Raw genomic sequence first — 57,671 nt, forward strand, 5'->3', positions numbered from 1 at the left:
GTTTCAATCCACGCCCCTACACGAGGGGCGACATACTGAAATGGTAGGTCTTTTCCGTTCTCTTGGTTTCAATCCACGCCCCTACACGAGGGGCGACAGACGAAGGCCGACATCTTCCCGAACCTTGCCATCATGTTTCAATCCACGCCCCTACACGAGGGGCGACATACTGAAATGGTAGGTCTTTTCCGTTCTCTTGGTTTCAATCCACGCCCCTACACGAGGGGCGACAGACGAAGGCCGACATCTTCCCGAACCTTGCCATCATGTTTCAATCCACGCCCCTACACGAGGGGCGACATACTGAAATGGTAGGTCTTTTCCGTTCTCTTGGTTTCAATCCACGCCCCTACACGAGGGGCGACAGACGAAGGCCGACATCTTCCCGAACCTTGCCATCATGTTTCAATCCACGCCCCTACACGAGGGGCGACATCCATGACGTTCGCAGTCTCGTCCCACATGCCCATGTTTCAATCCACGCCCCTACACGAGGGGCGACAAGCACTTGTTGCCGGTTTTCTGCTGGACTATCGAGTTTCAATCCACACCCCCCTGAGAGGGGTGACCAAGTACGGCTGGGGTGTTCGCTTCTGTCTGCACATGTTTCAATCCACACCCCCCTGAGAGGGGTGACCCGTTCAACGCCCACATGGCTGTTCCTCGTTCTCCGTTTCAATCCACACCCCCCTGAGAGGGGTGACGCCAGTCAGCACGTCCACCCCACTGGTGGTCCTTGTTTCAATCCACACCCCTACACGAGGGGCGACGGGTGGCCCTCGGCATCAATCTGCCAGAATACGGTGTTTCAATCCACGCCCCTACACGAGGGGCGACGGCGATAGCCACGAACATCCTGAACCTAGCGATGTTTCAATCCACGCCCCCACACGAGGGGCGACCGTCATTTCATCACCTATCGAGCACATAGCCACAGATGGCATACTCTCGAAGCACGCTTGTGGCCCACTGGCGAAACTGGGTGGCACGAATGCTGTTCACACGATAGCCCACGCTGATGATAGCGTCGAGATTGTAGAATTGAGTCAGGTAATTCTTACCGTCAGAAGCAGTTGCCGAGATTTTCTCGGTAACTGAATCTTTCTCCAATTCACCGCTCGCAAAGATGTGCTTCAGATGCAGTCCAATGTTATCAGTTGAGCAATCGAACAATGCCGCCATGGCCTTCTGGGTGCACCATACAGTTTTATCCTTGTAGTACACCTCAACCCCCTGTTCCTTACCTTCTATCTGGAAAATCAGAAACTCAGCCGTACTGTTTCTTATCTCGAATTTCTTAGGCATAAACGATTAAATCAGTTCTTCGACAGTTACACCTGCAGGAAGGTTGTCCTTCTCGATTTCATACACCTTGTAATCTTCGAACTTACGAGGAGCCCCATCGCATACCTTTTCAATTTTTACTAAATCGAATAGTTTGTTAGCAGGTGCATTGCCCAATACAGATTCGTGCTTGAAGACAATCAGCTTTTGGGCACTCATCAGTCCACGTGCAGCAGAGCGGTCGACATCGAACATATTCTTGAGCGCATCCCAGAACAGATTCAAGTCTTCTTCAGAAAAACCAGTCTGCTGGGCAAGATTAGCAGAGATAAAGCCATGACACACATATAGACCATAAGGTACAGTAGCCTTGCGCCCCATGGTGCGATTATCACCTCCTTGCTTCTCAGCCTCTTTTTCTGTGGCAACTGCCATACGAGTGATTGAGTGCTCCATAGCAGCAATAGGATCGACAGAACGGGCAAAAGTGAATTGAATGGGGCCTCGAACCTGGCCAGCATTCTTACCTGTTGACATTACTGCACCAAAGGTACGAATATCAAAATACTTTTTACACATCAAATCTCTCGCTGCCGAAGTCTTATCAGAAGCAGTCTTTACTGTATCCTCCTCATGGGCAGCATCGATGAGTGTATTCAAAACGGCTTTCTCTTTGATAAAGATATCATAGCCAGCGGCGCACTCCTTAGCCACTTGTACATAGTTACGCACTTTACGTTTCAAACAAACGTCTGTTACAAGTCCCATACCAGTTTCTGCATCCACACGTGGCAGATTACCTGCATCGGGATCACCATTGGGATTACCATCCTGTACATCAAAGATGTAAACGAAATCGATTCTGTTCTTTAATTCTGACATAGTTGTATCTGTATTTTTGTGATTACTCGTTATTTTTATCTTCATTCTTTAGAAAAAAGTCCTGGCGCTGGTGATAGTAGCCAATAAAGAATCGGCCCTGATCTTGCAAATCCAGCTGTGGCTTAAAACCATCAGCTTCAATCTTGCTGATAATCTCCTGTTTCAATTTCTCAAAATAAATCTTTCGACCTTCATTCTTCAAGTTCTCTACATGATGATTAGAGAGATTGAGAATCGTAGAGAATACTGCAGCAGGTGTTGAACTTGCAGAATTCATGTAGCGTTCACGAATGGAATGCTGATTGTTTGCTTCCTCTTGAATCTTGTCAAGTACAGCAAACAGGCGGCCGCAAAGGTAGCCTTGATTAGTGTTGTCTTTGTCTAACATAACATTTATTTTTTGATTATTATCTATTCTGTTTAAATATGCCTTAATAATGGCTGCACGAGTGATATGCACAGCATTCTTATCTTTATCGCCTGACTCAGCACGAATACGACGAATGCATGAAGCAAAAAGCGTTTGTGGATAAGGAATACCTTGGAAGATGCTTTTTACAACAGCATCTGGCAGATTAGGAGTTGCATCCGATGCTTTTCCGCCAAGCGTTACCGTACTGAGTATATTACGCAAACTCGTATATGGCTTCTTTTCTAAGCGCGTATCCACAACTGTCATGTCTTCGAAATGCTTACAGATGGTGCCAGCAAACTCCTTTAACGGTATTTCGGCCCAATATACCACTGCTATTCGTGCAGAATTAGGTGCAAGTCCTAAAATATAGAACTTATCTTCGGATGTGGTTTTTATTTCACCAGAATATATGGCTGTGAACACTTTCCGAACTTGTTCTATATTCTTATTTGGGTCATCTTCTTGCTCAGAAAATCCAAACATATTGAAGATGCTATCTTCTGCCTCTTTTCCAGCTTCGTCATTTTTGGATGCCCAGAAAAGGAATGTACGCGAGCCCACCATGAACTTATTACGAGAGTTTGCCTCTAACAGATGATTGAGCGCTGTAGTATATGCAAACTCTGCATCTTCACCGATTGGTGCATTACCACCTTTGGTCTTTCCGTAAGAATCATAACCAGAACTAACTTGAAAAGCTACTAACTTAGCCGTGGCCTGACTACCAGGTATCATAGTTGCAGTCGTAGTTTCTACAGCCTTCCCTTTTTTGCCTGATACAATACATACCTGCCCATCACCCGAAGGCTCTTCGTCCTCAATATCTAACAAGTCTACTTTCTCGGCAACAATATTTGTATCACCTTCAAGAAGAAACGAGAATGTAGAATACTTCTTGTTTAGATTCCTTTCTATCTCAGACCATAAAGGGTCCTGTTTCATTTGCTCAAGAATGTCTTGCTGCTCTTGACCATAGAAATTACGAACAGCTAAAATTGTTTCGTTGTTGGGATGTAAGTTATAAATATCATCGATTTTTTCTTTAAATTTCTGATATTGTGCCATTACATCTCCCTTATCAGAATAGCCAAAGACATAGCCACTATTGTCATATAGATAATTAGCTGCTAGTGCGCTCGTACGTCCTACGTGCTTCTTTACAAGAAACTTTTGTGCCTGTTTTTTATCTATTCGACGATCTTCAAACCTTAGGAAATGCCCCTCTTTGTCGATGACAATCAGGAATCCAATCTCTTTAAGTTCCATTCCTTTTCGAGGCAAATCACCACAACGATGGTAATAATCATATAATGCGTTTAGTATCATCTTAAAATCTCCTCACTATCTTTAGGTGGAACATTAATAACACCGTTCTCCATCTGCGCACGATAGAACATAGCTGGTGGATTCTTTAAGTTATGCTCAAAGTCCATATCATACAGCATGATACCCAGGTCGCGATTTTCGCTGATGGGAGCATCAAGCTCTTCCGTTTCTGGATTAACCAGTCTAAAGGAGCATGAACACTCGCGTGTGCCCAAATATGGTTGGTTGAAGCATTGACCTTTGCTAGCGCGACGCTCAAACATGGCATTGTATTTGGCAGGATTCTCATCGGGATGAGCCGTTTCGTCAAACAAAGAGGGTTGCTCGCCCTTGCGTTTACGCACAGGTATAAATTCAAGCTTTGCCCAGATGCGATAACGCACATCTTTCAGGCAGAGCGTATTCTTCTGTTGACGCTTATCTTCAATAAAGATAGGGTTCTTAGATGCCACAGCACCCACTTCGTTCCTACGTACAGAGGTCCATTTGATAGGATTGAGCATTTCAATCTTTGTAACCTGCCAGTGGATAGCGGGCTTCCAGAAGATAGCCTCAAAAATGGCGCGAGCTGCTGATGGCGTTATGACGTCATAGCTCACACGCTCCACTTTTAGTTCTGGACGGGTAAAGCAGGCCATAGGGCCCCATACCTCCAAACAAAATTCCTTATCTATATATTCCATTGTTTATATAATGTATGTTTCTTCTAACCATTGATTATCGATTATCAAGCCAGTATCCGCTTTGTAGAAACTGGGATTGGTAATCGCATATAAATTCTCGAATGGCTCCTCTACCGCCCCCATGCTTTGCAACTTATCGAAGTCACGTTTACGGATGTTGACACTATAGTGCGCCAACTTCTTCATAAGGTCATAGGAAGGACCTTGCGAGAGGAGTTGCTCATAGAGATCCATACTCTCTTTCCAATTGATGATGACAGATGTGGTTTGATCATCAATCAAGTGGAATTGACGAGCAGCTTCCTCAAACTCACATTCTTGCTTATATAGCATTTCTTGCATTTGCTTGCTATCGAAGTTATCCACACGAGAATGAAGTTGCTTAAAGTAGCAAGTCATTGCTTCGGGCGCAAACCAGTCATGCTGTTGCCCCATATTCAGACGAGCATTATTGGTTTGAGTCATAAAGCCGGATGGCAAGGGATGCTCCTTACCCAGGCTGAACACATAGGTGGTACAAAGCTCCGACTTACCTTCTCGATTGCAGCGGCCAGCAGCCTGAAGGATGGAATCTAATCCTGCCTCCTGACGAAAGACGACAGGAAAATCAATATCCACACCAGCTTCAATCAATTGCGTGGCAACAACTCGAAGTGGTTGATTCTTCTGTAGTTTTAATGCAGTTTTTATATATTCGATGGTGGCAGCAACATGTGCTGGACACATCATACGTGACAAATGAAGGCAAATACCTTCTTTTGGTAATCTATCGTAAAGTTCCTTAGCGTCGCGACGAGTATTGACAATGCATAAAACCTGTTGATGTTTGCTCAACTCCTCTGCTATATCGTCATAGCTCCTGGCCCCATCCATGAACTGCAACTCTACTCGTCGCAACTTATCATGTAATTTTGCACTATCAGGAATAATCTCATGAACAGATGATAGCGCGTCAAAACTAGCTTGAGGATTTGTGCTCTCTATCCGCCCGCTCAAGATGGGTTGGCTGGCAGTTGTGAAAAGTACAGACGCACCAAATACTCGCTGGAGTGTATTAAGGGTATCGACAATTGGCCTATAGAAATCCAAAGGCAATGTCTGAACTTCATCTAGGATAACAACACTCTTAGCAATATTGTGTAACTTGCGGCAATCTGAGCGCTTATTACTGAACAGAGACTCAAAGAACTGAACGTTAGTGGTTACGATGATGGGATAATCCCAGTTCTCTGTAGCTAACTGCAAACGCTCACGCAGCATCTTATCCTTTATTTCTTCGGGATTTATATTGGAATGATGCTCCAATACATTATCTTCGCCAAATATACGTTTCAGGGTAGCAGCTGTCTGCACGATGATGCTGGTATAAGGTATAGCGATGATAATACGCTGCAGATGATTTTTTGCTGCATGGTGTAAAGCCCATAGAACCGATGCCAGCGTTTTTCCACCTCCTGTTGGAACCGTCAGACTATAAAAGCCACTATTGCCTTGACTCTCCTTGATGCATTGCTCTTGCACATAGTTACGAATGCTATTAACTTCAGTATTTGGTGCGTTAGTTTTCAACTGCTGCAGATGGTTTTCCATCATCCGCAAAAGCTCTGGCATCGTCGCATGACCACCACGCAACCTAGCTTGTTCGGGATTCATGAAAGCCTCGGTGTCAAGACTATCTGCATCTACCAAACAAGAAAAAAGCATACGAACAGTATGATGCAAATCAAATCGTTCAAGCTTAGAAAACTTAGGCAACTGATAAGGAATAGGCTCATCAATGGTTACATCTTGAGGAACATCACACTTTGTTTCCTCAATATAAACACAATAATCATAAAGCCCGCGATGATGACCTGCTATAGGCTGTGCTATCAAGGGTGCAATCTGAGGGTACTGTTTCTGAGCTATAACAGCTCCTACGTAAGAGTGATTTGGTCCCTTTTTTATATATGTATAATCCTTATTATATCCCGTAGCTCCCTGAATATACTTTTGCCATTCCGATTGCTCTTTTCCTTTATCATGAAGAAGCCCCATGATTCGTCCTAAATCACCCATGCCAAAAGTCTCAGCAAAAGAAACTGCTCTTGCTGCAACACCACGTGAATGATCTTCGTTTGACTGAATTTCTAATTCAGGCGTACGGACGTGAGATATTATTATTTTATTTGCCATATTCTTAACTGAACGTGAATTCGCTGCAAAAATAACCTCTTAGAGTGCAAGGTATGTTCACTAATTTAATTTTTAGTGTTAAATATTTAAGTTTTTAGTGTTTTTTAATATTTTCATCATAGCAAACAATGCAATTCAAGATACCGAACCATACAAGACATCCCCCTTGTGACAGAATCGCGGTACACACAGAGTTGCACATGCTCAGTGCAAAGATACTAATTATCTAGCAAATCACAACGTTGATTAGGTTTGTAATTTTTTCTCAGTGTTGTTTATGTACGGTGCAAAGATACTAATATTTTAGCAAAAATGTTTCATATGCTATGATATTTCGTTCATTGGAAAAATCACGTTCCTATTTGACCTGTTATTTTCAAACAGTTCAAATGACAGAAACTACTTTTGCAATGTTTTTACAACTCTTTTGTTTTTTACGCAATAACTAAATTAATTATGAAAAGAACTATTTATTATTTCTGCCGACAACGGTTCTTCGGTTTTCCATTAGCGATGATCTGTATGGCACTGATGGGCTGCACAAAAGCGGCCGACGACATCATCATTCCACCAGCATCACTTACTCTTGATGCTTTCTACACGGGCTACATCAGTAGCACAGAACAGGACAATGGGGTGGTTTGGACTTGGTCACTCCTTCCTGACAACATGCAGATGGACATCACCATCACTTGCAACGGCATTCCCTACTGCCATGAAACTACACGCGCCACTACCCTCATTCAAAAGGATCTTGATACTAATGTGCGTTACGACTACCTGTTCCGACTCTTCGACGGCACCCACTACAGCGATGCTATCATGAAGACCTACACCCGCCAGGGAGCCACAAAACCACAACAGCTCTGCGTTGAACAGCAAGAGGGTACCGACGCCTACGAACTGTTGGTCAGCTGGACACCGAGCTACGACGCAACCGAGATTCTGCTGAAAGGAACCAATGGCACCCGAATGGTACAGGAAACACTGAAAGGCGATGCCACCACATATACGATAGATCAAATTACCGACAACGAGACGTGGACCTTTGAGCTGACGGCACACAATGAAAAGGGTAGCTCGCTGCCTGTGACCACCATCTTCAAGTCGGGCAAACAAAAGGTGGCTTTTCTGAGCCAGTATGCCTCACCAGAGGAGTGCGTGAACATGGGCGACGACGATGAAGCCAGCGCATGGCTGTGGTTTCACGAAACATATCCCAACAGCAAGTTTCTCAGCGCTTCCGACATCAAAGCGACAGAGGATCTTGCCGACTATCGGGTGCTCTTCTATATACGCGACATAGACAGCGGAAACGAAGACGACGCATGGAACCAGCCAGTCAGCATTCAGCAGGCCACGCCCTATATACGCGAGTGGTATAAGGCGGGTGGAAACATGGTACTGTGGCAGCACGCCGTGGCATTCATCACCGACCTGGGGCGCATGGACAGAGACATGATGCGCAGTGTGGATCACCGGGTGACCATAGGCAACGGCAGCTGGAATGGAGGCATCTGGCACATGGCAGTACAGATAAACCCTGGCAGCTATTTCGTGGAGGACTTCTCCTCTCATCCTCTCTATAAGGATGTAGATGTGCGCACCGACGGACGTTCTAAGTATGTGACCGTGAAAGGACCGGCATGGACTGAAGACCATAATATTGTGTTCCATAACCTGCCAAGTCTGATAACAGGCTACAACAACCAGGACCCCCGCTGCTACGATGCACTGACTGAGATTTACGGCATCTACCCACTGGGGGTATGGGACTCACAGATAGACTGGGTGAGTCAGCTCAACGTATGGGAAGCCCGTCAGGGCAATACCGAGTGTCGGGGCACGCTGCTATGCATAGGCAACGGTGGCTGTGAGTTCTCTTACAAGAATAGCGACGGCACGCCCGACAAGAATGCTTATCCGCACAATAGTCAGTACCAGTCAAATGTTTTAAAAATGGCAAGAAACGCAATAGAGTACCTTAAAACACGATAAATCCTTATGAAAATGAATATAATAATAGCAGTAATGGCTCTCATCGCAGTGGCCTGCAAGACAGAAGATCCGAATGTGATACTACAAGAGCGCGCATTCGTGAGCGGATCATCAGTGAACGTGGAACAAAACATTCCCACCATTGACAACGGATGGTACAGGGAGAAAAACCGTCCACAGATACACTTCACACCAGAAAAGAACTGGATCAACGACCCCAACGGCATGGTGTATGCCAACGGCATTTGGCATCTTTACTACCAATACAACCCCTACGGACACGACTGGGGTAACATCTCGTGGGGCCACGCCACCTCTACCGACCTGTTTCACTGGAAAGAACAGCCCGTGGTGCTCGAACCCGACGAGCTGGGCTATATCTATTCAGGATCGGCCGTGCTCGACAAAAACAATACCGCCGGCTTTGGCGAGAATGCCATCGTGGCGATGTACACCGCGCATGGTGCTCACGAACAGCAGTGTATCGCCTACAGCACCGACGGGGGCATGACTTTCACTAAGTATGAAGGTAACCCTGTCATCAAAAACACCACCCATGGCGACTATCGCGACCCCAAAGTGGTGTGGGACGACGTGACCAACATGTGGTACTGCGTCTTCGCGCTGGGCGGAGAGCACACCGCGCAGATATGGAAATCGGCCAACCTCAGGGAATGGAGCATCTGCAGCACCTTCAATGCCAGCGCATATCCAAAATGCAACGATGGTATATGGGAATGTACCGACCTGTTTCCCATGCAGTACAAAGGCGAACGCAAATGGGTGCTCACGGTGAACATCAGCGGCGGCGGCCCTGTCCTTGGCTCGGGCACCATGTACTTTGTGGGTGATTTCAACGGCAAACGCTTCATAGCTGACCACTATAACTACCCCCTCTGGGAAGACCACGGCATGGACGACTATGCCAGCGTGACTTGGAGCAATACGGGCGATAGAACGGTGTGCATCGGCTGGATGAACAACCAGGCGTATGGCGGTTATCCGGTGTCACCTTGGCGCTGCTGCATGACGCTGCCTCGCGAAATGGTGCTGGAGGAATACGATGGACAGCCACTGCTGAAGACCACCATCGTCAGCGAGATTGAAGGCATCGCCGATGACTGGCACTCGGTGAAGGGGCAGACAGCCTCTATATCATCCTTGCTTGGGGCACTTCCTATGGGTATGAATGGCACAAAACCATCGCTCGATGCCTATCAGGTAAATGTAACGATAGACACGAGTGCTGACTGCGAGATAAAGCTGTCTAACAGCGTGGAACAGGCCTACACCGTGAAATATCTGGCGGCAACGAGGGAACTTGTCATCAACCGTGGTGCCAAGACAGGAAACACGGGCTTCCATCCCAACTTCGCCATCCCCGACATGCGCTCATCTATCTTCTCAAACAAGGAAAAGGTGACGCTCTGCGTGTATGTAGATCAGTCGAATATTGAGGTGACTACCGACGATGGCTCGGTCATCATGTCAACACTGGTGTTCCCTGACTTCATCTATGACCAACTGATGGTAAGCGGACAGAAGGCTAAGTCGAAAATCAGAAACCTAAACAGGGTGTGGAAGAAGGATTGAAAAGCTACCTCTTGTTACTAAAAAACATGCCGGTGAGGATGAGCATCGTGCCGATGAGGAAGTAGAGGGTGATGCGCTCGGAGAGCATGAGCCAGGCAAAGAGGACGGTGGTGACGGGGTTGAAATAGACGTAGTTGGTGGCTACGACGGCACCGAGCTTCTTCAGGGCCCAGTTCCATGCAATAAAGCAAATCATAGAGGCTACACAACCCAGGAACAGGAGGTTGAGCACCATCTGGGGGGTGAACACGTGGAGCACGCGGGGGGTGAAGATCCACACCTCTTCGGGGCGCATGATGAAATAGGGCACCATGAACACGAGGCCGTAGAAGAACACCTTACGGGTGATGAAGAGGGTGCGGTAGTGATGGGTGGCTGGTATCATCAGCAGCGAATAGAAGGCCCAACAAAGACAGGCACCAAGGGCGAGGGCATCGCCCAAAGGCGAGAGGTGGAGCACGAAATGGCCATTGAGCACCACGACGACGACGCCAAGGGCGGCCATCAGCGTGCCTACTATCTGGATGCCATGCAGGCGCTGGGAGCGATAGAACAGGCTGATGAGGCCGGTGGCAAACAGCGGACTGAGACAGACGATGAGCGAGGTATTGGTGGTGGTGGTATAGACCATGGAGGTGTTCTCGGTGAGGAAGTAGAGGGTGCCACCACTGAGACCGAGCAGGGCCATGAGCAACTCGTCGCGCCACGAGGCGGCAAACCAGCGGAACGAGCGGCGCGTCATGGCATAGGCCAGCAGCAGCACGTAGGCTATGATGAAGCGCAGGGTGAAAATCTGGGCTGCCGTGAGTCCGGCCATGAGCAGTAGTTTGGTGTATATAAAGGTGGTGCCCCAAATGGCTACCACGAGGAAGGCTGTGAAATGATAAACTAGTTTGTTCATAATGCTATATTATTTGGTGTGCAAAGTTACGCTTTATTGGTGATACGAACAAATAATATCGTGTTTTTAAATTGTTGATGAGGGCTGTTTCGATGCGCAAGAGTGCCACTATGATGCAGCAAGAGTGGCACTTTTGACTCGCAAGAGTGCCACTCTTGGTGTCGATCTAGAGTCTAGAAACATCAATTCTAGACTCTAGAATCTGTCGATGTAGACTTTAGAAAGGGTCATTCTAGACTCTAGAAAGGGCGTTTCTAGACTCTAGAAATGATGCAAGAGTTAAACTATGAGCTTTATATACCCACCATTCTACCCGGTTAAAGTTTTACTATTAGATGCGAAAAGCGTAACTTTGCAACTGGAAAATTAAAGCGACAAGATCGCCATACATACAGAGAACGACTATTTATAACCATTAAAAACACGATTATGGCACTATTTTACAAATTCAGGCAAAACAATGATAACACGAAACCTAAGGCCTACAAGAAGTGGTTTGCACGGGCTGTTCACACCGAGACGGTGGGCATCCGCGAACTGTCGGAACAGATGCAGTGCAACAGCACGGTGAAGCGCTCGGACATCCTGGCCGTGCTGAGCGAACTGGCCGAGACCATGACCACCGAACTGCAGAGCGGACGCAAGGTGCATCTGGAGGGCATCGGCACCTTTATGCTTGGCATCAGCAGTCGCGGATGCGACCGCCCCAAGGACTTCCGCACCGACCGCGACGTGGTGGACGTGCACGTGGTGTTTCGACCCGACACCTACCGCACGCGCAACGGCGTGATGAAACACGCACTGACCGACGGCACCCGCCTCGTGGAGATGCCTCACTACCGGAAACCGGAGTAGTTAAATGATTTTAAATTCTGCGGTTTTTAACACATTTACTGGCTCGATTGAACATATATTGCACTCTAAGATTCTACTTTTGCCGCCGTTATAACAATCAATGATATTAAAACAATGAATCAAACCTTCACCGGCCGCGAGGCGCGGCTCCACCTGGCTTCAGAGGTGGCACAAATTCTGAGAAATCACAGTCAAGACGAACAACTGCACTGGAAGGGTTCGACCGTGGACCTGATGGAGGCACTGCACATTGCCTTCCTGACCAACACGCTGACCAACGACGAGGGACAGTACATGTCGTTCACGGCCATCGTGCAGAGTGCCTGCGAGGTGCTGCACGTGCGCATGCCGCGCAACCCTTATAAATATGCTGCACAGGGCCGCCAGCGACAGGGCTTCCGCAACCGTCCCTACATGGATCGCTACTTGTTTTTGCTGGACAACAATCCACACCCGCTGTGGCAACAAATAGAGAAAAACTGAAAAAAATGTTCTGTTTTTTTTATTATTTCAAGGATTATTTATATTTTTGCCAACAGGAAAATCAATAATGAGAAAAAACGAAAAGCATGAGAAAATTATTCATAGGACTGAGCATCCTGCTTTACCTTTCCTGCGATGACGTGTTTCAGACACATCCCTACGATGTGAATATCAAGGGCGAGAAGAACCTCAACGCCAAGAACATGGCTATCATAGAAGAGGCATTTGCCAACAAGAACCCGTTGCGCGTGGCTTTTATCAGCGACAACCACCTGTGGCAATCGGACTTCCGCGACGAGATTAGCGACCTGAACAAGCGCACGGACGTGGACTTCGTGGTGCACTGTGGCGACCTGACGGACACGGGCACCAACAAGGAGTTTGAGTGGTCGAGAGACATACTCTGCATGCTGAACCACCCGTTTGTGACGCTCATTGGCAACCACGACTTTCTGGGCACGGGCGACCAGGCCTACGACGTGATCTATGGCGAGAAGAACTTCTCGTTTATAGCCAACCGCATCAAGTTTGTATGCATCAACACCAACGCCACGGAGTATAACTACATGGCTGCCGTGCCCGACTTCAACTTCATGGAAGAGGAAATGGTGAAGGATGCAGACCGCTTCGACAGGACCATCATCATCATGCATGCCCCACCCTACAGCGACCAGTTTCCCGACAACGTGGTCAAGGCCTTCAGGCGCTACCTGGACTTCTTCCCGGGGTTGATATGCTGCGTTTACGGCCACGTGCATCGCAACGAGGTGAAGGACATCTACAACGATGGCCTGCTGTTCTACGGCATTGACAGTGCCGAGGGTCGCAACTACAGAATATTCACTTTCACAGCAGACGGTTATGAAACAGAGCAGATTGATTACTAGCCTCCTCCTGCTGCTATGCTCACTGCAGATAACCGCAGGCGACAGCATCTTTGTGCAACAGTCACACGAGAGTAAATACGACATGCGCATACGCCGCTATAGAAAACACTGGGCGGGACTCATCCCCACACAGTTTGTCATTCAGAACGCTGGCAACATGGGATTGCTGTCGGCCGGACTGGGCTGGAACTACGGCAGCCGCCGACAGTGGGAGACCGACCTCATGGTGGGATTCATACCCAAACACCAGTCCACACGCACCAAAATGACCATGACGCTGAAGGAGAACTATATCCCCTGGAGCATCACGCCACGCGCGGACTTCAACAAACAGAAGCTGCTGAGCGTGGAACCGCTGACAGCCAGTCTCTACATCAACACCGTCTATGGCGACGAGTTCTGGAAGAACCAGCCCAACCGCTACCCAGACAAATACTATGAGTTTATGTCGACGAAGTTCCGACTGAACGTGGCACTGGGACAGCGCATCACGATGAACATACCCGAGAAGCTGCGCATCAGACACAGTCGTGTGTCGCTGTTCTACGAGGTGAGCACCTGCGACCTTTACATCCGTGCCATGTTCCAGGACAGCAGCGTCAAGCTGAAAGACATCATCGGTCTTTCGCTGGGTATCAAACTACAAACACTATAACAAAAACATCACGCAGATGAAAAGATTCATATTACTACTTGCCTGCATACTGACCATAAGCACCATCGGTGCTGAACAGCAGGCACGACGGAAGAAAGTGGCCGTGGTGCTGAGTGGCGGCGGCGCCAAGGGCGTGGCCCATATAGGCGTGCTGAAGGTGCTGGAAAAGGCTGGCATACCCGTTGACATCATCACGGGCACCTCGATGGGCAGCATCGTGGGCGGACTGTATGCCATTGGCTACAACGCCCACTCGCTGGACTCGCTGGTGCGCAACCAGGACTGGAGCTATGTGATCACCGACCGCGAGAACCTGAAAAACCAGAGTCTGAGCGACCGTAAGAAACAGAACACTTATTTCATCTCGACCAACGTCACAAAGACGAAGCGCAACAAACTGGCGGGCGGACTGATCACCGGCAAGAACATCTCGGAACTGTTTAACAAGCTCTGCGTGGGATATACCGACTCGCTCAACTTCTCGCGCGACCTGCCCATACCGTTTGCCTGCGTGGCTACCAACATTATCAACTACGAGGAGTATGACTTCCACAGTGGCCGACTGCCACAGGCCATGCGTGCCTCGATGGCCATACCGGCCGTGTTCTCGCCCGTGAGACTGGACGGCAAGGTGCTGGTGGACGGCGGACTACGCAACAATTTCCCTGTAGATATTGCCCGCGAGATGGGAGCCGACATCGTGATAGGCGTCTCGGTGAACGACCACCCCATGGGCTATGACGACGTGTGGGGCACGATGAGCGTGGTGAACCAGATTGTGAACATGAACTGTAAGAACAAGTTTGACGAGAACAAGGAGGCCACTGACCTCTACCTCTACGTGGATCCCGACGGCTATACCGCCGCCAGCTTCTCGGCCACGGCCATCGACACGCTGATACGTCGCGGCGAGGATGAAGCCATGCGCCACTGGGACGAGATCATGGCCCTGAAAAAGCGCATCGGCATCAGCAGCAAGTACAAGCCCACCATCCTGCACCCACTGAATCCGAAGGTGATGACCATGAAACAGAAGATAGACAGTTGTGTGTTTGTGGATATGACACCCCAGGACGAGCGCTTCCTCAGACAGAAGTTCCACCTGGACAAGCTGGACAGCATCAACGCCACACTGGAACAGCAGATCACCACGTCGGTGCGCGTGGACCTGTTCTACCAGACGGCTGAATGCCAGCTGGAGCCCACCAAGGAGGGACAGGTGCTGCGCATCGTGGCCGGACAGCGCAAGCGCAGTCGCTTCCATGCCGGCGCCCGATACGACACGGAGGAGTATGCTGCCGTACAACTGGGACTGGACGTACCCATGAAGACCTCGACGCCCATGAACACCGACCTCACACTGAGGCTGGGCAAACGACTGATGGCGCGCGGCGAACTGACCATCCACCCGCTGAACTTCACGCGCCCCACCCTGCGCTGCACCTACTATCGCAACGATATTGACATCTACTCGGAGGGCGACCGCGACTATAACATCCTGTACAACCAGTTCCAGGCGGAGCTGACACCCATCAACCTCAACCTGCGCCACTTCAACCTGAGGATGGGCGTGAGATGGGACTATATGCACTATCGCAACAAACTGGGATCGGAGTCATCGACACTGATAGCACTGAAGAACGAACACTTCTACAGCTACCGCGCTCAGCTGGACTACAACAGCGAGGACAACTGGTACTTCCCCACCCGCGGCGCTCGCTTCAAGGCTGAATATGCCTACCTGACCGACAACTTTGCCAAGCTGAACGGCAAGCCGGGCGTCAGCGACGTGAATGCCAACTGGCGCATCTCGTTCACCATGGGCAGCCGCTTCACCCTGCAACCCATGCTCTACGGACGCATCCTGCTGGGCACCAACGTGCCGCTGGTGCTGGGCAACACCATCGGTGGCGAGTGGTTCGGACACTATCTGGAACAGCAGATGCCCTTTGCCGGCATAGGCAATATGGAGTATGTGGACAATCAGTTTGTGGCCGCCCAACTGCAGGCGCAACAACGCATAGGCAGCAACCACTACGTGATGCTGCGCATTGGCGGCGGACAACAGGCCCACCAACTGAAAGACCTGCTGGACCGACAGACACTGCTGGGCACACAGCTGGCCTACTACTACCGCACACTGCTGGGACCGGCCGGCGCCACCATGGGATACAGCAACCACACCCGTCAGCTCTATTTCTACCTGAACCTGGGCTTTGAGTTCTGACGAAACACGGCAATAATTGAAAATAAAAAAGAAAATAATTGGTAGTGTCAGAAAGTTTTTGTAAGTTTGCAGTTTGAAATAATACTATAAAAAAAAGTTAGTGATGACATTTACTGAACAAGCTAATCAGATCTTCCAACAGGCGATACGCGACTATCACTTGACAGACAACGTGGACACGCCCATGAGAAACCCCTATGAGCGCGAGTCAATAGAGTACAACCTCTATCTGAAATGCTGGATAGACACCGTGCAGTGGCACTATGAGGACATCATACGCGACCCACACATTGACCCCAACGAGGCTCTGTCGCTGAAGCGCCGTATAGACCACTCAAACCAAGACCGTACTGACCTGGTGGAGAACATCGACTCTTACTTCCGTCACATCTACAGCGACGTGAAGCCCCTGCCAGACGCCCGACTGAACACCGAGAGCCCTGCTTGGGCCGTGGACCGTCTGTCGATACTTGCACTGAAGATATACCACATGGAGGAACAGGTGGAACGCGAGGATGCCGACGAAGAACACCGCCAGCGCTGTCAGGCCAAACTGAACGTGCTGTTGGAACAACAGGTGGATCTCTCGACTGCCATCGACCAGCTGCTGGAGGACATCGAGGCCGGACGCAAATATATGAAGGTGTACCGACAGATGAAGATGTACAACGACCCCAGCACCAACCCCGTGCTGTATAACAACAACAAATGAAGCAACACTTACTCATCATCCGATTCTCAGCGTTAGGCGACGTAGCCATGATGGTGCCCGTGGTCTATTCGCTGGCCATGCAGTATCCTGAACTGAGAATAACGGTGCTGAGTAAGCCATTTGCACGCAGCTTCTTTGAAGACCTGGCGCCCAACGTGAACTTCATGGCGGCCGACATCAAAGGCGAATACAACGGCATGAAGGGACTGAACTCGCTATACCGCCGACTGGTGGCAAAGCAGTTCACACACGTGGCCGACCTTCACTCGGTGCTGCGCTCTAACTACCTCAGACTGCGCTTCTTGATGGGCCACTTCAAGGTGCAACACATCGACAAGCACCGCAAGGACCGCCGCCGACTGGTGAAGCCCCACAACAAGCAGCGCCGACCACTGCCTGCACAGCAGACTAACTATATGGAGGTGTTTGAGAAGCTGGGATTCCCCATCAAGGAACTGACCTTCAACTCGGTGTTCCCCGCAGAGGGGGGCAACCTGAACATGCTGCCAAAGGCCATCGGACCAAAATGCTATTGGGAACAGTGGATAGGCATTGCACCCTTTGCTGCCCATCAGGGCAAGATCTATCCACCAGAGAAGATGGAACTAGTGGTGAAACGGCTGACAGAGAAATATCCTAAGTGCCGCATCTTCCTCTTTGGACGCGGCAAGGAGGAAGACCGCTACTTTAAGAAATGGGTGAAGGAGATGCCACAATGCGTGTTCGTGGGCTGGCATCTGGAAAACATGCATCAGGAACTGATACTGATGAGCCATCTGGATGTGATGGTATCGATGGACTCTGCCAATATGCATCTGGCATCACTGACCAACACACCCGTGGTCAGCGTATGGGGTGCCACACACCCCATGGCCGGCTTTATGGGCTACAAACAGAAAGAGGAAAACTGTGTGCAACTGAACCTGGACTGCCGCCCATGCAGCGTGTATGGCCAAAAGCCTTGCATCTTTGGCGACTATCACTGCATGACTGGCATCACCCCCGAGATGATCGTAGGGAAGGTGGATGCTATTTTAAATAAGGTTCAGCAAACTGATAAATAACGATTCCCGCCGTCACTGAGACATTCATGGAGTGTTTGGTGCCCAACTGGGGTATCTCCAAACAGCCATCGCTGGCATCTATCACTTCCTGATGGACGCCCTTCACCTCGTTGCCCATCACAATGGCATAGCGCTTGGTGGGATCGGGCGTGAAATGATTCAGCATGGTGCTGCCCTCACACTGCTCGATGCTGAGCACCACCACTCCCCTACTCTGCAACTCGCGAACGGCTTCGAGCGCCGTGGGGAAATAGCGCCACTCTACACTGTCTTCGGCTCCGAGCGCTGTCTTGTGGATCTCGGCATGTGGCGGACAACCCGTGATGCCACAAAGATAGACAGCCTCGGCACGAAAGGCATCGCAGGTGCGGAATACCGAACCTACATTGTGCATCGAGCGCACATCATCCATGACCACAACCAGTGGCAACTTCTCGGCTTCGTGAAACTCCTCGACCGAGAGGCGCTTCATCTCTATAGTACGTAACTTTCTCATTTCGTCTGCAAAGATAAGTATTTTAAGTGAGAAGTGAGAGGTGAGAAGTGGTTTTTTAAGTGAGAAGTGAGAGGTGAGAAGTAAGAAGTGGTTTTAACTGAGAGATGAGAGCTGAGAACTGAGAGGTGATTTTTTAATGAGAAAAAGGGTGTGGATAAGCTGGTGGATAACCCTGTTAATAACTATAGAATAACTTTGGAATAAGTTGTGGATTATACAATGGGCATTAGAGAGGGGTGGATATCAACACCCTTATTCAGGGCTTTTACTTCACTTTTCCACAGTTTTTCTTGTGAAAAAGATATAAACTTATTAATTTTGCACCGAATTACGGAATTGTGGATAAAACATCTATAGTGTTCATTCTCAAACAGAAACAACAAACAGTGGGTGTGAATAACCGTGTATTCCGTGGGGAAAACGAAATGAGCAAGTAAAGTGGCTATTATTTACCAACTTATCAACGGGATATTATACTACTCATTTCTATTTTAAAAGAAAAAATAAAAAGAAGAATATAAATATAAGATGTTGAAAAAGGAGTGGACAGAGCAAGGCTTCATTGATGAAGCGGTGGCTGAGGGAACTGATTTGAAGAAAGAGATTCGTCGTCTTTGCAAAGAGAAGAACGCCGTGATATTGGCACACTATTACACCGTTGGCGACATACAAGATGTGGCCGACTTTGTTGGCGACTCGCTGGCACTGGCACGTAAGGCTGCCGAGACCGACGCCAAGATGATGGTGATGTGTGGCGTGCACTTCATGGCAGAGACCTGCAAGCTGTTGTCGCCCGAGAAGATTGTGCTGTGTCCGGACCTGAATGCTGGTTGTTCGCTGGCCGACAGTTGTAAGGCGGACGACCTGAAGAAATATAAGGAGGAGCATCCGGGCTATCAGGTGGTGAGCTATGTGAACACCACGGCTGCCGTGAAGGCTCTGACCGATGTGGTGGTGACCAGCGGTAATGCGAAGAAGGTGGTGGATCAGTTGCCTAAGGATGCGAAGATCATCTTCGGTCCTGACTATAACCTGGGTAACTATATCAACGAGGTGACGGGCAGAAAGATGTTGCTGTGGAATGGCGGTTGCCATGTGCACGAGCGCTTCTCGCCTGCAGCCATCGTGAAGTTGAAGGCGCAATATCCCGATGCCATTGTGATGGCTCACCTGGAGTGTAAGGGTCCGGTGCTGGCTCTGGCCGACGTGAAGGGTTCTACAGCCGACATGCTGAAGTATGCGGGCAATAGTAAGGCTAAGCAGTTTATCGTGGCCACAGAGGCCGGTATTCTGCACGAGCTGCAGCGCATGTGTCCGGATAAGGAGTTCATACCTGTGCCACCAGAGATTACCGAGAGCGGACTGGAATGCTCGTGCAACGAGTGTCAGTATATGAAGATGAACACCCTGCTGAAGATCTACAACACGCTGAAGTATGAGTGGCCACAGATAGATATTGATCCCGCCATTGCCAAGGATGCTGTGAAGCCTATTGAACGAATGCTGGAGCTGAGCTAATCACTCCGGCATTTTTTCTATCTTTTCTTAATTGTATAGTTCCTTAAAAAACTTGTCATATAGCCATATTCTTCCTTGGTCTATTACGATGCTGGCAAAAAATATCACCGTGAGGAATAGTAGAATGGCTGGAACGGCAGTCCATACGGGCAGTTCTTCCCAAATCATGACGATAGTGGGACTGAAGATGGTTTCGTAGAATGTTGGGAAACAATGAACGAGGAATACGGCGAAACATGATGCAGCTATCCAGTTGATGGTCCTGTTATAGCCCATCTTGGTCTTTGTGAACACGAGTAGCATGCAGGCGGCTGCGACGATAACTAAGGGTGAGGCATAGCGCCAAGCCACTTCAATAAGATACTCACTGTTAAATATATTCGCCATCTTGGCTATGACCATATTGACACTGACCAAAAGGATGTAGCACAGCAGCAGTTTTGTTCGCGACAGGCGGTTCAACAGGTTATCGGGGAATCGCCTCAGATAGCCTCCCAACAGATAGAGAATGATGAAAGAGATGGGCGAACGTCCATCCTTATAGCCCTCATCCTGCGTGTTAAGCCAGCCGAAGATGCACTGCATGAGCAGCATGCCGCCCAGTATGAGTTGATACTGCCGTCGGGTGCTCTGTGTGATGAACGTGTTGAGTGCCGGAGAGACAATGTAGAGCAGGAGATAGACAGGAACGAACCAGTACATGTCGGTGGTGACAATACGGGCTATGTAAGACCACTTGAACACTACCTCATCGAACAGGGCACAGGTGGTGAAATAAACCAGAAAGGAGAAAAACAGCACCTGAAACAGAAACGACAATAACTTTTCGAACCGTGCCTTGATGCCATACCAGCCTGACAGCAGTACAAACATGTTGACACAGGTGAACGTTGCCGCTGTAAACCAAGTGATGCCTATCGATTCGATAGGCGATACGTAAACGTTTTTATTTAGTAGGTCTATCTCGCCACTGGCGTGAAACAGCATTACGAAGACCATTGCCAGGATGCGATAGAGCTCCATGTTCGAGTCGCGATGGGTTACGTTTTCGGTCATAACGGTTATTTATTAAGATGTCAGCTATGGTCATCGCATCACCTTTTTCCCATTCTGAATGATAATGCCGCGATAGTAACGTGGGTCTATGGGTTGTCCCAGTAGGTTGATGGGCTGTTGATAGATAGCAGGTGGTTGCGATAAGTTGCTTATTCCGGAAGCTGAGGTGGGTATGTTTTTTATCGATTCACTGAGCCATTGCTGGCGCTGAACGAGCCATTGCTGCATCTCTTCAATGTTCTGGGCCACTGAGGTGTTGTCGTAATCGCCCCAACGGGCGTATTCGTAGGGCCGTGAGCGTTGAATGGCCGCAGCGGTGGTAGATTGTTCAAACTCGTTGAGAAAAGCGCTCAGACGGCTGAAAATAGTGGGTGCCAATTCATCATAGAGTGCTATATAAGTGTCATTGAAGGATTTGTTCTCACTATTGAAGAGACAGGTATAGTAAAAGAACGCGTCGTCGTGTATGCGCGGCCACTTTTCCACATTCCGCATAATAGATCCGAAATCCCACAGGGTGGTCATCTGCAGACGGCTCTGTGGTGTATCGTCGTGTTTGGTAAGGTAGAGGTTGGCACCACCACTATCGTAGGTGCCCAAGATATCGTGGCCAAGCAGCCAGGCAGCCCATGAGCGGAGGTCGATGTATTCATCATAGCGCCCTTCGTCGATGGCGGTTTCGAAGTTGTTCAGATAGTCGGTGATATAGGCCAGCTGTTCGGGCGTAATGTCTTCGGGTTCCGGATATTTAAAGGTAAACTGCTTGCCTTGTTTTTCAGTTTTAAAATACAGGTCTTCGTTCCACCAGTAGGCATCGCGCTCGATGAGATAACCGCTTTTCTTGTCTATATTGATACGGCAGTCGGCATTACGCTTCACCTGTTCAATAAGCAGATAGATACCGCGATAGTCGTTGTTGATAATGAGGTTTACATACTCGGCAGCGGGGGTCCACGGCATACCTATCAGTTCGTTGACCTTACGGCCAAGAAGGGTGTAGAGCACATCGCCTTCGGTGAGTAGCACCCAGTTTTTGTCGTAATAGCAGGAGTCGCCCCGAGCCAGCAGGTCGTTCTTCTTTTCGAGTTTCAGTTTGAAGGGTTTTTTTATGGAATAGTAGGCACTGGTATTACCACGTATCTTGAGGGTCATGCCGCTCTGGTCTTTCAGGTATTCGCCACTGTCGAAGAGGGTGTCGCCCAACAGGGTGAGCACACAGCGGCCCGGCACTTTGGTATTATTAGTTGTTGTAATACCAAAAGCCCCTTCCGGAGCGAAGGCATAGTCGCAGGTGGGTTCCTCGCCGTTGACGGTGGTGATGGAGAGAACGGGAAGACCTAACTGACTGATTTTGCTGTGTATATCTTCGGCTTGAACACTGGAAGAAAGAAGCAGAAGCAGGACGGAGAGGTTTGTTTTCTTTCCAAATAGTTGAGTGAATGCCTTGTTCTTCCAGTTTTTCATGGCTAAGAATGTTGCGGCCATGATGAATATCCAAGGCATGAAAGGCGATTTGAAGCGGGTCTCGCCATGCATCACAAGGGTGAGAATCAGGGTTCCGCCAACGATGATGAACAGAGGTAGTGCCAGTTTCTGAAATTTGCCTTGAAGAGTCAGGCGGATGATGCCCATTGCAGCCATCAGCAACAGCAGTCCATAAAAAATCATCGTGAACAACGCCATCCATTGGGCAAAGCTGAGTGTAGAGGCTTCGCTGAGCAAATGGCGGAACGGCAGTGTGATATAGTTGTCTTCGGCATGTTCTTTATGACCGAGGAAAGCAGGCAGATTGTCGTAGTCGCTCTGGTACATATAGTAGATGCGACCGGGAATCTTCTTCAAGTATTCCACCTTGTGGTTCTTTAGCCAGTCCATGCTGCGCTCTTGCCAGATGCGTTCGCACTCAAAGCAGTCCAGTTGCTGGTGGTTTTCGATATAGCGTGGATAGCCTTCCGGCCAGATAGGCTGTCCCCAATGGGGAGCTACCTCGGCACCGTCATAGCACTCATCGACCATGGAAAACCACAATGAACGGGCCTGATAGACGAAATGTCCGGTGCGCATATAGGTGCTGCTGCCCACCACAATGATGAAACTGATATAACCGCCAACCATCAGCAGGAAGGGGCGCCAGGATTCTTTCTTCAGTCTTGCAAGGGCATAGACGGCCAACGCCAGTACCATGATAGTTGCTGTGGGGCGAAACCAATTGCCAAAAGCCAGGACAAGACCTGAGAGGATGAGGAGTTTCTTGTTTTCTTTCCAAGAAGAAATGTTGGAGAAAACTGCTTTGATGAACAGGAAAACAGCTAGCAGGGAGAAGAAGTCGGATGGTATCTCACTGCTGATCATCGTGCTTTGTCCCCAGTTGTTGGGATAGAGAATGTATAGCAGGATGGCGATAACGGCTGTCTTGTGATTGAACAGGTGGCAGCTCACTTGTCCAACAAGCCAGGCTGTTCCCGCTTTCATCAAGCACATCAGTAGCAGCAATGGAATGATTGAATTGCTGAGCAGGAGTGAAAGGGCGGTAAGGTTGATGATGCCGATGTTCCAGATGAACGGCAGTTCATCATAGTGCATCAGTGAGATAGTTGGATAAGGCTGTCCTTCAGCCAAACATACCCGTGCCAGTTCCAGATACCCTTCCCCATCATTGGTCGGGGTATAGCCGAACACCAGCCATACCATCAGCAGCCAAACGAAGTAGGCTACAGAAAAATTCAATAATGTTCTCTCACCCCTCAATTGTGAATTATGCTTTATGAATTATGAATTATGAACTACCTCACCACCGCCACTTTAGCCACTACGCCGGCCTTGCCATCGCTGGTGGCAGTAGCAATCATATAGACGCCGCTGGCCACACGGTTGCCATGAAGGTCGCAGCCGTCCCAGGTATAGGTGCCACCGTTAGAGCGGCCCTGTGAGACGAGTTTACCGCTGGGGCTGAGTATCTTTACGTCGGCATCGAAAGACAGGCCTACAACCGTTATAAGACCCGTGTAGCCGGGTTCTACGGGGTTGGGATAGGCATAGACATCGTCTTTCTCCATCTCTTCGGCTGGTTGGGTGGCATCGCTCATATAAGAACAGAGGCCGTTGTCGGTGCCAAAAAACACCTTGCCGCTGTTGGGGTCGATGGCTATCGACTCGATATTATTGCTGAGCAAAGGACTATTCTCGGTGGTGAAGTGATGTATCTGCTCCATATTGTCGGCACTGATCAGATAGACACCATTGCCATCGGTACCAATCCATTTGCGGTTGCCGCCATCAATAACCATACAGCTGATGCTGACACCATTCATCAGGTAGTCGGCAAAGTTGCTGCCGTCGTTGCGTGGCACTTTGATTTGCTGGAAAGTGACCGACGACTGTCCTACTTCGTTGGCGTCGATCATGAAGAGGCCTCTGGATGTGCCCAACCAGATGTTGTGATCGTGGTCCTCGCAGATGGCGTTGATATGGCTCACATTATAGCTGACGCCATCCTGATTGGTGAAATAGTTTTCGTTGTTGACGGTGTATGAATAATAGGGTTTCAGCACATCCATCCAGATGTCGTAGCAGAAGACGACTGGGTCTACCCAGTTGACGTTGGCAAACCACAGATAGCCTCGACTGTCTATCATGGCATGGCGTAACGAGTTATACCCCACATTTTTATAGTTGTTCAGCAACGTCTGATAGTGGTCTTCCCACTGTCCGTCGGCTTTTAGGAGCAGCAGGTTGACACCTTTTGCATGACTGTTTAGTACCCAGAGATTGCCTCGGTCGTCGAACTGCAGTCCGTCCACTATGTTGTAGTTGTTGCCCAGTGTCTTTCCATTACTGAAAGCGTTGTGCAATGGACTGTTGTCCTGGGTGTAATAGTTCACGAGTTGTCCTTCTTGGAACTCGTAAAGTCCGCAGCGTCCGCTAGCAAAGACATGGTTGTGGTCGGTAGGATCTACCGCAACGCAGTTGTTGTTCAGATATGAAAAGCCCGTCTTGTTTTGAAGTTCATCTTCGTAAATCTTCCATTCATCACCATCAAACTGCTGAACAGTTCCTGGGCGCTGCAGGTCCATGGAGCCTGCCAGGTAATAGCCACCCACGGTGTAGAGGCGATTGCCTACGAACTGCATGTTGTAGAAGTAGTTGTACTTAGGACCACCTGGTTGCAGGGTCTTGACCACGGGCAGGTAGGTGTCGTAGTCGTCGGTCTTAAGAACGGGCAGCGAGGTGGGATACTGCGGATGGTTGGGACGATAGGTGTCGCTGATTTCCCCACGCTGCATGTTGACTTTGATAATGGCAAAGCGGGCATACAGGTAGGCGTAGATGCCATCGATGGTCAGGCTGTCGATGGTCTTATCGTCGGTCATAGACTTCTTGTAGAGTGCTGCTATATTGGTGATGTTACCATTGGCATCTAGCAGGTCTATGTTGGAGTTCTGATAGATGATGATGAGCTTACGGGCGTCGTTGTTCCAGGCAATATGTGTGATATAGGTATCGCTGAGACCTGTGATCTTGTCGTAGGTGGTGATGCTCTGGTCGTTGAGGTTGTACTGATACAAGCTGTTGGACGCCAGCACATAGAGGTTGTTGCCACCTTTCACAATTTGCTGGGGCTCGTGGTACGACATGTATGCCTGCCACGAACCTACCTGTGCCTGCAGTGACACGAGAGCACATACGGCGAGTAGTAATAGAACAACGATTCTTCTCATCTTATACCTTTTGCAGGAAGTCGGCCAACTTCTGAGTGGCATGGGCACGATGGCTGATGGTGTTTTTGACATCCATGCCCAACTCGGCAAAGGTCTGGTCGTAGCCTTCGGGACGGAAGATGGGATCGTAGCCAAAGCCCTCTGCCCCACTCCGCTCGCGGGTGATCTCGCCATCGACGATGCCCTCGAACTGGTACTCCTGTTTGATGCTGGTGCAACCACAGGGACAGACATCCTTTTTTAGTATTAACGCAATGACGGTGCGGAATCGTGCCTTACGATTGTTATTTTCTGCTAAATCCTGGAGCAGCTGGGTCATGTTGGCCTCGCTGTCGTGGCTTTCTGCCGCAGGATTCTTGGTGGCGGCGTAGCGGGCGCTATAGACGCCTGGTGCACCACCGAGAGCTTCTACCTCAAGACCGGTGTCGTCGGCAAAACAGCTGAGGTGATAGTGGTCATAGACGTAGCGTGCCTTTTGCAGGGCGTTAGCCTCGAGCGTGGTGCCCGTCTCCGGGATATCCACGTCGCAGCCTATGTCTTTCAGGGAGAGCACCTCTACCCTATCGCCCAGTATCTGGCGTATCTCGCTGAGCTTATGCTCATTGTTGGTAGCAAAAACTATCTTCATGTGGTCTTCAGTTTGGGCGTCTTGGGCGCCGTGGGGTCAATGTTGGTATTATTGGGTGTCTTCACTTTGATGGCATCGAAACCTTCGCCAAAGACGCCGATGACGGCACTCTGCGACACGAAGGCATGGGGATCGATCATCTTGATGAGTCGGAACATGTCGGTGCTCTCGTTCTTCTTGGCCAGAATACAAAGCACCTTGCGCTCCTTACCCGAATACCAGCCGTGACCGTCGAGGATGGTGACACCGTGGTCCATGCGGGTGCCGATGGCGTTGGCTATCTCCTGCCACTTCTCAGAGAAGATGAGGAACTGCACCGACGAGCGGCGGCGGTTGTAGATATAGTCGAGCATGAAGTTCTCTATCAGCATGGTGCAGAAGCCGAACACCACCATGTGAGTGCGGTCGAGCATGTCGCCAAACTGCGGGATGAACAGACAGGAGCCTACAATCATGAAGTCGAGGATGAACAGCACCGTGCCCAGCGACATGTTGTAGTACTTGTTCACAGAGGCTGCGATGATGTCGGAACCACCCGTGGAGCCGTTGTTTAGAAAGACGATGCCCAGCGCTGAACCTGTCATCATACAGCCGATGATGAGCGACATGAAGTTCTGGCCCTCGCCCAGTATCTTCACCATCTCGCCCGACTCATCGCGCGGCACCAGCTCTTTCATCAGTCCCAACAGGAACGTCAGCACGATGATGGCATAGATGGTCTTCATCAGGAACTTCAGTCCCAGGATCTTCAGTGCGATGACCAGCAGCGCCAGGTTGATGAGGAAATAGGTGTACTGGTTAGGGAAGCCGCTGGCATACTCCACAATAGCAGCAATACCCGACACGCCTCCAGTCACAATCTCATAGGGCATGAGGAAAAAGGTGAAACCGAAGGCATACAAAAAGAGGCCAAGGGTTATGACAACATAATCCTGGACCTCTTTCATGATGATTTTGTGATTGATAGTCATTTATTTGATAACGATATTCACCATACGCTTAGGGACGATGATAACCTTTACTATCTGCTTGTCTTCCACGTACTTGGCCGTGCGCTCGTCGCCGCGTACCAGTGCTTCGATGGCAGCATTGTCGGCATCGGCAGCCAGCTCAATCTCGAAGCGGGTCTTACCATTGAAGGCTACACCCATCTTCACGCTGCTCTCCACCAGGTACTGCTCGTTGTACTCGGGCCACTGTGCATCGCACACACTACCCTGCTCGCCCAGCATCTCCCAGAGCTCTTCGGCCATGTGGGGTGCGAAGGGTGCAATGAGGATGACGAGTGTCTTGATCAGCTCCTTGTTCTTGCACTTCTGCTGTGACAGCTCGTTGGTGCAGATCATGAAGGCCGAGATCGACGTGTTGTATGAGAACTGCTCGATGTCCTGCGACACCTTCTTGATGAGCTTGTGCACGCTCTTCAGGTTCTCGGGTGTTGCGTCTGTTGCGGTGCCATCGCAGCATGCAGAGCTGCAGAGGTTCCAGAACTTCTTTAGGAAGCGGTGGCAGCCATCGATACCGTTGGTATCCCAAGGCTTTGACTGCTCTACAGGACCGAGGAACATCTCGTAGAGGCGCAGGGTGTCAGCACCATACTTCTCTACAATCATGTCGGGGTTCACCACGTTGTACATAGACTTAGACATCTTCTCCACAGCCCAGCCGCAGATATATTTGCCATCCTCGAGGATAAACTCGGCGTTGTTGTACTCAGGACGCCAAGCCTTGAAGGCCTCGATGTCGAGCACGTCGGCCGAAACGATGTTCACATCCACGTGGATAGGTGTGGTCTCTTGGTAGTTCTTGCGCAGGTTCAGGCTCACGAACTTACCCTTGTCGGCACCCTCGTCCTCAATACGATAAACGAAGTTAGAGCGGCCCTGAATCATACCCTGGTTCACCAGCTTCTTGAAGGGCTCGTCCTCGCAGGTGTAGCCTGAGTCGTAGAGGAACTTATCCCAGAAGCGTGAGTAGATCAGGTGACCAGTGGCGTGCTCGCTACCGCCCACATAGAGGTCCACATTGCGCCAGTATTCGTTCTTTTCCTTATCGGTCAGAGCCTGGTCGTTGTGGGGGTCCATGTAGCGCAGGTAGTAGGCTGAAGAGCCTGCAAAGCCTGGCATGGTGTTCAGCTCCAAGGGGAACACGGTCTCATTGTCGATGTCGGCCACGTTGACCACGCTGTTGGTCTTGGTATCCCAAGCCCATTTCTTGGCGCGACCCAATGGGGGTTCGCCGGTCTCGGTGGGCTTATACTCATCGATCTCGGGCAGTTCCAGGGGCAGACACTCCTTTGGAATCATATAGGGCATGTCGTCCTTGTAGTAAACGGGGAATGGCTCGCCCCAGTAGCGCTGACGCGAGAAGATAGCGTCGCGCAGACGGTAGTTCACCTTCACGCGGCCCAAGCCTTGCTCGGTGACGTATTTCTTAGTGGCAGCGATGGCCTCCTTCACGGTCAGACCGTTGAGCGAGAACTTATCGCTGGCAGAGTTGCACATGATACCATCCTTGGCATCGAAGCTCTCCTCGCTGACGTCGGCACCCTCGATGACGGGGATGATGGGCAGGTTGAAGTGCTTGGCAAAGGCATAGTCACGAGAGTCGTGGGCAGGCACAGCCATGATGGCGCCAGTGCCGTAGCCAGCCAGCACGTATTCAGAGATCCATACAGGAATCTTGTCGCCGGTAAATGGGTTGATGGCGTATGAGCCTGAGAACACACCAGTTACGCTGTGGTCCATCTGACGCTCGCGCTCTGTGCGCTTCTTCACATAGGCCAGATACTCATCGACGGCAGCCTGCTGGTCGGCGGTGGTCAGTTCTTTTACCAGGTCGCTCTCAGGAGCCAGTACCATGAAGGTCACACCAAACATGGTGTCGGCACGGGTGGTGAAGATGGTGAAGTGCTTGTCGCTGTCGGCCACGTTGAATTCAACCTCGGTACCCTCGCTACGACCAATCCAGTTGCGCTGAGCCTCTTTCAGCGAGTCGGTCCAGTCGATGGTGTCCAGTCCGTCGAGCAGGCGCTGTGCATAGGCCGATACGCGCAGACACCACTGGCGCATCTTCTTTTGTTCTACGGGATAGCCACCACGTTCAGAGACACCGTTGATGACTTCGTCGTTGGCCAGCACGGTACCCAGTGCGGGGCACCAGTTCACCATGGTCTCGGCCAGATAGGCAATACGATAGTTCATCAGCACTTCCTGCTTCTTCTTCTCAGAGAATGCGGCCCATTCGGCAGCCGTGAAGTGCAGCTCCTCGCTGCCCTGAGCGCCACAGTCCTTAGAACCCATCAGCTCGAAGTGCTCAATGAGCTTGATGATGGGCTGTGCCTTCTGGCTGGAAATGCTGTAGTAAGAACGGAACATACGCTGGAAGGCCCATTGTGTCCAGTGGTAATAGCCTGGGTCACAGGTGCGTACCTCGCGACTCCAGTCGAACGAGAAGCCAATCTTATCCAACTGCTCGCGATAGCGGTTGATGTTCTGTTCGGTGGTGATGGCAGGGTGCTGGCCCGTCTGGATGGCATACTGCTCTGCGGGCAGTCCGTAGGCATCGTATCCCATGGGGTTCAGCACGTTGAAACCCTTCAGGCGCTTGTAGCGTGCATAGATGTCGCTAGCAATGTAGCCGAGGGGGTGACCCACGTGAAGTCCGGCGCCGCTGGGGTAGGGGAACATGTTCAGAACGTAGAATTTCTTCTTTTTATCATCTTCCACTACGCGATAGGTGCCATTGTCCACCCAGCGCTTTTGCCATTTTTTCTCAATGTCTCTGAAATTGTATTCCATATCTTTGTTTTGCTTTTATTTTCTTATGTTTTCAAGAGTGCAAAGTTACTGAGAATTATTCTTTTCTCCAAAAAAATACCTTCAAATCACATTATTTAATAAAATTAATACTCAAAAACCTTGTTGTTTAAAATAAAAAAGTTACTTTTGCATACAGATTCATTTTATATTAACTTTAAACGATACGAAAGATTATGATTAAAACATTACGCTTGTTTTTGGTAGCCATGTTGGCTATGGTTGGCATGAATGCAAATGCTGGCAAAATCGTGTTTTCTGAATTAGGACTTGAGAATAGTAAACCCTATACTGAACCATTCGATGGTAGCGACTTTACCGTGACCTTTGGTGGTGGTGGTAATAACGGTAAATACTATGATACTGGTGCTGGTATTCGCTTGTATGCTAAAGGAACTATGACGATTGCCGCTAAGGAAGGCACTATCAAGAAGATTGTCATTGTTTATGATGGTATCAACAAGCCTGAAAGTAAAGATGTTGTAAACGTAGGTACTTATAATGTAGCTGGCGGTTACTGGACTGGTGATTCTTCAGAGGTTGTGTTCACACGTCCTGAAGGTGCTGGTCACTGGCGTATTAAGTCAATTGCTGTCAACGACGATGCTATAATTCCTGAAGTTCCCACAGAGGGTCAGACAGCAGAGACAGCTATTACCGTAGCTCGTGCTTTGGAGATTATCAATGGTCTTGAAACTGGTAAGTCAACTGATTTCACTTACTATGTGAAGGGTATTGCTACTTCTGAAGTTGAGATCAACTATAGCAGTGCAACCTTTACCATTGCTGATACAGCTGAAGGTACAGCCGTTCTGAAGGCTTACAACTTGAAAGGTCTTGGCAATAAGGACGCTGCTACAGGTCTGTTTAAGAAGGGTGATACTGTTGTGTTGTTCGGTAATCTGCTGAAGTATGAGAAGACCGACGTTAATCCTGTTGAGATTATCCCTGAGATTACAAGTGGATATGTTGTATCTGTCAATGGTGATACAGAGCAAAAAGTAGAGCTCATTGGTGTTGCACAGGCATTGGAGCTCATCAATGCTCTTGATGATAATGCAACGACTGCGGCTTATCAGGTGAAGGGCTTCGTTGTGGGTGGTGATCCTACCTTCGATCGTAAAACTGAAGATAATTCTCTCTTTGGAAATACCACTTTCACCATTGCTGCTGAGAAGAATGGTTCTAACACTCTGACAGTTTACCGTTGTAAGTTCTTTAACAATAAAAACTTCGGTGAAGACGACATTACAGCCCTCAAGGATGGTGATGAGGTAGTTATTCAGGGTTCACTCCAGAAGTATGTAAAGGATAATGTTACTACTCCTGAGTTGAAAGACAGCTACATCGTTAGCATCAATGGTGCTACCTCTGGCATCAACAACATGAAGAACGAAGGTGCTAAGAAGGTAATATACAACCTCGCTGGTCAGCGCGTGAAGAGCGTACAGAAGGGTCTGTACATCATCAACGGCAAGAAGTGCTTCGTGAAGTAATTCGTTGATAATACCTATATCGGCGAGGCAAGAACCTATGGGTTTTGCCTCGCTTTTTTTGTTATTACAGAAAAAAAACGTAACTTTGCAACGAGAAAAGCATAGCTTTACAGGTGGAATAGTGGCACTTTACTATTCTAAAAGCATAGCTTTGCGATAATAAAAGTAAAAGAATGGCAAAGAAAGACGGGGAACTGACCCCGATGATGAAACAGTTCTTCGACCTGAAAGCACAGCACCCCGAGGCGCTGCTGCTCTTTAGGTGTGGCGACTTCTACGAGACTTATTGCGACGATGCTGTGGAGGCCTCACAGATATTGGGCATCACACTGACCCGACGCAATAATGGTAATAGTGGAAAGGGCGACGAGATGGCTGGTTTTCCTCATCATGCACTCGATACGTATCTTCCTAAGCTGATTCGTGCCGGCAAGCGCGTGGCTATCTGCGACCAGCTGGAGGATCCAAAACTCACAAAGAAACTGGTAAAGCGCGGCATCACCGAGCTGGTGACGCCTGGTGTGGCTATGAGCGACAATGTGCTGAACTACAAGGAGAACAACTTCCTCTGTGCTGTACATTTCGGCAAGTCGGCCTGTGGCGTGGCTTTCCTCGATATCTCTACGGGCGAATACCTGACGGGAGAGGGCACCTACGACTATGTGGAGAAGCTGATGGCTAGCATACAACCTAAGGAGGTGCTATACGACCGCGACCACCGTCAGGACTTCGAGCGCTACTTTGGTGTGCGCTACGTGACGTTCGAGATGGACGAGTGGGTGTTCACCGAACAGTTTGCCATGCAGAAGCTCCTGAAGCACTTCAAGGTGAAGTCGCTCAAGGGATTTGGCGTGGATCATCTGCACAGTGGCGTGGTGGCTGCTGGCGCCATTCTGCAATACCTGGAACAGACACAGCACACGCAGATTGGTCATATCACGCAGATATCGCGCATCGAAGAGGATAAATACGTACGACTGGATAAGTTCACCATCCGTTCGCTGGAACTCATACAGACCATGCAGGAGGGCGGACGCTCGCTGCTCGACGTGATAGACCGCACCGTGTCGCCCATGGGTGGACGTATGTTGCGCCGCTGGCTGGTGTTCCCCCTCAAGGAGAAGGCAGCCATCGAGGGCCGACTTGACATCGTGAACTATTTCTTCCGCGAGCCGTACTTCCGTGACCTGATCGACGAACAGTTGCAACAGGTGGGCGACCTGGAGCGTATCATCTCGAAGGTGGCCGTAGGACGTGTCACACCGCGTGAGATGGTACAGCTGAAGCGCGCGCTACAGGCTGTGGAGCCTATCAAGCAGGCTTGTCTGCAGGCCGACAACCAAGTGATTCGTCAGTTGGGTGAGCGCATGAACGAGTGCCGCGATATTCGCGACCGCATAGAGCGCGAGATTGTCAGCGATCCGCCACAGCTGGTGCAAAAGGGTGGGGTGGTGCGTAATGGCGTCAACCAGGAACTCGACGAGCTGCGCCACATCGCCTATAGTGGCAAGGACTACTTGCTGCAGATACAGAACCGCGAGGCTGAACAGACGGGCATCCAGTCGCTGAAGATTGGTTATAACAACGTGTTCGGCTATTATCTCGAGGTCAGAAACACATATAAAGATCGCGTGCCGCAAGAGTGGGTGCGCAAGCAGACGCTGGCTCAGGCCGAGCGCTATATCACCCAGGAACTGAAAGAATACGAAGAGAAAATTCTGGGGGCCGAAGAAAAGATTCTCTCGCTCGAGGCTCGCATCTTCAATGAGCTTGTTATCGCCGTACAGGCGTTTATACAAGAGGTACAGACCAATGCCACCATCTTGGCGCGCATAGACTGCCTGCTCAGCTTTGCCAAAACAGCACAAGAGCATCGCTACATCCGTCCGGTGGTGGACGATGGCGATGTGATAGACATCCGTCAGGGGCGCCATCCCGTGATCGAAACACAGTTGCCCGTAGAGGAACAGTATGTGCCCAACGATATACTCCTGGATCAGGAACGACAGCAGATTGTTATCATCACGGGCCCGAATATGGCCGGTAAATCGGCGCTGTTGCGTCAAACGGCGTTGATAGTACTGTTGGCCCAAGTGGGCTGTTTTGTGCCCGCAGAGGCCGCGAAAATAGGTCTGGTGGACAAAATATTCACCCGTGTGGGTGCCAGCGACAATATCTCGCTGGGTGAATCTACGTTTATGGTCGAGATGACCGAGGCCTCCAACATCCTGAACAATGCCACGCCTCGCTCGCTGGTCTTGTTCGACGAGTTGGGTCGTGGCACCTCTACCTACGATGGCATCTCTATTGCTTGGGCCATCGTAGAGTATCTCCACGAACATCCCAAGGCACAGGCACGCACGCTCTTTGCCACTCACTATCATGAGCTGAACGAGATGGAGAAGACCTTCTCCCGCATCAAGAACTATAACGTCAGTGTGAAGGAGGTGGATGGCAAGGTCATCTTCCTGCGTAAGCTGGAGCGTGGCGGCAGCGAGCACTCTTTCGGTATCCACGTGGCCGAGATTGCTGGTATGCCGCGCAGCATTGTGAAGCGTGCCAACGTCATCCTGAAACAGCTGGAGAGCGAGAATGCGCAGGTGGGCGCGGCAGCTAAGCCAACGGCCGAGATTGCCCATAGTCGCGAAGGCATGCAGCTATCTTTCTTCCAGCTCGACGACCCCGTGCTCTGTCAGGTGCGCGACGAGATCCTTGGCCTCGATGTCAACAACCTGACGCCGCTGGAGGCCCTCAACAAACTCAATGAAATCAAGAAAATCGTCTCAGGAAAATGAGATAAGTGATAAGTGATAAGTGAGAAGTATTTTTAACTGAGAACTGAGAGGTATTACTAAGTGAGAAGTGAAAAGTGAGAGGTGAGAAGTATTATTAGTACTACTCACCTCTCATTATAATCAGAACCAGCAGGTCTAATCATACCTCTCAGTTCTCAACTCTCAACTCTCAGTTAAAAGCACCTCTCACTTCTCACTTCTCACTTCTCACTTAGTAAGGCTTCTCACTTAGTAAGGCTTTTCACCATGCAATACGTGCCAATGATGATGAAGGGGATAGAGAGAATCTGTCCCATATCGATGGGGAGGGAATTCTCGAAGGCCTCCTGCACCTCTTTGGTGTATTCAATGAAGAAGCGGAAGGTGAAGATATAGGTCAGACAGAGACCGAAATAGAAGCTGGTGCCTACCTTCTGTGGCATCTTCTTATAGAGGATAATCATCAACAAGAAGAGTAGGGCATAGGCAATGGCCTCGTAGAGCTGTCCGGGATGGCGGGGTAGGGCATCTACACGCTCGAACACAAAAGCCCAGGGCACATCGGTCACCTTACCAATAATCTCGCTGTTCATCAGGTTGCCCAGGCGGATGAAGCAGGCGGTGATGCCCGTAGCAATGGCGATATTGTCGAGCACCTGCCACAGGGGCACTTTGTGGTGCTTCACATACAGCCACAGCGCAATCATCAGTCCCAGCGTGCCGCCATGAGAAGCCAGTCCTTCGTAGCCCGTCAGTTTCCAACTGCCGTCGTACATGAAGTGGATGGGCAGCAGCATCTCTACAAAGCCCTTCACCGACGTCAGGTAGTAGTCGGGCTGATAGAAGATGCAATGGCCCAGGCGGGCACCAATCAGGATGCCCAGGAAGCAATAGACGAATAGCGGTTCGAACTTCTCCTCGCTGATCTTCTGTTGTCTGTAGAGCGTTCTCACAGCGAAGTAGGCCAACAGCAGACCTATCAGCCAGCACAATGAGTACCAGCGCACTGCCAGAGGTCCGAGGTGGAAGGCCTCGAGACCCGGATGCCAGATGATATAATTAAGTAGGTTAATCATACATTAAAACGGAAGTGCATAATATCGCCGTCCTGTACCACGTATTCCTTACCTTCTACGCCCATCTTGCCAGCCTCGCGTACGGCAGCCTCTGAGCCATATTTCAGGTAGTCCTCGTACTTGATCACCTCAGCACGGATGAAGCCCTTCTCGAAGTCGGTATGGATCACACCGGCACACTGAGGTGCCTTCCAGCCCTTCTTATAGGTCCAGGCCTTCACCTCCATCTCGCCAGCGGTGATAAAGGTCTCCAGGTTCAGCAGGGCATAGGCCTTCTTGATGAGTCGGTTCACGCCGCTCTCCTCCAGGCCCAGCTCCTCTAGGAACATCTGCTTGTCCTCGTAGCTCTCCAGTTCGGCAATATCTTCTTCGGTCTTGGCAGCAATCACCATTGCCTCGGCACCTTCCTCCTTGGCCAGTGCCTCTACCTTCTTGGTGAAGTCGTTGCCGCTCTTAGCCTCGGCCTCGCCCACGTTACATACGTAGAGCACGGGCTTCGACGTGAGCAGGAACAGGTTGCGAGCGCACTCTTGCTCCTCTTTGCTGTCGAACTCCACGATACGGGCATTCTTTCCCTGCTCTAGCACCTCTTTATAGGCCTTCAGCACCGTCACCTCTACCTTGGCATCCTTGTTGCCAGCGGCAGCGGCCTTCTCGGTCTTGGCCAGTCGCGAGTCGATGGTCTCCAAGTCCTTCAGTTGCAGCTCGGTGTCAATAATCTCTTTATCGCGTATGGGGTCTATGCTACCATCTACGTGGGTGATGTTCTCGTCTTCGAAGCAGCGCAGCACGTGGATGATGGCATCGGTCTCGCGGATGTTGCCCAGGAACTTATTGCCCAGACCTTCGCCCTTAGAAGCACCTTTTACAAGACCGGCGATGTCAACGATCTCGCAGGTGGCAGGCACGATGCGTCCGGGGTGAACCAGCTCAGCCAGTTTGGTGAGTCGCTCGTCGGGAACGGTGATCACGCCCACGTTGGGTTCAATTGTACAGAAAGGGAAGTTTGCTGCCTGCGCCTTAGCGCTCGACAGACAGTTGAAAAGTGTGGACTTGCCCACGTTAGGCAGTCCCACAATACCACATTTTAATGCCATTTTTTTTCTATAAACGTTTATTTCTGAGTGCAAAGGTACGAATAAGCGAGAACAAAAACAAAGAATTTATTCTTTTTTTGTCGAGCGGTAGTACCTTCGGCGCAGCCAAAGGTGGCCGAATAAGCGAGAACAAAAACAAAGAATTTATTTTTTTTTGTCGAGCGGTAGTACTTTTATAGAAGCTTAAGTTACGAATAAGTGTTAAAGTGACACAATAAGCATTAAAGGAAAGTAATCGTTGTATATTTCTGGCATGATTATTTCCGTTTTTTACTAACTTTGCAGTCGAAAAGATTGTTAGGGGATTCAACCAAACCTATTTAACACTATAATTAACACAGGAAAATGAATCAGTTTACAAAAATGAAACTGAGGCTTAAACGAGTATTTAATGGTGGCATCAAGAAGCACCGTTTATACGAGGGACCTTACCATGGAGGAAAGTCGTCTTACTCTTACTATGTGGACGACAACAACCTCCGTGTGTTTGATGGTCCTTTTCATTTGCGTTTAAGCTCACTCAACCGCTATGGCAAGGAGGTTCAAAGCATGGCTCGCGGCAACTTCATCGATGGCTTGAAGAATGGTGGTTGGTGCTACTTTTACAAGAGCGATCAGAAGCGTATGAAGTTGAACGCAGATTTTGTCAATGGATTGATTGACGGCAAACTGCAGTTTGAGACTTTCGACTCTACCAACATCTCGAGTGTGCCTACGCGAACCTGTCTCACATTCACGGTCAACCGCCGTCGCCTGGTAGGCGAGATCAGCGGTTTTCTGCATGGGTACAGGTTTAATGGTTATCTCGATGAAGATGGTCGTCCGCACGATCAGTGGATCAGTCACGTCTTCGACGAGTATAATGGCGAGTGGCGCATTGTAGAGGAGTGGTATCATGGCAGTTTGGTGAAGGCCGAACGCCAGATGATTACCTACGGTCGCAACGAGCATATACGTTCGAGCATGTGTCATCAACTCAATGAGCTGATTGACGAGATAAATAACGTCATGTTGCCCATTATGCAACATGGTTCTCTGGGAGGTCTTGCTAACATCCCAGCTGTTTAATACTTTATTATTACTATTTTTTCATTAGTGGGCGCCCTCAGTTGATGATCGCGCCCACTTTTTTGTTGCTCTTAGTGTGCCTCCAGCCAGTTCTTGCCAAAGCCTGAGTCGGCCACCAGTGGCACGTCCAGACTCATGGCGTGCTGCATCTCTTCCAGCACGATGCTCTCCACCTGCTCTTTCTCCTCGGGATACACGCTGAAGTTCAGTTCGTCGTGTACCTGCAGTATCATCTTGCTCTTGATACCCTCAGCCTTGAAGCGCTGGAAGATGCGTATCATCGCCACCTTGATGATGTCGGCAGCGGTGCCCTGGATGGGTGCGTTGATGGCGTTGCGCTCGGCAAAGCCTCGTACGGTGGCGTTCTGCGAGTTGATGTCTGGCAGATAGCGGCGACGTCCGAATAGGGTGGTGACGTAGCCCTGCTGGCGTGCCACCTCTTTCGACTGTTCCATGTACTGCTGCACCTGTGGGAAGGTGTCGAAATAGCCGTCTATCAGCATCTTAGCTTCCTCGCGAGGAATGTCGAGTCGTTCGGCCAGTCCAAACACGGTGATGCCGTAGATGATGCCGAAGTTGGCACGCTTCGACTTGGTTCGCTCGTCGCGGCTCACCTCTTCGATGGGCTTTTTATAGATGTTGGCAGCGGTGGCGGCATGCAGGTCTTTGCCGTTTTGGAACACCTCTATCATGTGTTTGTCTTTCGACAGGTGGGCCATCACGCGCAGCTCAATCTGGCTATAGTCGGCAGAGAAGAACAGGCAGCCCGGTTCGGGGATAAAGGCCTTGCGTATTTCCTTGCCGTCCTCGCCGCGAATGGGAATATTCTGCAGGTTGGGGTCCGACGAAGAGAGTCGTCCGGTGGCCGTCACCGTCTGGTTGAACGAAGTGTGGATGTGGCCTGTGCGTGGGTTTATCAGCTTGGGCAGTGCCTCGATATAGGTGCCGATGAGTTTCTTCAACCCTCTGTGTTCCAGGATGTCAGCCACAATCTCATGCTTGTTTTTCAGCTGTTGCAGCACCTCTTCGCTGGTCACATACTGTCCCGTCTTGGTCTTCTTGGCTTTCTCTACAATCTTTAGCTTGTCGAACAATATCTCGCCTACCTGTTTTGGCGAGGCAATATTAAACTGCTGACCAGCCAGTTCGTAGATGCGCGCCTCGATGGTTGCCATGCGTTCGTTCAGTGCCTTCGCCGTTTCCTGCAGCGACTCGGTGTCCAGGCACACGCCGTTCATCTCCATCTCGGCCAGCACGGGCATCAGTGGCATCTCTATCTCATAGAAGAGCTGTTCGCAGTGATGCTGTTTCAGTTCAGCCTCCAATTTGTTTTTCAGTTGCAGCGTAATGTCAGCATCCTCGCAGGCATACTCATAGACCTGCTGTGGTGTGAGGTCGCGCATAGACCGCTGGTTCTTTCCCTTGGGTCCTATCAGTTCGTCGATGTGCACCGTCTGGTAGTTCAGCAGTGTCTCGGCCATGTAGTCCATGTTGTGGTGCAACTCTGGTTGGATGAGGTAGTGGGCTATCATTGTGTCCCACATCGGGCCGTCCAGATGCACATCATAATTTCTCAGCACCTCGAGGTCGTACTTCAAATTTTGACCGATTTTCAAAATCGAAGGGTCTTCGTAGAGAGGTTTAAAGATATTAACAATTCGCAACGCTTCTTCACGTTTAGCAGGAATGGGCACATAAAACGCCTCATGTTCGGTCACGGCGAAGCTCAAACCCACTAATTCGGCGTCGATGGCGGTAGTGGAAGTGGTCTCCGTGTCTAGACAAAGAATTTGTTTTGTCCTAAATAAATCACATAGATTTTTTAAATCTTCCTCATTTTCAACGAGTTTGTAATTATGAGCCACCGTTTTAATGGTCTCAAAACTCGAAAATTTTGGCGTTTCCGCATCGTCGGTGGCAAATTCTTCAAAGAGAGAAAGCTGCGAATTATTAGATTTTGGCTTCTTTTCAACTTTTTTAAGAACTCGTTGTGTCAGTGCCTTAAACTCCAGTTCGGTGAACAGTTCGCTGAGTTTTTCCTCGTCGGGTTGCTGCAGTTGCAGTTCGTCGAGTTTTAGTTCGATGGGCACGTCGGTGCGGATGGTGGCCAGGAAGTAGCTCATCTTGATGTCGTCCACGTGTTCCTCCACCTTCTTCTTCAGTGCACCCTTCAGTTCGTCGGTGCGGGCCAGTAGCTGTTCCACGCTGCCGAAGTCGGCAATGATCTTGGCAGCCGTCTTTTCGCCCACGCCCGGACAACCGGGGAAGTTGTCGGCCGAGTCGCCCATCAGTGCCAGCAGGTCGATGACCTGCGTGGTGTTTTCGATGGCATATTTCTCGCACACCTCGCGAGGACCCAGCACCTCGTAGCCGCCACCATGGCGCGGACGGAAGATCTTGGTGCGCTCGCTCACCAGTTGGCCGTAGTCCTTATCGGGTGTCAGCATGTAGGTCTCGATATTTTCGATAGAATCGGCCTTTTTGGCCAGAGTGCCTATCACGTCGTCGGCCTCGAAACCATCCACCTGCAGCACCGGTATGCGGTAGGCCGCCAGCAGGTCTTTGATGATGGGCACCGCCTTGCGGATATCCTCGGGGGTGGCTTCGCGTTGTGCTTTATAGGCGGGGAACGCCTCGCTGCGGAAGGTCAGTCCGTGGGGGTCGAAGGCCACACCCAGGTATTTGGGTTGCTCTTTCTCTATCACTTCTTGCAGGGTGTTCACAAAGCCGATGATGGCCGATGTGTTCAGACCTTTGGAGTTGATGCGTGGGTTTTTGATGAATGCGTAGTACGACCTGTAAATCAGGGCATAGGCATCTAAAAGAAACAGTTTCTCCATGTATATTTCAGATTTTTCGGTAAAATTACTAAAAAAATTGGTATTACTCCGATATTTTCAGTAATTTTGTCTCAAAATTAATCATAATGGACTATCTATCTCTTATCAAACGACCTATCGAGTCGGAACTAAACGAGTTTATTTCACTCTTCGAGCAGTCTCTGAGTCATGAGGATACGTTGCTGTCTGAGGTGCTGTCGCACATCAAACAGCGCGGTGGCAAGCGCATGCGCCCCATGTTGCTGATGCTGCTGGCCAAGAACTATGGCTCGGTGACGGACGTGACGCTGAACTCAGCCATCGGTCTGGAACTGCTGCACACGGCCTCGCTGGTTCACGACGATGTGGTAGATGAGAGCGAGGAACGCCGCGGACAGGCCTCGGTGAATGCCACCTATAATAACAAGGCGGCCGTGCTGGTGGGCGATTTCATCCTTTCCACCGCACTGCTGAAGGTGTCGTTCACCAACAACCAGCGTATCATCGAGACGCTGGCAGAGTTGGGTAGGGTGCTGGCCTCGGGCGAGATTCTGCAGTTGCAGAACATCAAGAACGAGGAGATCTCCGAGGATGTCTATTATCAGGTGATAGAACAGAAGACAGCGGTGCTCTTTGCCGCCTGTTCATCGATAGGTGCGCTCTCTGCCGGTGCCTCCGACGAGGAGGTGGAGAAGGCCCGTCAGTTTGGTCACGACCTGGGCATCATGTTCCAGATTCGCGATGATATCTTCGACTACTACGACTCGAAGGAGATAGGTAAGCCTACGGGCAATGATATGGCGGAGGGTAAGCTGACGCTGCCCGTGATCTATGCCTTGCAGCATTCGCCCTTCGACTCGATGATGACGCTGGCCAAGAAGGTGAAGGCGGGCACTATCAATCCCGATGAAATCGCCGTCTTGGTGGAGTTCACCAAGCAGCAGGGTGGTATTGAATATGCCGAGAAATGTATGGAGGACTACCACCGCAAGGCGCAGCAGTATGTGGATAGTTGTGTAAAAGATCCCTCGATTGCTACGGCGCTCACGGCCTATCTAGACTATGTTATTCAGAGAAGAAAATAGGAAAAAGTTTCTAACTGAGAAACTTTTTAAGTGAGAAGTGAGAAGTGAGAGGTGAGAAGTATTACTAAGTGAGAAGTGAGAGGTGAGAAGTATTACTAAGTGAGAAGTGAAAAGTGAGAGGTGAGAAGTATAATTAGTACTACTCACCTCTCATCTTATGTATAAAGCCAAAAAGTGTAATTACACTTCTCACTTCTCACCTCTCACTTCTCACTTGAAAAAGCGCTTAGAAGAATTTCACCTCTTCGCCTACCACCTCGCTCAGCAGGAGGTTGGCCAGACGACTGGTGCCCATGCGGAACCACTTGTTGGTGAGCCATTTCTCGCCCAGAACCTCTTTCACGATGGTGTAGTAGATCAGTGCATCCATCACGCTGTTAAGGCCGCCAGCGGGCTTAAAACCAATCTGTATGCCGGTCTTATCGTAGTACTCTTTGATAGCCTGACACATCACGTAGGCAGCCTCGGGGGTAGCGGCGGGCTCCAGTTTGCCAGTAGAGGTCTTGATATAGTCGGCACCGCCATACATCGACAGCAGTGAGGCAATCTTGATGTTCTTAGCAGTCTTCAGGCAACCGGTCTCCAGAATCACCTTCATGGCCTGTTCGCCGCAGGCCTCCTTCTGTTGCTGAACCTCATCGACCACGGTGTCGTAGTCACCCTCCAGGAAGGCACCCACGTTCATCACGATATCTATCTCGGTGGCACCGTCCTTCACGGCCAGCGAGGTCTCTACGGTCTTCACCTCTATCAGCGACTGACTGCTGGGGAAGCTGCCTGATACGCAGGCCACCTCGACACCCTCTACCTCGAGCGTCTCGCTGACGGTCTTGGCAAACTTAGGATATACGCAGATGGTGGCTACGTGGGGTAGGTCGGGGTACTGCTCTTCAAACTGGTTCACCTTCTCTGTGAAGGCCATCACCGACGTCTCGCTGTCGGTGGTCTTCAGGGTGGTCAGTTCCACGCTTCCCATCAGGAATTTCTTCACTTCGTGTGTATCGTTCAGGGGCACCTTTTCGGCGATGATCGTCTTCACAGCCTCACGTACTTCCTCGTCGGTGATGTCGAGGTTATACTGGCTCAGCACTTGTTCAATTTTGTTCATTTCTTCCATAGTTGTTATGCTTTAAGTTTAGGGTTACATATATGTCTTGTTGCGTCTCTTTTTGTCTTTTTATCGATAGACTTTTGTAGCTCCTGGGTCAGGTCCACGCCCGTCTGATTGGCCAGACAGAGCAGCACCCACAGCACGTCGGCCATCTCTTCGCCCAGCGCTTCGCGCCCGTTGTCGGCAGCCCGTGGGTCTGACGCTTTCCACGACTGTTCGCCATAGCGCCTACTGATGATGCGCGCCAGTTCGCCCACCTCCTCAGTCAGCACCGTCATATTGGTGAGTTCGCCAAAGTACCTCACGCCATACGTCTTAATCCATCTATCCACAGTCTCCTGTGCCTCTTCTATCGTCATATTAATAATTATATATCCCCCTCTCCTTTGGAGACGGCCGGGGTGAGGCTTTCACTCCTCGGGAGAGGGCAGGGGTGAGGCTTTCACTCCTTATTCTTCGTATCCATACAGATGGTCACCGGCCCATCGTTGAGCAGTTCCACCTTCATATCGGCACCAAACTCACCCGTGCCGCAGGGCTTGCCCATCTCGCTGCTCAGCTTCTTGCAGAAAAGCTCGTAGAGCGGCACACTGACCTCGTGCCTTGCTGCTCTCAACCACGAGGGCCGATTGCCCTTCTTGTAGCTTGCAAACAGCGTAAACTGGCTCACTACGAGTGCCTCGCCGCCCGTCTCCATGATAGAACGGTTCATCACCCCGTTTTCGTCGTCGAAAACGCGCAGGCCCACCACCTTGCGTACCAGCCAATCTACATCCTCTTCGGTGTCCTCTTCGCAGACGCCCAGAAGTATCAGATATCCCTTTCCAATGCTCGATTTCACGGCCCCATCAATAGTCACTGAGGCATGGCTCACGCGTTGTATTACTATTCTCATGTTGCAAAGATACGATTAAGTGAGCGAAAAGCAAAAAGAAAATCAATTTTTCTTTTGCTTTTCCGAACGAAAGTATCTTCGAAATTCATTTCAAGGATACGATTAAGTGAGCGAAAAGCAAAAAGAAAATCAATTTTTCTTTTGTTTTTCCGAACGTGAGTACCTTCGAAATTCATTCTTTGTTGTGCCCTGGAGCCTCGTTTTAGGAATTAAAAGCGCCCAAATCACGAGCCAAAACAAGCGCTTTTGCCCCCTCATAGTATCCCTTTCAAAATGCAATACTTACCCCATTGTTTTTCGTCTAGGGGCTAGAAAGGTGCTTTCTAGAGTCTAGATGACCTCATTCTAGGGTCTAGATTGAGTCATTCTAGAGTCTAGAAATGGGTGATCTAGACTCTAGATTCAGACCAAAAGTGCCACTATTGGAAGTCAAAAGTGGCACTATTGGAAGACAAGAGTGCCTCTGTTGCATCTCTATACGGTCACTATTGCCATGCAAAAGCGGCACTTCCGGTTGAAGAAAGTGCCGCTTTGGATGGGTCAGGCTGATGCTTTTCCACGTGGAAAGTTATGATTGGTGGAAGTGGTTGTAGATGATTTGTGCTTTTGATGTGCCAATAATCTCTGTAAGTTGTTGAATATCAGCTTCTTTGATGCGCTTCACGCTCTTCAGTTTGTCAATCAGCGTGTCGCGCGTCTTGGGGCCAATGCCCTGAATATCATCCAGTTCCGAGTGCAGTGCATGTTTGCTGCGCTTGTCGCGGTGGAAGGTGATGGCAAAGCGGTGCACCTCGTCCTGCAGTTGCGTGAGCACGTGGAAGAGCTCAGAGTTGGTCTTCAAACCGATCACGCGGGGCGGAAAACCATAGAGCAGTTCGTTGGTGCGGTGTCGGTTGTCCTTGGCCAAACCGGCGATGGGGATGTCCAGGTTCAGCTCGTCCTGTATCACCTCGCGGATCACCTCCATCTGGCCTTTACCACCGTCGGCTACGATGAGGTCGGGTAGGGGCTCTTCCTCCTCCACCAGGCGCTTATAACGGCGATACACCACCTCCTTCATCGATGCATAATCGTCGGGTCCCACCACCGTTTTAATGTTGTATTTCTTATAGTCCTGCTTGCTGGGTTTCATCGATTTGAACACCACACAAGCCGCCACAGCGTCCGTTCCCGATATGTTAGAGTTGTCGAAACACTCTATCTGATAGGGCATCTTGGGCAGTCCCAACTTCTCTTGCAGCTCCTTCATCAGGCGCACCTGTTTCTGTTCGGGATTCAGCTTCTCGGCCTGTTTCAGGCGGTCGAACTTATACTGTTTGCCGTTCATCTCCGAGAGGTCCAGCAACGTCTTTTTATCGCCGCGCTGAGGGATGGTGAAGGTGACGCCTTCCAGCTCCATTTCGAGGTCGAAAGGCACCACAATCTCCTTGGAATTGCTCTTAAAACGCTCGCGCATCTCTACGATGCCCAACTGCAACAGCTCTTCGTTGCTCTCGTTCAGACGCTTCTTATATTCAAAGGTAAACGACTGATTAATGGCTCCGTTCGACACGTGTATATAGTTGATATACGCAATTTTCTCGTCGTTCGTAATCGAAAATACATCCACGTTGTCGATGGTGTGGCTCACCACCTCGCTCTTGCTCACAAACGAGTCTATCAACAGGTATTTTCGCTTCACCTCTTCGGCCTCTTCAAAGCGCAGTTCCTCTGCCAAAAGCTGCATCTTTTCGCGCATCTGGCGCAGCACTTCGCGCGTGTTTCCCTTCAAGATTTCGCGTGCCTGCAGCATGTTTTGCTGGTAGTTTTCGTAGCTCTGTTTTGCTACGCATGGCCCACCGCAATTCTTGATGTGATACTCCAGGCACACCTGGTATTTTCCGGCGGCAATTCCCTCCTTTGTGATGGGCTGCCGACAGGTGCGTGGATGGTACAGCTTGTTGATGAGTTCCAGCACGGCATTCATCGAACCGATGTGCGAATAGGGCCCGAAATAGGTGCCCCATTTCTTGTTGATCGTGCGTGTTTTGAAGATACGTGGGAAGGGCTCGTTGGTCACACAGATGCTGGGGTAGGTCTTTCCGTCTTTCAATAGCACGTTGTAGCGCGGATTGTACTTCTTGATGAGCGAATTTTCAAGCAGTAGTGCGTCCTCTTCGGTGTTGACCACCGTGTAGCTGATGTCGTGAATCTTAGACACCAGCACCTTCGTTTTGAAGCGATCTACCTCCGTATGAAAGTAGGATGAGACACGCGATTTCAGGTTCTTCGCCTTGCCAACGTATATAATCGTGCCCTCACTATCGTAGTATTGATAGCTGCCCGGCTTCTCAGGGAGTCGCGAAACGATACCCTTCAGATAGGCTAAACGTGCCTCGTTCTCTTCCTTTGTCATACTTTAGTGTTTCACGTGAAACGTATTTATTTTCTTCTTCCTGCGCTTTCCTATAAAAATCCCCTCCCACATCGTAGGTTGGGGGAGGGGGAAAGTGTTGTTTTTGCGATTTAAATCGTCAACAGTGTCGTTACGTCGCAAAGTCCGTCGAATTCATCGCGTCCGTGCAGACCTTCGTCCTTGATCTCGATGATGAAGTTCATGAAAATCTCTTTGGGATTGAAATGCTTCACCAATTTGTAGGTAGCCTTGGCTGTTCCGCCGGTAGCCAGCAGGTCGTCGTGGATCAGCACTACATCGTTTTCGTCGATGGAATCGATGTGCATCTCTACGGTGTCAACGCCATACTCTTTCGAGAACGACTCCTTGATGGTGGTCCAAGGCAGTTTTCCTGGCTTTCTGGCCAGCACCACGCCGGCACCTAACCTCAGAGCCAGCGCCGAAGCAAGTACAAATCCTCGGCTCTCGATGCCCACAATCTTAGTGATGCCCTTGTCTTTGTAAATTTCATAGAGTTCATCGACCATTTCTTTCATGCACGCAGCATTCTTGTACAGCGTGGTGACATCGCGGAAATTGATTCCTTTCTTCGGGAAATCTGGTATGCAACGCAGATTGTCCAACAGTAATTGGGTATTCATACTCAGTTAGTTATATGATTAAATTAATGTATTTGTTTCACGTGAAACTTATCGCCCCATGAGCACTAACAGCACGTTGATGTCGCTGGGAGAGACGCCCGGAATGCGGCTGGCCTGTGCCAGTGTGTCGGGATCTATGGCGGTCAACTTCTGTCGGCATTCGGTAGAGAGCGATTGAATCGTGTTGTAATCGAAGTGTCCCTTGATTTTGATGTTCTCCAAGCGGTGCATTTTGTCGGCCACTTGTTTCTCGCGCTCGATGTATCCTTTATACTTAATACGTATTTCGGCAGCCTCGGCAATCTCCTCTTTGCGGTTGGGCGCGCTCTCGATTAATTCGCGCAGTTCGGGCACAATCTCCGATAGATTGCGGAAGTTCAGTTGTGGACGTGCCACCAGGTCTTCCAACTTGACACCAAATTGGAGTGGGGTGGTGCCCAGCTTTTCCAGCGCGGGGTTGATCTCTTTTGCTTTAATCGGGAAGGTCTTGCAAAAAGCCTCGATTTTTTCGATGGCCTGTTTCTTTTCCATCCAGCGGTCGAGTCGGTCTTTTTTGGCCAGTCCCATCGCATAAGAGCGCTCTGTGAGTCGGGCGTCGGCATCGTCTTGGCGCAGCAGGATGCGATACTCTGCGCGCGAGGTAAACATGCGGTAGGGCTCGTCCACGCCCTTCGTCACGAGGTCGTCCACCAGTACACCGATGTACGACTCATCGCGATGCATCACAAATTCTTTGTTTCCATCGCATTTCAGCGCTGCATTTGCGCCTGCCACGAGTCCCTGTCCGGCGGCCTCTTCATAGCCTGTGGTACCGTTCACCTGTCCGGCAAAGAATAGGCCATCCAATTTTTTCGATTCCAACGTGTGCTTCAACTGCGTGGGATCGAAGAAATCGTACTCTATGGCGTAGCCCGGACGATACACTTTCACGTCGCGGAAGGCCGGCATCTGCTTCAAAGCCTCGATCTGAACGTCCATGGGCAGCGATGACGAAAAACCGTTCAGGTACATCTCGTTGGTGTCCTCACCTTCGGGTTCCAGGAAGAGCGGGTGCTGTTCGCGGTCGGGGAAGGTCACCAGCTTGGTCTCGATAGAAGGACAGTAGCGCGGTCCGATGGACTGTATCTGTCCGTTGTAGAGTGGGGAGTCGTTCAGTCCTGAGCGCAGAATCTCGTGCACTTTAGCATTCGTGTTCACCGTCCAGCAAGGCAACTGTTGCAGTGTGCGTGCCTCGCCCATATACGAGAACTGATAGTAGCTCGTGTCGCCCGGCTGCTCTTCCAGTTCGTCGAAGTGTACGCTGCGCTTGTCTATGCGCACTGGTGTACCCGTCTTCATGCGTGCTGAGCGGATGCCGTGCTTGGTGATACTCTCGGTGAAGTCGCTCACGGCAGGTTCGGCGATACGTCCGCCAGCCACCATCTTGCGCCCTATGTGCATCAGACCGTTGAGGAACGTGCCCGCCGTCACCACGACGGCACGCGCTAGGATTTCTGCTCCCCAGATTGTTCTGACGCCGATGACTTGGCCCTTTTCTGCCATCAGTTCGCATACCTGGTCCTGCCACACGTCCAGATTGGGCGTATGGTCTATGACCGTGCGCCAGTTCCAGATAAACTTGCCGCGGTCACACTGTGCGCGAGGGCTCCATACGGCGGGTCCCTTGCCGATATTCAACATGCGAAACTGAATGGTGGAGCGGTCGGTCACTATTCCCATCTGTCCGCCAAGGGCGTCAATCTCTCGTACTATCTGTCCCTTAGCGATACCACCAACCGCAGGATTGCACGACATCTGTGCAATCTTGTTCATGTCCATAGTTACCAGTAGCGTCTTAGCGCCCATATTGGCCGAAGCACAAGCCGCTTCACAGCCGGCATGTCCGCCGCCGATAACCACTACGTCGTATTTTAATGTCATTGTAACTTGAAATATTTCGTTTGCAAAATTACAAAATCTTCTGCAATTAGTATGTATAATAATGCTTAAAAAATGTAGAGGGACAACGCCGCATTGCGCGGTATTGCCCCTCGTTCAGTCAACACATACGATGTTATCCTGTATTACTTGGCTGTGAAGCTGGTCACACTATTCGTGCCTTTGGCGCTGCTGCCCAGATACAGACCGTGGAAGACGGTGGTGGCATCGGTGGGCGCCGTGGTACTGTATTTGATGTTGTAGCTGCCTTTAGAGGTCATCCCTTTGGCTGTAATCAGCGACAGCGAGCTGGAGACGTTGGCCGCAAAGCTGTAGGTCACCAGGTTCTGGTCGTTGCTGTCGGCCAGGGTATAATAGCGTCCGCTGGTGTAGCTGATGGTGCTGGTAAGGAATGTGTAGCCCTGGGCTGCGTTAGAGATGGTCGAGCTGCTGGATCCGCCACCCTGTGCACCGCCGGCGCTGATGCCGATGCCGGTGCCCGTGATCTGGATATACGAGTTGTTGTCGCAGTCGAAACCTTCCTCTGGTCCTCCTGCTGAGGTATAGGCAAAGCAGGTGCCGCCGTTGATGGTGATGGCACCCGTGGTGCCCGCGTTCGAATCGACGGCATCGTTGCCGTTGGAGTAGCACACCGTCACACCACCGTTGAAGGTGATCTTTCCCGACGTATTGATACAGTCGTCGTAGCATTGCAAGTAGTGCTTGCCGCCATGGATGGTGATGCCAGTCTTCGACTCCAGTCCCTCGGCACCATTCGTCTTGGTGGTCACGGTGGTCTCGCCGCCGTAGATCACCGCCTGGCAGATAGCCTTGATGGCCTTGGCCGACGAGCTGCTGTAGGCGCTACCGGTGGTGCTGACGGTCAGCGTGGGTCCGTTGCCGTCGGCAGTGCCCTGCGTGTAAGCACCCGTAACGTTAGTATAGGTGGTGCCACCGCCCATGCCGCCGCCACCAGGACGAGCATCTGGTGCCATCATTGGCGCCATCATTGGTGCCATCATCGGCGCCATCATTGGTGCCTTCATGGGTGCCCATGCAGGAGCCATCCTGCCACCACCGCCACTGGTGCTCTTGGTGCCGTCGCCAGCCACGATGCCTTTGCCGGCATTACCCGTCATGGTGATGGTGATGGTACCGGCGTTCAGGGCCACATATTCGCCCTTCAGGCCCTTGGCCGATTTCACGTCGCTGGACACCGTCTGCGGTGCGCCGCTGTTATTGATGGTCAGTATGCCACCATTGGTGGTGATATGGTCGGCCGAGACACCGCGTCCGGCCGTGCCGCTGATGGTCATCTCGATGGTGCCACCATTCTGGGTGAAGTCCTCGGCCTTGATGCCTGCCGCATACGACTGGTCGCTGCTGTCGCTGGTGTCTATGCCACCGCTGCCTTTCAGCGTCAGTGTACCATCGTGAACCGTCACCTTGTTCTCGCTCTTGATGCACTTAGCGCCCACCGCTGTGGTGCTGATTTTCAGCGTGCCAGCATTGACAATCACCTCGGCGGTGTTGTCTTCATCGTCTGTCAGCGGAATGATCTGCTCGTCGTCGTCGGTCTTATAGCTCAGCTGCAGACCGTCGTCGCCCACGTTATTGATGTTGACGGTGCCCCCATTCATTTGGAAATACTGGTTCACGTTGAAGCCGTCGCCCACCGCCCCTAGGATATTGATGGTGCCAGTGCTCTTCTTCAGTTGCACATACTCCTTGCCCCAGAAGGCGTGCGCTGTGCGACCAGTCAGGTTCAGCGTGCCGGCACCCTTGAACTCCGTGTGACCTTTCACGGCAAGACATGCCTTCTGACTGCCTCCCACGCCGTCCACCAGTGTGGAGGTGGTGCCCTCGGCCAGTTCGATGCTGATGCGCTTGCCGTTGCGGATGTTGATGGCAGCACTGTCGGGGTTGGTCAGCGCGACACCGTTCAGCACGATGCTGGCCTTCAGCTCGCCGTCCATATAGAAGGAGCCATTAGTCGATGTACCGCTCAGGGTATAGGTAATCTCGTCGAGCAGTTCTGCACTCTGTATCACGGTCACGTGTGCCTTGTTTGTGTTGATAGTCAGGTACTTAGCAATATTTCCGGCCACGGTCACACGGGCTTCGCTGCCCTGATAGTCGATGTTGACGCTGTTGTCCGTCACGGCGCTGTTGTCTATGTACATCTGACTGATGTCGCTGAGTGTGAAACTCTTGCCCATGATGGTCACGGTCTGTCCGTTTTCATAAGCCATCTCGCCAGCCTGACTGGCCGGAATCTGATAGACAACCTCGCCCAGTTGAACGTTCAACGTCTGTGCTCCGGCAGTGGTCCAGGCCCAGATGGCAGCCATATAAAGTAGAATTTTTTTCATTAGTGTCGCTGTTTTGTTGACATGTTATTTTGCTTGGCAAAGATAATGTATTTGTTATGAACGAGATAATAAATTCAATTAAATGCACTTTTTTTTCAATTAAAAGTCATTTTAATATTGTGTAATTCGTTCTTTTTACGTAATTTTGCCGACAGAAAATTATAATGGTTTATTAGCATCCATAAAAATCTTTTTGTGAATATGAAAAAGGTATTGTTCCCGTTGTTGGTTGTTTTGGGAATTATTGTATCGTGTGTAGAACATGAAGACTTTCCATCACCTCTTGAGGGACTTCATATTGAAGATCAAACTTTCTCGGCCAGTGCCGCACAGAGCATTATCAAAGTTGACAATGTACTGACCGATGTGATGGCAACCGTCATTGACACCAAGACCAACTATCCAGCCAACTGGCTCGATGTGAACATCAATCAAAAGGCGATTGCGCTGACGCTGCAGGAGAATATCACGGTCAGTGAGCGTACGGCTTGCGTGACGCTGCACGTGAAGAGCGACGATATGGACGACTCGGACGCACAGCCGGTGGTGTTCTATGTCACCCAGAAGAGAAACTCTATGTTCGACGGACTGGATGTTGACGAGGTGGTCATGGGCTTTGAGCAGGGCGACACCACGCTGACGTTCAAAAACACGCTGAAGAACGCCAAGACAGAGATCTTCGACATGGAGGGAAAGAAGGTGGACTGGGTGAAGACCACCATCAGTGGCAAACAGCTCACCATCGCTGTGTCGCAGTATGCGTCGAAGGACGACCGTGCGGCACTGGTGCGCGTGGTGCCCAACAGCGACCAGTACGTCAACGACTCGCTGCTCTCGAAAGCATCGGTGCTGGTGAGACAAAACCATAACCCCGTGCTCGACAGTTTGAATATTCCACAAGTGAAGTCGCAGGCCACGGGTGATATACACAGGATTCCTACCGGCCGAAAGCTCACTGGCGTCAAGGCACTGGTGACCGACGATGCCACCAAGGAGCGCGCCACGTGGTGCACGGCTACGGTTGTTGACAGTTCGGTGGTGGTGACAACGACCATCTATAACCAGAAGAAAGACCGTACGGCCACGGTGACGCTCTACTATCCTAACCATGGCGAGACCATCGATTCTACTACCATCACCCATTCTTTCGTTGTAGAACAGGAGCATAACAAAATTTTTGATGCAAGGCGCTTTGTTGACCGCTTCATAGCGTGGAACCAAACTGCCGACACGCTGACATCGTCGCAAGAGTTGCCGAACATTCGTTGTCAGGTGGTGGACACGCTGACGAAGAAAGCACCCACTTGGTTGCAGGCCGCGGTGGAAGGCAACAAGGTGGTGTTTAAGTCGCAGACGCTGACATCGAAAATCAACCGCACAGCGCAGGTAATTTTGTATATGGTGGGCAAGGATAATACGCTGACGGAACAGACCGTGCAGACCAGTTTCTATGTGACGCAGAAACACGACGACATCTTTGATGGTGCGATGTATAAAGATCGTGTGGTCAGCTGGGATGAAAAGGCCGACACGCTGAAACTGACGCGAGAGTTGACGGGAATCAGTTGTCAGTTGACAGATGTTGACACGAAGCAGACGCCCACCTGGTTGCAGGCCACGGTGAAGGGCAAGCAGGTCTTCTTTACGGTAAAAGAGAATATGTCGAAGGCCGACCGTACGGCCACAGTGACGCTCTATCTGCCTAATGGCAACACCATCGACGAAAAGACGGTGAAGACGAGCTTTGCCTTCAAGCAGTCGGGCAATAATATCTTCAACGGTCATCGGTTTGAGAACCAGACCATGAGCTGGAACGAGACCGTTCGGGCTCTGAAACAGACGGTGGACCTCTCGCTGTTGCGCACCAAACTGGTGGACAACGACACCAAGCGTGCACCAACATGGTTGCAGGTGACACTCGATGCCGAACATCAGGAACTGATTCTTAAACCACAGCAGTTGACCTCGGTCGATAACCGCTCGGCCACGGTGACCCTGTTTGTGCCCAATAATGGTAATACTATCGACGAGAACACCGAACAGGTGTCGTTTGTGGTGAATCAGGAACATTACAACATCTTTGACGATGTGCAGTTTAGTAATCGCTCGGTCAATTGGGACGAGAAGTACGACACGCTGAAACTGACTCGCGAACTGACTGGCATCCGCTGTCAGTTGGTGGACAACGAGACCCAACAGACACCAGGTTGGCTACAGGCCACGGTGAACGGCAAGCATGTGGAATTTGTGACTCAGCCCAACTACTCTAAGTATCAGCGCTCGGCCAGTGTGACGCTCTATCTGCCCAATGGCAATACCATCGATGCAAAGACTGTACATACTGGATTCACGTTTACGCAGAATGGCAATAACCTGTTAGACAGTCTGAAAGTGGCCAACCTGGGTCTTGAATGGAATACGTCAAGTCATGAGATAACAACAAAGGTTGACCTGACCAGCGTGAGGTATAAGCTGGTGGACGAAGACACTCAGCAGACGCCCACTTGGCTGAATATCGTGCTTAGTGGCAATAAGATAGAGCTGAAACCCTCGAAGCTCACCACCAAGCACGACCGCTCGGCCATGGTGACGCTCTATGTCAGCGGCTCGACCATCACCGAGAGCACACCCCAGAAGTCGTTCCGCGTGACTCAGCATCATGATAACATCTTCGACAATCTGAGCATCGAGAACCGCGAACTGCGCTACGACCAGACGAAGGACATCCTGAAGCTAACCCGCGACTTGGAGGACATCCGCTGCCAGATCATCGACGACGAAACGCAGTTGTCGGCCCGCTGGTTGAGTGCTGTGGTGGAGGACAACGAGGTCATCTTCACGGCTCAGACCAATACGGCGTTGGCTAAGCGCTCGGCCACCGTTACGCTGTATCTGCCCAATGGCAACACCATTGACGAGAACTCGGTGAAGACTTCTTTCAAGGTGGAACAGAACTTCCAGGTGAAGCTGGTGCCTAGCGTAAAGAAGGTGGAGGTGAACTACGAGCAACAGACGAAAGAATTCAACATTGTCAGCAACGTGAAGTACCAGATCAAGAGCCCGTCGTGGGTGGACTGCGTCATGACTCCTATAGACGAGACCACCGAGAAGATAACCCTCTCGTTCAAAGAGAACGTTAATAATGAAGCGTATGCTGATACCCTGCGTTTCCTCGTTGCTGGCGAAGAGATGGCTAAGGTGGCTGTAAAGCAGCGCACCAATCCTCATATCACCATCAATTTCAGTGATAACCGCAAGGTAATCTCCTGCGGAAAGAATGGTGGCGAGTTTAATCTGCCGGTGAAAACGCTGACACCAGGCTATCACGTGAGCAAAACAACGAAAAATGGCTCATGGTTCTCGGTAGATCAGACGATAAAGGATGGCTACGACCAGTATTATAACCTTGTGAGGATTCCAGTCTTCAGGGGTGACAAGTTTGAACGTATAGACTCTATTATACTCTATAACGACGAGGTGCGTATAGCCTTCCCTGTCAAACAGCATAAGTATGTCTATGTGGAGCAAGAGAGCCTGGAACTGGAGGTGGGCGGTTCTGTCTCACTGGAGGCAAAAGCCTTTAATGGCGCAAATATTCAGTGGAGCAGTAGTAATGCGAATGTGGCTTTTGTCAGTGAGCAGGGGCGTGTAACTGCACTTGCGAGGGGCAGTGTTCATATTAATGCAGGCATACCCGACTTTACGAAGGATGGCATCACCTACACTAATTACTTTGATTATTGTGAAGTAAAGGTCTATGATGCCACCGATAAGGTAAACGTCAAGCGCGGTTCGGGCGAGTACGAGAAAGAGAATGGTTATGTCACGTCTCAGTGTCCAATCGTCATCACCAACAACTATCATTCTACCATCAATATCACGTCGGTTGTACTGGTGGATAATTATGGAAACGAGCTACCGAAAGCTCTCAGTGACTATAGTCGCGACCTGGATGAGAACCATCAAGTGTCAATAAGCCTTACTAAGAAGTTGAACGGCGTATATAAGCCGTCTGTCAAGCTGACGTTCTCTGTTGGCGGCAAGACCTATACCAAGACCGTGGAATATTAATATCGACGGAAAAAACGAAGAAAAAGAATCGGAATTGTGGCACTTTTGCCTTGCAATTCCGATTCTTTTATTTTGTATAAATAACCCAATTTTCTGCAGTAAAGATTTGCAGATTCATTATTTTTAATTAATTTTGTACCCACATTACGTATATACGTACTCTATTATGAGTATCTTTGTTAGCCTGTGAAGGCCTGTGTCTTGCTGACAATAAATCTAAAATCAATATTAATTAATTAATTTTCAATCTTTTATGTGGTTATTAAATTCATCAATTGGTAGAAAGGTTGTAATGTCTGTTACTGGCATTGCGCTCATTCTGTTCTTGACATTCCACTGTGCAATGAACATCGTAGCGCTTTTCTCTGGTGAGGCTTACAACACTATTTGCGAATTGCTGGGTGCCAACTGGTATGCCCTCGTGGCTACCATGGGTCTGGCTGCCCTTGCTGTCATTCACATCGTTTTCGCGTTTATCCTCACGGCTCAAAACCGTAAGGCTCGCGGTAACAGCCGTTATGAGGTTTCTACTACCGTTAATCCCGGTAAGGTGGAATGGGCTTCTAAGAACATGCTCGTGCTGGGACTGATCATCCTGATCGGTCTGCTGGTTCACCTGCAGAACTTTTGGTACAACATGATGTTTGCAGAGATTGCTGGTTTTACCAACGGTCACAGCCCCGCAGACGGCTTCGCTTTCATCATCGACACTTTCTCACACTGGCCACTGGTAGTGCTCTACCTGGTATGGTTCGCAGCTATCTGGTTCCACCTGGCTCACGGTTTCTGGTCTGCTATGCAGACTCTGGGCTTGAGTGGTAAGATTTGGCAGAAGCGCATGCAGTGCTTCGGTCTTATCTACGTGACCCTCCTCATGCTGGGCTTCACGGTTGTAGTGCTGGGCTTCTATTTCGGTTGCGCTCCTTCGCTGGACTGCTGCCCCGATGGTGCTTGCTGCGAGGCTGCAGCTGTTTGCTGTCAGTAAATTAGTTTAATGGATTTTGAAAACGGAATATTATTATGGCAAAAGTATTAGATTCAAAGATTCCTGCAGGTCCAGTGCCTGAGAAATGGAAAGAATATAAAGCTCATCAGCGCCTGGTTAACCCCAAGAACAAGCTGAAGCTCGACGTGATCGTTGTAGGTACCGGTCTGGCTGGTGCTTCTGCAGCTGCTTCACTCGGTGAGATGGGCTTCAACGTCATCAACCTGTGTATTCAGGACTCTCCCCGTCGTGCTCACTCTATCGCAGCACAGGGTGGTATCAATGCCGCTAAGTGCTATCAGAACGATGGTGACTCTGTTTACCGTCTGTTCTACGACACCGTAAAGGGTGGTGACTATCGTGCTCGTGAGGCTAACGTTTATCGTCTGGCTGAGGTGTCAAACAACATCATCGACCAGTGCGTGGCTCAGGGTGTTCCCTTCGCTCGTGAGTATGGTGGCATGCTGGCCAACCGTTCGTTCGGTGGTGCTCAGGTAAGCCGTACTTTCTATGCTAAGGGTCAGACCGGTCAGCAGCTGCTGCTGGGTGCCTACTCTTCACTGAGCTGCCAGGTAAACGCTGGTAAGGTGAAGCTCTACACCCGTTATGAGATGGAGGATGTGGTTATCGTTGATGGCCGCGCCCGTGGTATCATCGCCAAGAACCTCGTAACTGGTAAGCTGGAGCGCTTCTCTGCCAATGCCGTTGTTATCGCTACTGGTGGTTACGGCAACACTTACTTCCTCTCTACCAATGCTATGGGTTGTAACTGTACCGCTGCCGTTCAGTGCTATCGTAAGGGCGCTATGTTTGCCAACCCTTCATACGTTCAGATTCACCCCACCTGTATCCCCGTTCACGGCGACAAGCAGTCTAAGCTGACGCTGATGTCTGAGTCGCTGCGTAACGACGGTCGTATCTGGGTTCCAAAGAAGATCGAGGATGCTAAGAAACTGCAGAAGGGCGAGATCAATCCTTGGGATATTGCCGAGGAGGATCGCGACTACTATCTGGAGCGCCGCTATCCCGCCTTCGGTAACCTCGTTCCTCGCGACGTGGCTTCACGTGCCGCTAAGGAGCGTTGCGACAAGGGCTTCGGTGTTAACAACACAGGTTTGGCTGTTTACCTCGACTTCTCTGAGTCTATCAACCGTCTGGGTCTCGACGTCATCATGCAGCGCTATGGTAACCTGTTCGAGATGTACGAGGAGATCACCGACGTATTCCCTGGCGACCTGGCCAACGAGATCAATGGCGTGAAGTACTACAAGCCTATGATGATCTATCCCGCTATCCACTACACCATGGGTGGTATCTGGGTTGACTACGAGCTGCAGACCACTATCCCTGGCCTGTTCGCTATCGGTGAGTGTAACTTCTCTGACCACGGTGCTAACCGTCTGGGTGCTTCTGCACTGATGCAGGGTCTGGCCGATGGTTACTTCGTACTGCCTTACACCATCCAGAACTACCTGGCCGACCAGTCTATCTGGGG

The 57,671-nt window shown here is 50.3% G+C and carries 39 protein-coding genes and 1 pseudogene (1 of these 40 cut by a window edge); 17 read left to right on the forward strand and 23 right to left on the reverse strand.

Going from position 1 to position 57,671, the window contains the following annotated elements:
• Positions 1–915 precede the first annotated feature (915 nt).
• From T496_RS0111245 to T496_RS0111265, 5 genes and pseudogenes are all read right to left on the reverse strand, one after another.
• A pseudogene (locus T496_RS0111245) lies at positions 916–1,305 on the reverse strand (virulence RhuM family protein); the annotation flags it as partial.
• A gap of 6 nt (positions 1,306–1,311) precedes the next feature.
• Positions 1,312–2,166 carry a type I-C CRISPR-associated protein Cas7/Csd2 gene (cas7c, locus tag T496_RS0111250; protein ID WP_027450838.1) on the reverse strand — a complete coding sequence of 285 codons (855 nt, stop codon included), beginning with the start codon at positions 2,164–2,166 and terminating at the stop codon, positions 1,312–1,314.
• 22 nt (positions 2,167–2,188) lie between these two features.
• Positions 2,189–3,907 (reverse strand): type I-C CRISPR-associated protein Cas8c/Csd1, encoded by a 1,719-nt coding sequence (gene cas8c / locus T496_RS0111255; protein ID WP_027450839.1) that lies wholly within the window; start codon positions 3,905–3,907, stop codon positions 2,189–2,191.
• Positions 3,904–4,590: a type I-C CRISPR-associated protein Cas5c gene (cas5c, locus tag T496_RS15175; RefSeq protein ID WP_027450840.1), complete on the reverse strand. Its 687-nt coding sequence runs from the start codon at positions 4,588–4,590 to the stop codon at positions 3,904–3,906. Before cas5c ends, cas8c begins: the two co-directional genes overlap by 4 nt.
• A 3-nt stretch (positions 4,591–4,593) precedes the next feature.
• Positions 4,594–6,765 carry a CRISPR-associated helicase/endonuclease Cas3 gene (locus T496_RS0111265; RefSeq protein WP_027450841.1) on the reverse strand — a complete coding sequence of 724 codons (2,172 nt, stop codon included), beginning with the start codon at positions 6,763–6,765 and terminating at the stop codon, positions 4,594–4,596.
• Between the two features lie 456 nt (positions 6,766–7,221).
• On the opposite strand from T496_RS0111265, the gene T496_RS14095 reads away from it, so the two are divergent.
• The gene (locus tag T496_RS14095; protein WP_081783639.1) at positions 7,222–8,763 is read left to right on the forward strand and encodes a DUF4960 domain-containing protein; all 1,542 of its coding nucleotides are present in this window, start codon (positions 7,222–7,224) and stop codon (positions 8,761–8,763) included.
• A gap of 12 nt (positions 8,764–8,775) precedes the next feature.
• Entirely contained in the window at positions 8,776–10,356 is a 1,581-nt protein-coding gene (locus tag T496_RS0111275; RefSeq protein WP_197018961.1) for a glycoside hydrolase family 32 protein, read from the forward strand.
• Between the two features lie 4 nt (positions 10,357–10,360).
• Here T496_RS0111275 and T496_RS0111280 read toward each other — a convergent pair whose 3' ends face one another.
• The gene (locus tag T496_RS0111280) at positions 10,361–11,257 is read right to left on the reverse strand and encodes a DMT family transporter (RefSeq protein ID WP_027450843.1); all 897 of its coding nucleotides are present in this window, start codon (positions 11,255–11,257) and stop codon (positions 10,361–10,363) included.
• Between the two features lie 429 nt (positions 11,258–11,686).
• Here T496_RS0111280 and T496_RS0111285 point away from each other — a divergent pair, with 429 nt between their 5' ends.
• The 7 genes from T496_RS0111285 to T496_RS0111315 all read left to right on the forward strand — a co-directional run bounded on the left by T496_RS0111285 (position 11,687) and on the right by T496_RS0111315 (position 18,140).
• Positions 11,687–12,112 (forward strand): HU family DNA-binding protein, encoded by a 426-nt coding sequence (locus T496_RS0111285; RefSeq protein ID WP_027450844.1) that lies wholly within the window; start codon positions 11,687–11,689, stop codon positions 12,110–12,112.
• 114 nt (positions 12,113–12,226) lie between these two features.
• Positions 12,227–12,595 (forward strand): hypothetical protein, encoded by a 369-nt coding sequence (locus T496_RS14100; protein ID WP_052342211.1) that lies wholly within the window; start codon positions 12,227–12,229, stop codon positions 12,593–12,595.
• An 86-nt stretch (positions 12,596–12,681) separates the two neighbouring features.
• Positions 12,682–13,482: a metallophosphoesterase family protein gene (locus tag T496_RS0111295; RefSeq protein WP_044110119.1), complete on the forward strand. Its 801-nt coding sequence runs from the start codon at positions 12,682–12,684 to the stop codon at positions 13,480–13,482.
• On the forward strand, positions 13,457–14,137 hold the full coding sequence (locus T496_RS0111300; protein ID WP_052342212.1) for a hypothetical protein: 681 nt from the start codon (positions 13,457–13,459) through the stop codon (positions 14,135–14,137). The genes T496_RS0111295 and T496_RS0111300 overlap by 26 nt, the downstream gene beginning before the upstream one ends.
• A 16-nt stretch (positions 14,138–14,153) precedes the next feature.
• Positions 14,154–16,364 carry a patatin-like phospholipase family protein gene (locus T496_RS0111305; RefSeq protein WP_027450847.1) on the forward strand — a complete coding sequence of 737 codons (2,211 nt, stop codon included), beginning with the start codon at positions 14,154–14,156 and terminating at the stop codon, positions 16,362–16,364.
• A 103-nt stretch (positions 16,365–16,467) separates the two neighbouring features.
• Complete coding sequence (locus tag T496_RS0111310) at positions 16,468–17,076, forward strand: DUF4254 domain-containing protein (protein WP_027450848.1); 609 nt, start codon at positions 16,468–16,470, stop codon at positions 17,074–17,076.
• Complete coding sequence (locus T496_RS0111315; protein ID WP_027450849.1) at positions 17,073–18,140, forward strand: glycosyltransferase family 9 protein; 1,068 nt, start codon at positions 17,073–17,075, stop codon at positions 18,138–18,140. The genes T496_RS0111310 and T496_RS0111315 overlap by 4 nt, the downstream gene beginning before the upstream one ends.
• Here the strand turns inward: T496_RS0111315 and T496_RS0111320 are convergent.
• Entirely contained in the window at positions 18,106–18,636 is a 531-nt protein-coding gene (locus tag T496_RS0111320; RefSeq protein ID WP_027450850.1) for an RNA methyltransferase, read from the reverse strand. The two genes, T496_RS0111315 and T496_RS0111320, sit on opposite strands and share 35 nt — an antisense overlap.
• Before the next feature lie 528 nt (positions 18,637–19,164).
• On the opposite strand from T496_RS0111320, the gene nadA reads away from it, so the two are divergent.
• Complete coding sequence (nadA, locus tag T496_RS0111325; protein ID WP_027450851.1) at positions 19,165–20,154, forward strand: quinolinate synthase NadA; 990 nt, start codon at positions 19,165–19,167, stop codon at positions 20,152–20,154.
• 27 nt (positions 20,155–20,181) lie between these two features.
• On the opposite strand, the gene T496_RS0111330 is transcribed toward nadA, so the two are convergent.
• From T496_RS0111330 to leuS, 6 genes are read right to left on the reverse strand one after another with little or no spacing between them, the layout of a single operon-like run.
• Complete coding sequence (locus T496_RS0111330) at positions 20,182–21,210, reverse strand: acyltransferase family protein (RefSeq protein WP_027450852.1); 1,029 nt, start codon at positions 21,208–21,210, stop codon at positions 20,182–20,184.
• Positions 21,211–21,240: 30 nt separating this feature from the next.
• Positions 21,241–23,937, reverse strand: coding sequence for a CotH kinase family protein (locus T496_RS14545; RefSeq protein ID WP_155808881.1), 2,697 nt, complete (start codon positions 23,935–23,937; stop codon positions 21,241–21,243).
• Between the two features lie 56 nt (positions 23,938–23,993).
• Complete coding sequence (porZ, locus tag T496_RS0111345; protein ID WP_027450853.1) at positions 23,994–25,928, reverse strand: type IX secretion system anionic LPS delivery protein PorZ; 1,935 nt, start codon at positions 25,926–25,928, stop codon at positions 23,994–23,996.
• Position 25,929: 1 nt separating this feature from the next.
• A complete protein-coding gene (locus T496_RS0111350; RefSeq protein WP_027450854.1) occupies positions 25,930–26,556 on the reverse strand; it encodes a non-canonical purine NTP diphosphatase in 627 nt (208 codons plus the stop codon).
• The gene (locus T496_RS0111355) at positions 26,553–27,527 is read right to left on the reverse strand and encodes a YitT family protein (protein ID WP_027450855.1); all 975 of its coding nucleotides are present in this window, start codon (positions 27,525–27,527) and stop codon (positions 26,553–26,555) included. Before T496_RS0111355 ends, T496_RS0111350 begins: the two co-directional genes overlap by 4 nt.
• Positions 27,528–30,356, reverse strand: coding sequence for a leucine--tRNA ligase (gene leuS, locus T496_RS0111360; RefSeq protein ID WP_027450856.1), 2,829 nt, complete (start codon positions 30,354–30,356; stop codon positions 27,528–27,530). It lies immediately after the preceding gene.
• Positions 30,357–30,550: 194 nt separating this feature from the next.
• Between leuS and T496_RS0111365 the strand changes: the two genes are divergently transcribed.
• On the forward strand, positions 30,551–31,870 hold the full coding sequence (locus T496_RS0111365; RefSeq protein ID WP_155808882.1) for a hypothetical protein: 1,320 nt from the start codon (positions 30,551–30,553) through the stop codon (positions 31,868–31,870).
• A gap of 173 nt (positions 31,871–32,043) precedes the next feature.
• Positions 32,044–34,665, forward strand: coding sequence for a DNA mismatch repair protein MutS (gene mutS / locus T496_RS0111370; protein WP_027450858.1), 2,622 nt, complete (start codon positions 32,044–32,046; stop codon positions 34,663–34,665).
• Between the two features lie 224 nt (positions 34,666–34,889).
• Here the strand turns inward: mutS and lgt are convergent, their stop codons facing one another.
• Both lgt and ychF read right to left on the reverse strand, forming a co-directional pair.
• Positions 34,890–35,720 carry a prolipoprotein diacylglyceryl transferase gene (lgt, locus tag T496_RS0111375; protein WP_027450859.1) on the reverse strand — a complete coding sequence of 277 codons (831 nt, stop codon included), beginning with the start codon at positions 35,718–35,720 and terminating at the stop codon, positions 34,890–34,892.
• Positions 35,717–36,817, reverse strand: a complete 1,101-nt coding sequence (gene ychF, locus T496_RS0111380; RefSeq protein ID WP_027450860.1) for a redox-regulated ATPase YchF — start codon at positions 36,815–36,817, stop codon at positions 35,717–35,719. Before ychF ends, lgt begins: the two co-directional genes overlap by 4 nt.
• A 363-nt stretch (positions 36,818–37,180) precedes the next feature.
• On the opposite strand from ychF, the gene T496_RS0111385 reads away from it, so the two are divergent.
• Entirely contained in the window at positions 37,181–37,885 is a 705-nt protein-coding gene (locus tag T496_RS0111385) for a hypothetical protein (protein WP_044110115.1), read from the forward strand.
• Between the two features lie 71 nt (positions 37,886–37,956).
• On the opposite strand, the gene polA is transcribed toward T496_RS0111385, so the two are convergent.
• Positions 37,957–40,725 (reverse strand): DNA polymerase I, encoded by a 2,769-nt coding sequence (gene polA / locus T496_RS0111390; RefSeq protein ID WP_027450862.1) that lies wholly within the window; start codon positions 40,723–40,725, stop codon positions 37,957–37,959.
• 86 nt (positions 40,726–40,811) lie between these two features.
• Between polA and T496_RS0111395 the strand changes: the two genes are divergently transcribed.
• Positions 40,812–41,789: a polyprenyl synthetase family protein gene (locus T496_RS0111395; RefSeq protein WP_027450863.1), complete on the forward strand. Its 978-nt coding sequence runs from the start codon at positions 40,812–40,814 to the stop codon at positions 41,787–41,789.
• 226 nt (positions 41,790–42,015) lie between these two features.
• Here T496_RS0111395 and deoC read toward each other — a convergent pair whose 3' ends face one another.
• The 7 genes from deoC to T496_RS0111435 all read right to left on the reverse strand — a co-directional run bounded on the left by deoC (position 42,016) and on the right by T496_RS0111435 (position 51,120).
• Positions 42,016–42,906, reverse strand: a complete 891-nt coding sequence (deoC, locus tag T496_RS0111400) for a deoxyribose-phosphate aldolase (protein ID WP_044111159.1) — start codon at positions 42,904–42,906, stop codon at positions 42,016–42,018.
• Positions 42,907–42,911: 5 nt separating this feature from the next.
• Positions 42,912–43,259, reverse strand: coding sequence for a nucleotide pyrophosphohydrolase (locus T496_RS0111405; protein ID WP_027450865.1), 348 nt, complete (start codon positions 43,257–43,259; stop codon positions 42,912–42,914).
• A gap of 83 nt (positions 43,260–43,342) precedes the next feature.
• Positions 43,343–43,795: a D-aminoacyl-tRNA deacylase gene (gene dtd, locus T496_RS0111410; RefSeq protein ID WP_027450866.1), complete on the reverse strand. Its 453-nt coding sequence runs from the start codon at positions 43,793–43,795 to the stop codon at positions 43,343–43,345.
• A gap of 568 nt (positions 43,796–44,363) precedes the next feature.
• A complete protein-coding gene (gene uvrC, locus T496_RS0111420) occupies positions 44,364–46,190 on the reverse strand; it encodes an excinuclease ABC subunit UvrC (RefSeq protein ID WP_027450868.1) in 1,827 nt (608 codons plus the stop codon).
• 110 nt (positions 46,191–46,300) lie between these two features.
• Positions 46,301–46,831 carry an adenine phosphoribosyltransferase gene (locus T496_RS0111425; protein WP_027450869.1) on the reverse strand — a complete coding sequence of 177 codons (531 nt, stop codon included), beginning with the start codon at positions 46,829–46,831 and terminating at the stop codon, positions 46,301–46,303.
• A 48-nt stretch (positions 46,832–46,879) separates the two neighbouring features.
• Entirely contained in the window at positions 46,880–48,751 is a 1,872-nt protein-coding gene (mnmG, locus tag T496_RS0111430; RefSeq protein ID WP_027450870.1) for a tRNA uridine-5-carboxymethylaminomethyl(34) synthesis enzyme MnmG, read from the reverse strand.
• A 143-nt stretch (positions 48,752–48,894) separates the two neighbouring features.
• On the reverse strand, positions 48,895–51,120 hold the full coding sequence (locus tag T496_RS0111435; protein WP_081783641.1) for a carbohydrate-binding domain-containing protein: 2,226 nt from the start codon (positions 51,118–51,120) through the stop codon (positions 48,895–48,897).
• Between the two features lie 201 nt (positions 51,121–51,321).
• Between T496_RS0111435 and T496_RS0111440 the strand changes: the two genes are divergently transcribed.
• The 3 genes from T496_RS0111440 to T496_RS0111450 all read left to right on the forward strand — a co-directional run.
• A complete protein-coding gene (locus tag T496_RS0111440; RefSeq protein WP_027450872.1) occupies positions 51,322–55,191 on the forward strand; it encodes an Ig-like domain-containing protein in 3,870 nt (1,289 codons plus the stop codon).
• 253 nt (positions 55,192–55,444) lie between these two features.
• Entirely contained in the window at positions 55,445–56,176 is a 732-nt protein-coding gene (locus T496_RS14115; RefSeq protein ID WP_044111161.1) for a fumarate reductase, read from the forward strand.
• 35 nt (positions 56,177–56,211) lie between these two features.
• A protein-coding gene (locus T496_RS0111450; RefSeq protein ID WP_027450873.1) for a fumarate reductase/succinate dehydrogenase flavoprotein subunit crosses the window boundary here: on the forward strand, positions 56,212–57,671 show its 5' portion. The gene runs 520 nt beyond the window's last position; the window shows 1,460 of its 1,980 coding nt (coding positions 1–1,460); its start codon is at positions 56,212–56,214; its stop codon lies off the right edge, out of view.

Origin of the sequence: Xylanibacter brevis P6B11, assembly GCF_000621825.1 — a bacterium.
Lineage (GTDB): Bacteria > Bacteroidota > Bacteroidia > Bacteroidales > Bacteroidaceae > Prevotella > Prevotella brevis.

Bases quoted from the DNA above. Each gene is read 5' to 3' on its own strand.
- cas7c (WP_027450838.1), bottom strand. From the start codon at position 2,166: ATGTCAGAATTAAAGAACAGAATCGATTTCGTTTACATCTTTGATGTA.
- cas8c (WP_027450839.1), bottom strand. From the start codon at position 3,907: ATGATACTAAACGCATTATATGATTATTACCATCGTTGTGGTGATTTG.
- cas5c (WP_027450840.1), bottom strand. From the start codon at position 4,590: ATGGAATATATAGATAAGGAATTTTGTTTGGAGGTATGGGGCCCTATG.
- T496_RS0111265 (WP_027450841.1), bottom strand. From the start codon at position 6,765: ATGGCAAATAAAATAATAATATCTCACGTCCGTACGCCTGAATTAGAA.
- T496_RS14095 (WP_081783639.1), top strand. From the start codon at position 7,222: ATGAAAAGAACTATTTATTATTTCTGCCGACAACGGTTCTTCGGTTTT.
- T496_RS0111275 (WP_197018961.1), top strand. From the start codon at position 8,776: ATGAATATAATAATAGCAGTAATGGCTCTCATCGCAGTGGCCTGCAAG.
- T496_RS0111280 (WP_027450843.1), bottom strand. From the start codon at position 11,257: ATGAACAAACTAGTTTATCATTTCACAGCCTTCCTCGTGGTAGCCATT.
- T496_RS0111285 (WP_027450844.1), top strand. From the start codon at position 11,687: ATGGCACTATTTTACAAATTCAGGCAAAACAATGATAACACGAAACCT.
- T496_RS14100 (WP_052342211.1), top strand. From the start codon at position 12,227: ATGAATCAAACCTTCACCGGCCGCGAGGCGCGGCTCCACCTGGCTTCA.
- T496_RS0111295 (WP_044110119.1), top strand. From the start codon at position 12,682: ATGAGAAAATTATTCATAGGACTGAGCATCCTGCTTTACCTTTCCTGC.
- T496_RS0111300 (WP_052342212.1), top strand. From the start codon at position 13,457: ATGAAACAGAGCAGATTGATTACTAGCCTCCTCCTGCTGCTATGCTCA.
- T496_RS0111305 (WP_027450847.1), top strand. From the start codon at position 14,154: ATGAAAAGATTCATATTACTACTTGCCTGCATACTGACCATAAGCACC.
- T496_RS0111310 (WP_027450848.1), top strand. From the start codon at position 16,468: ATGACATTTACTGAACAAGCTAATCAGATCTTCCAACAGGCGATACGC.
- T496_RS0111315 (WP_027450849.1), top strand. From the start codon at position 17,073: ATGAAGCAACACTTACTCATCATCCGATTCTCAGCGTTAGGCGACGTA.
- T496_RS0111320 (WP_027450850.1), bottom strand. From the start codon at position 18,636: ATGAGAAAGTTACGTACTATAGAGATGAAGCGCCTCTCGGTCGAGGAG.
- nadA (WP_027450851.1), top strand. From the start codon at position 19,165: ATGTTGAAAAAGGAGTGGACAGAGCAAGGCTTCATTGATGAAGCGGTG.
- T496_RS0111330 (WP_027450852.1), bottom strand. From the start codon at position 21,210: ATGACCGAAAACGTAACCCATCGCGACTCGAACATGGAGCTCTATCGC.
- porZ (WP_027450853.1), bottom strand. From the start codon at position 25,928: ATGAGAAGAATCGTTGTTCTATTACTACTCGCCGTATGTGCTCTCGTG.
- T496_RS0111350 (WP_027450854.1), bottom strand. From the start codon at position 26,556: ATGAAGATAGTTTTTGCTACCAACAATGAGCATAAGCTCAGCGAGATA.
- T496_RS0111355 (WP_027450855.1), bottom strand. From the start codon at position 27,527: ATGACTATCAATCACAAAATCATCATGAAAGAGGTCCAGGATTATGTT.
- leuS (WP_027450856.1), bottom strand. From the start codon at position 30,356: ATGGAATACAATTTCAGAGACATTGAGAAAAAATGGCAAAAGCGCTGG.
- T496_RS0111365 (WP_155808882.1), top strand. From the start codon at position 30,551: ATGATTAAAACATTACGCTTGTTTTTGGTAGCCATGTTGGCTATGGTT.
- mutS (WP_027450858.1), top strand. From the start codon at position 32,044: ATGGCAAAGAAAGACGGGGAACTGACCCCGATGATGAAACAGTTCTTC.
- lgt (WP_027450859.1), bottom strand. From the start codon at position 35,720: ATGATTAACCTACTTAATTATATCATCTGGCATCCGGGTCTCGAGGCC.
- ychF (WP_027450860.1), bottom strand. From the start codon at position 36,817: ATGGCATTAAAATGTGGTATTGTGGGACTGCCTAACGTGGGCAAGTCC.
- T496_RS0111385 (WP_044110115.1), top strand. From the start codon at position 37,181: ATGAAACTGAGGCTTAAACGAGTATTTAATGGTGGCATCAAGAAGCAC.
- polA (WP_027450862.1), bottom strand. From the start codon at position 40,725: ATGGAGAAACTGTTTCTTTTAGATGCCTATGCCCTGATTTACAGGTCG.
- T496_RS0111395 (WP_027450863.1), top strand. From the start codon at position 40,812: ATGGACTATCTATCTCTTATCAAACGACCTATCGAGTCGGAACTAAAC.
- deoC (WP_044111159.1), bottom strand. From the start codon at position 42,906: ATGGAAGAAATGAACAAAATTGAACAAGTGCTGAGCCAGTATAACCTC.
- T496_RS0111405 (WP_027450865.1), bottom strand. From the start codon at position 43,259: ATGACGATAGAAGAGGCACAGGAGACTGTGGATAGATGGATTAAGACG.
- dtd (WP_027450866.1), bottom strand. From the start codon at position 43,795: ATGAGAATAGTAATACAACGCGTGAGCCATGCCTCAGTGACTATTGAT.
- uvrC (WP_027450868.1), bottom strand. From the start codon at position 46,190: ATGACAAAGGAAGAGAACGAGGCACGTTTAGCCTATCTGAAGGGTATC.
- T496_RS0111425 (WP_027450869.1), bottom strand. From the start codon at position 46,831: ATGAATACCCAATTACTGTTGGACAATCTGCGTTGCATACCAGATTTC.
- mnmG (WP_027450870.1), bottom strand. From the start codon at position 48,751: ATGACATTAAAATACGACGTAGTGGTTATCGGCGGCGGACATGCCGGC.
- T496_RS0111435 (WP_081783641.1), bottom strand. From the start codon at position 51,120: ATGAAAAAAATTCTACTTTATATGGCTGCCATCTGGGCCTGGACCACT.
- T496_RS0111440 (WP_027450872.1), top strand. From the start codon at position 51,322: ATGAAAAAGGTATTGTTCCCGTTGTTGGTTGTTTTGGGAATTATTGTA.
- T496_RS14115 (WP_044111161.1), top strand. From the start codon at position 55,445: ATGTGGTTATTAAATTCATCAATTGGTAGAAAGGTTGTAATGTCTGTT.